The 57,671-nt window shown below is 73.1% G+C and carries 47 protein-coding genes (1 of these 47 running past the window's edge); 28 read left to right on the forward strand and 19 right to left on the reverse strand.

Translation table 11 applies throughout. The features are described 5' to 3' along the window. From ABZ860_RS23325 to ABZ860_RS23335, 3 genes are all read right to left on the reverse strand, one after another. Nucleotides 1-1,044 (reverse strand): serine/threonine-protein kinase (locus ABZ860_RS23325; protein ID WP_357223573.1); only part of this gene is annotated, 1,044 nt, incomplete at its 3' end. Nucleotides 1,045-1,104: 60 nt separating this feature from the next. Beyond that, entirely contained in the window at nt 1,105-2,577 is a 1,473-nt protein-coding gene (locus tag ABZ860_RS23330) for a HAMP domain-containing sensor histidine kinase (protein ID WP_357223576.1), read from the reverse strand. A gap of 118 nt (nt 2,578-2,695) precedes the next feature. Next, nucleotides 2,696-3,424, reverse strand: a complete 729-nt coding sequence (locus tag ABZ860_RS23335; protein WP_357223579.1) for a response regulator transcription factor — start codon at nt 3,422-3,424, stop codon at nt 2,696-2,698. A 149-nt stretch (nt 3,425-3,573) separates the two neighbouring features. Between ABZ860_RS23335 and ABZ860_RS23340 the strand changes: the two genes are divergently transcribed. Genes ABZ860_RS23340 through ABZ860_RS23350 form a run of 3 tightly spaced genes read left to right on the forward strand, consistent with a single transcriptional unit; the run spans nt 3,574 to nt 6,286 of the window. Beyond that, the gene (locus ABZ860_RS23340; protein ID WP_357223582.1) at nt 3,574-4,947 is read left to right on the forward strand and encodes a ferredoxin reductase family protein; all 1,374 of its coding nucleotides are present in this window, start codon (nt 3,574-3,576) and stop codon (nt 4,945-4,947) included. Nucleotides 4,948-4,967: 20 nt separating this feature from the next. After that, nucleotides 4,968-5,552: an FMN-binding protein gene (locus ABZ860_RS23345; protein ID WP_357223584.1), complete on the forward strand. Its 585-nt coding sequence runs from the start codon at nt 4,968-4,970 to the stop codon at nt 5,550-5,552. Further along, nucleotides 5,549-6,286 carry an FAD:protein FMN transferase gene (locus ABZ860_RS23350; RefSeq protein ID WP_357223586.1) on the forward strand — a complete coding sequence of 246 codons (738 nt, stop codon included), beginning with the start codon at nt 5,549-5,551 and terminating at the stop codon, nt 6,284-6,286. The genes ABZ860_RS23345 and ABZ860_RS23350 overlap by 4 nt, the downstream gene beginning before the upstream one ends. A gap of 142 nt (nt 6,287-6,428) precedes the next feature. Here the strand turns inward: ABZ860_RS23350 and ABZ860_RS23355 are convergent, their stop codons facing one another. After that, nucleotides 6,429-7,580, reverse strand: a complete 1,152-nt coding sequence (locus tag ABZ860_RS23355) for an FAD-dependent monooxygenase (protein ID WP_357223589.1) — start codon at nt 7,578-7,580, stop codon at nt 6,429-6,431. An 82-nt stretch (nt 7,581-7,662) separates the two neighbouring features. Between ABZ860_RS23355 and ABZ860_RS23360 the strand changes: the two genes are divergently transcribed. The 4 genes from ABZ860_RS23360 (at nt 7,663) to ABZ860_RS23375 (ending at nt 13,552) form a co-directional block, all read left to right on the forward strand. After that, nucleotides 7,663-8,313, forward strand: a complete 651-nt coding sequence (locus ABZ860_RS23360) for a TetR/AcrR family transcriptional regulator (RefSeq protein WP_357223592.1) — start codon at nt 7,663-7,665, stop codon at nt 8,311-8,313. A 173-nt stretch (nt 8,314-8,486) separates the two neighbouring features. Further along, complete coding sequence (locus ABZ860_RS23365) at nt 8,487-9,047, forward strand: cysteine hydrolase (RefSeq protein WP_357223593.1); 561 nt, start codon at nt 8,487-8,489, stop codon at nt 9,045-9,047. A gap of 362 nt (nt 9,048-9,409) precedes the next feature. Next, entirely contained in the window at nt 9,410-12,637 is a 3,228-nt protein-coding gene (locus ABZ860_RS23370; protein ID WP_357223596.1) for a DEAD/DEAH box helicase, read from the forward strand. Continuing rightward, complete coding sequence (locus ABZ860_RS23375) at nt 12,638-13,552, forward strand: SWIM zinc finger family protein (RefSeq protein ID WP_357223599.1); 915 nt, start codon at nt 12,638-12,640, stop codon at nt 13,550-13,552. It abuts the gene before it with no gap. Nucleotides 13,553-13,555: 3 nt separating this feature from the next. Here ABZ860_RS23375 and ABZ860_RS23380 read toward each other — a convergent pair whose 3' ends face one another. Together ABZ860_RS23380 and ABZ860_RS23385 are read right to left on the reverse strand one after the other, a co-directional pair. Beyond that, nucleotides 13,556-14,485: a YegS/Rv2252/BmrU family lipid kinase gene (locus tag ABZ860_RS23380; protein WP_357223602.1), complete on the reverse strand. Its 930-nt coding sequence runs from the start codon at nt 14,483-14,485 to the stop codon at nt 13,556-13,558. 129 nt (nt 14,486-14,614) lie between these two features. Beyond that, on the reverse strand, nt 14,615-17,371 hold the full coding sequence (locus ABZ860_RS23385; RefSeq protein ID WP_357223604.1) for an immune inhibitor A domain-containing protein: 2,757 nt from the start codon (nt 17,369-17,371) through the stop codon (nt 14,615-14,617). 197 nt (nt 17,372-17,568) lie between these two features. Between ABZ860_RS23385 and ABZ860_RS23390 the strand changes: the two genes are divergently transcribed. From ABZ860_RS23390 to ABZ860_RS23425, 8 genes are all read left to right on the forward strand, one after another. Next, entirely contained in the window at nt 17,569-18,909 is a 1,341-nt protein-coding gene (locus ABZ860_RS23390; protein WP_357223607.1) for an FAD-linked oxidase C-terminal domain-containing protein, read from the forward strand. 51 nt (nt 18,910-18,960) lie between these two features. Continuing rightward, nucleotides 18,961-20,730: a protein kinase gene (locus ABZ860_RS23395; protein WP_357223610.1), complete on the forward strand. Its 1,770-nt coding sequence runs from the start codon at nt 18,961-18,963 to the stop codon at nt 20,728-20,730. A 130-nt stretch (nt 20,731-20,860) separates the two neighbouring features. Beyond that, a complete protein-coding gene (locus ABZ860_RS23400) occupies nt 20,861-22,459 on the forward strand; it encodes a carboxyl transferase domain-containing protein (protein WP_357223613.1) in 1,599 nt (532 codons plus the stop codon). Nucleotides 22,460-22,523: 64 nt separating this feature from the next. Beyond that, nucleotides 22,524-24,791 (forward strand): biotin carboxylase N-terminal domain-containing protein, encoded by a 2,268-nt coding sequence (locus ABZ860_RS23405; protein ID WP_357223616.1) that lies wholly within the window; start codon nt 22,524-22,526, stop codon nt 24,789-24,791. Next, on the forward strand, nt 24,788-25,588 hold the full coding sequence (locus ABZ860_RS23410) for an enoyl-CoA hydratase-related protein (protein WP_357223619.1): 801 nt from the start codon (nt 24,788-24,790) through the stop codon (nt 25,586-25,588). The genes ABZ860_RS23405 and ABZ860_RS23410 overlap by 4 nt, the downstream gene beginning before the upstream one ends. Next, on the forward strand, nt 25,585-27,357 hold the full coding sequence (locus tag ABZ860_RS23415) for an acyclic terpene utilization AtuA family protein (protein WP_357223622.1): 1,773 nt from the start codon (nt 25,585-25,587) through the stop codon (nt 27,355-27,357). Before ABZ860_RS23410 ends, ABZ860_RS23415 begins: the two co-directional genes overlap by 4 nt. 41 nt (nt 27,358-27,398) lie before the next feature. Beyond that, nucleotides 27,399-27,614: a hypothetical protein gene (locus tag ABZ860_RS23420; protein ID WP_357223625.1), complete on the forward strand. Its 216-nt coding sequence runs from the start codon at nt 27,399-27,401 to the stop codon at nt 27,612-27,614. Between the two features lie 67 nt (nt 27,615-27,681). Then, nucleotides 27,682-28,527, forward strand: coding sequence for a helix-turn-helix transcriptional regulator (locus ABZ860_RS23425; RefSeq protein ID WP_357223627.1), 846 nt, complete (start codon nt 27,682-27,684; stop codon nt 28,525-28,527). Between the two features lie 65 nt (nt 28,528-28,592). On the opposite strand, the gene ABZ860_RS23430 is transcribed toward ABZ860_RS23425, so the two are convergent. Continuing rightward, a complete protein-coding gene (locus ABZ860_RS23430; protein ID WP_357223630.1) occupies nt 28,593-29,084 on the reverse strand; it encodes a TetR/AcrR family transcriptional regulator in 492 nt (163 codons plus the stop codon). Between the two features lie 84 nt (nt 29,085-29,168). On the opposite strand from ABZ860_RS23430, the gene ABZ860_RS23435 reads away from it, so the two are divergent. Next, nucleotides 29,169-30,257, forward strand: coding sequence for an FAD-dependent monooxygenase (locus ABZ860_RS23435; protein ID WP_357223633.1), 1,089 nt, complete (start codon nt 29,169-29,171; stop codon nt 30,255-30,257). Between the two features lie 136 nt (nt 30,258-30,393). Here the strand turns inward: ABZ860_RS23435 and ABZ860_RS23440 are convergent, their stop codons facing one another. From ABZ860_RS23440 to ABZ860_RS23470, 7 genes are all read right to left on the reverse strand, one after another. Beyond that, entirely contained in the window at nt 30,394-30,810 is a 417-nt protein-coding gene (locus ABZ860_RS23440; protein WP_357223636.1) for a ferritin-like domain-containing protein, read from the reverse strand. Nucleotides 30,811-30,876: 66 nt separating this feature from the next. After that, nucleotides 30,877-33,111 (reverse strand): glycosyltransferase family 39 protein, encoded by a 2,235-nt coding sequence (locus tag ABZ860_RS23445; RefSeq protein WP_357223639.1) that lies wholly within the window; start codon nt 33,109-33,111, stop codon nt 30,877-30,879. After that, nucleotides 33,108-34,280: a bifunctional glycosyltransferase family 2/GtrA family protein gene (locus ABZ860_RS23450; RefSeq protein ID WP_357223641.1), complete on the reverse strand. Its 1,173-nt coding sequence runs from the start codon at nt 34,278-34,280 to the stop codon at nt 33,108-33,110. The genes ABZ860_RS23445 and ABZ860_RS23450 overlap by 4 nt, the downstream gene beginning before the upstream one ends. 161 nt (nt 34,281-34,441) lie before the next feature. Then, a complete protein-coding gene (locus ABZ860_RS23455) occupies nt 34,442-35,326 on the reverse strand; it encodes a glycosyltransferase (RefSeq protein ID WP_357223644.1) in 885 nt (294 codons plus the stop codon). Nucleotides 35,327-35,472: 146 nt separating this feature from the next. Beyond that, the gene (locus ABZ860_RS23460) at nt 35,473-36,906 is read right to left on the reverse strand and encodes a HAMP domain-containing sensor histidine kinase (protein WP_357223647.1); all 1,434 of its coding nucleotides are present in this window, start codon (nt 36,904-36,906) and stop codon (nt 35,473-35,475) included. Next, nucleotides 36,903-37,622: a response regulator transcription factor gene (locus tag ABZ860_RS23465; protein ID WP_357223650.1), complete on the reverse strand. Its 720-nt coding sequence runs from the start codon at nt 37,620-37,622 to the stop codon at nt 36,903-36,905. The genes ABZ860_RS23460 and ABZ860_RS23465 overlap by 4 nt, the downstream gene beginning before the upstream one ends. A gap of 20 nt (nt 37,623-37,642) precedes the next feature. Then, nucleotides 37,643-39,181, reverse strand: a complete 1,539-nt coding sequence (locus tag ABZ860_RS23470; RefSeq protein WP_357223653.1) for an NAD(P)/FAD-dependent oxidoreductase — start codon at nt 39,179-39,181, stop codon at nt 37,643-37,645. A 234-nt stretch (nt 39,182-39,415) separates the two neighbouring features. On the opposite strand from ABZ860_RS23470, the gene ABZ860_RS23475 reads away from it, so the two are divergent. From ABZ860_RS23475 to ABZ860_RS23485, 3 genes are read left to right on the forward strand one after another with little or no spacing between them, the layout of a single operon-like run. Next, nucleotides 39,416-40,318 (forward strand): pseudouridine-5'-phosphate glycosidase, encoded by a 903-nt coding sequence (locus ABZ860_RS23475; protein ID WP_357223656.1) that lies wholly within the window; start codon nt 39,416-39,418, stop codon nt 40,316-40,318. Further along, nucleotides 40,315-41,253, forward strand: coding sequence for a PfkB family carbohydrate kinase (locus tag ABZ860_RS23480; protein WP_357223659.1), 939 nt, complete (start codon nt 40,315-40,317; stop codon nt 41,251-41,253). The genes ABZ860_RS23475 and ABZ860_RS23480 overlap by 4 nt, the downstream gene beginning before the upstream one ends. Nucleotides 41,254-41,290: 37 nt before the next feature. Then, nucleotides 41,291-43,471, forward strand: coding sequence for a hypothetical protein (locus ABZ860_RS23485; protein ID WP_357223662.1), 2,181 nt, complete (start codon nt 41,291-41,293; stop codon nt 43,469-43,471). Between the two features lie 121 nt (nt 43,472-43,592). Here ABZ860_RS23485 and ABZ860_RS23490 read toward each other — a convergent pair whose 3' ends face one another. Next, on the reverse strand, nt 43,593-44,030 hold the full coding sequence (locus ABZ860_RS23490) for a GNAT family N-acetyltransferase (RefSeq protein ID WP_357223664.1): 438 nt from the start codon (nt 44,028-44,030) through the stop codon (nt 43,593-43,595). A gap of 103 nt (nt 44,031-44,133) precedes the next feature. Continuing rightward, nucleotides 44,134-45,018, reverse strand: coding sequence for a LysR substrate-binding domain-containing protein (locus ABZ860_RS23495; RefSeq protein ID WP_357223668.1), 885 nt, complete (start codon nt 45,016-45,018; stop codon nt 44,134-44,136). Between the two features lie 94 nt (nt 45,019-45,112). Between ABZ860_RS23495 and ABZ860_RS23500 the strand changes: the two genes are divergently transcribed. Next, nucleotides 45,113-45,478 carry a nuclear transport factor 2 family protein gene (locus tag ABZ860_RS23500; RefSeq protein WP_357223670.1) on the forward strand — a complete coding sequence of 122 codons (366 nt, stop codon included), beginning with the start codon at nt 45,113-45,115 and terminating at the stop codon, nt 45,476-45,478. A 5-nt stretch (nt 45,479-45,483) separates the two neighbouring features. Here ABZ860_RS23500 and ABZ860_RS23505 read toward each other — a convergent pair whose 3' ends face one another. Further along, on the reverse strand, nt 45,484-46,863 hold the full coding sequence (locus ABZ860_RS23505) for a cation:dicarboxylase symporter family transporter (protein ID WP_357223673.1): 1,380 nt from the start codon (nt 46,861-46,863) through the stop codon (nt 45,484-45,486). Between the two features lie 190 nt (nt 46,864-47,053). On the opposite strand from ABZ860_RS23505, the gene ABZ860_RS23510 reads away from it, so the two are divergent. The 3 genes from ABZ860_RS23510 (at nt 47,054) to ABZ860_RS23520 (ending at nt 51,105) form a co-directional block, all read left to right on the forward strand. Then, nucleotides 47,054-48,715, forward strand: coding sequence for a sensor histidine kinase (locus ABZ860_RS23510; protein WP_357224093.1), 1,662 nt, complete (start codon nt 47,054-47,056; stop codon nt 48,713-48,715). Next, a complete protein-coding gene (locus tag ABZ860_RS23515; protein WP_357223676.1) occupies nt 48,712-49,383 on the forward strand; it encodes a response regulator in 672 nt (223 codons plus the stop codon). Before ABZ860_RS23510 ends, ABZ860_RS23515 begins: the two co-directional genes overlap by 4 nt. A 516-nt stretch (nt 49,384-49,899) precedes the next feature. Next, nucleotides 49,900-51,105, forward strand: coding sequence for a transposase (locus ABZ860_RS23520; RefSeq protein ID WP_357223679.1), 1,206 nt, complete (start codon nt 49,900-49,902; stop codon nt 51,103-51,105). A 121-nt stretch (nt 51,106-51,226) separates the two neighbouring features. On the opposite strand, the gene ABZ860_RS23525 is transcribed toward ABZ860_RS23520, so the two are convergent. Further along, a complete protein-coding gene (locus ABZ860_RS23525) occupies nt 51,227-52,417 on the reverse strand; it encodes a serine hydrolase domain-containing protein (RefSeq protein ID WP_357223682.1) in 1,191 nt (396 codons plus the stop codon). A gap of 4 nt (nt 52,418-52,421) precedes the next feature. After that, nucleotides 52,422-53,282, reverse strand: coding sequence for an aldo/keto reductase (locus ABZ860_RS23530; RefSeq protein WP_357223685.1), 861 nt, complete (start codon nt 53,280-53,282; stop codon nt 52,422-52,424). Nucleotides 53,283-53,546: 264 nt separating this feature from the next. Here ABZ860_RS23530 and ABZ860_RS23535 point away from each other — a divergent pair, with 264 nt between their 5' ends. The 5 genes in view from ABZ860_RS23535 to ABZ860_RS23555 are tightly spaced (at most 5 nt apart) and all read left to right on the forward strand, a layout consistent with a single transcriptional unit that may run on beyond the window. After that, nucleotides 53,547-54,728 (forward strand): sedoheptulose 7-phosphate cyclase, encoded by a 1,182-nt coding sequence (locus tag ABZ860_RS23535; protein ID WP_357223688.1) that lies wholly within the window; start codon nt 53,547-53,549, stop codon nt 54,726-54,728. Further along, complete coding sequence (locus ABZ860_RS23540) at nt 54,721-55,464, forward strand: cupin domain-containing protein (protein WP_357223691.1); 744 nt, start codon at nt 54,721-54,723, stop codon at nt 55,462-55,464. Before ABZ860_RS23535 ends, ABZ860_RS23540 begins: the two co-directional genes overlap by 8 nt. Continuing rightward, nucleotides 55,461-55,901 (forward strand): hypothetical protein, encoded by a 441-nt coding sequence (locus ABZ860_RS23545; RefSeq protein ID WP_357223694.1) that lies wholly within the window; start codon nt 55,461-55,463, stop codon nt 55,899-55,901. Before ABZ860_RS23540 ends, ABZ860_RS23545 begins: the two co-directional genes overlap by 4 nt. Next, nucleotides 55,901-57,505, forward strand: a complete 1,605-nt coding sequence (locus ABZ860_RS23550; RefSeq protein ID WP_357223697.1) for an FAD-binding oxidoreductase — start codon at nt 55,901-55,903, stop codon at nt 57,503-57,505. The genes ABZ860_RS23545 and ABZ860_RS23550 overlap by 1 nt, the downstream gene beginning before the upstream one ends. Before the next feature lie 5 nt (nt 57,506-57,510). Then, nucleotides 57,511-57,671: the start of an acyltransferase gene (locus ABZ860_RS23555; protein ID WP_357223699.1), read on the forward strand. The gene runs 1,033 nt beyond the window's last position; 161 of the gene's 1,194 nt are visible here — the first part of the coding sequence; its start codon is at nt 57,511-57,513; the stop codon falls past the right edge of the window.

The following is a 57,671-nucleotide window of genomic DNA, read 5'->3' on the forward strand; positions in this document are numbered from 1 at the left end:
GGCGACTGGCTGTCCGAGCTGCTCGACCGCAGGGTGGTGGCCCGATGAGTTCCCTTCTCCACGCCCGCGACGTACGGGTGACCTCGGCGGCGTGCGCGGCGGCGGTGCGTCGGAGGGCCGCCGCCCGTCGTACCGCGGTGGGGCGGCTCCAGGACCGGGATCGGCGGCGGGATGGGCGGCGGCGCGGGCGCCTTCCGCGAGCAGGGTGTCGGCGGGGTAGCCGGCGCCGGCGCCGAGGAGGCGCAGCAGGATCTCCCGGGCGGTGGGGCGGCGGGCGGGGTCTTTGGCCAGGCAGGTGGTGACGATCTCACGCAACGGGCCGGCCAGTGCACCGTCGAGGGGGCCCAGGTCGGGGTCGGCGTGCAGGATCCGGTGCATGACCGCGGGGATGGAGTCCTGCCCGAAGGGGGTGGCCCCGTTCGCCGTGTAGGCGATCGTGCAGGCCCAGGCGAAGACGTCGGCGGCGGGACCGACCGCCTGCCCGGCGATCTGCTCGGGCGCCATGTAGGCGGGGGTGCCCACGACCGCGCTGGACACGGTGCCGGTGGCGTCCAGCGCCCGCGCGATCCCGAAATCGATCACCCGCGGCCCGTCCGTTCCCATGATGACGTTGCCCGGCTTGAAGTCGCGGTGCACCACCCCGGCCTCGTGGATCGCCGCCAGCGCGGTCACCGTCGCGATCGCCAGCCGCTCCAGCGCACCGCCCGTCACCGGCCCGCCCGAGGCGATCACCTCGCCCAGCGACGGCCCCGCGACGAACTCCGACACGATGTAGGGACGATCCCCCGCCACGTCGGCGTCCAGCACCCGCGCCGTGCAGAAGGCCGCCACCCTGCGCGCGTGATCCAGTTCGGCCGCGAACCGCGCCCGCGCCCTGTCGTCTCCGGCGAAGCGCGCGTGCAGCAGTTTCACCGCCACGGGCTCGCCGCTCGGGGTCAGGCCCTGGTAGACGGTCCCCTGGCCGCCCTCACCGAGCAGGCCGACCAGCCGGTAGAGGCCCACCTGCCGCGGATCGTCGGTACGAAGCGCCCGTAAGCCCGCCATGTCCCCCCTCCCCGTATCGGACGGGGCGACACTACCGGAAGTGATCACCGCCGGTCAGGATCAATCGCAGAGCGCCTCATCCGACGCCGCAGGGCCGGCGGGCAGCACGACGCGGAACGCCGTACGGCCGGGACGGCTCTCGACGTCGACGGCGCCGCCGTGGGCGGCCACGACCGCCTTGACGATGGCGAGCCCCAGCCCGCTGCCGCCCGAGGCCCGGGTGCGGGCCTTGTCGGCGCGGACGAACCGCTCGAAGATCTCGCCCTGCAGGTCCTCGGGGATGCCGGGTCCGTCGTCGGTGACGGTCAGCTCCACCGTGTCCGGGCCGGGCACACGCAGGGCCACGGTCACCGTCGTGCCGGACGGGGTGTGCGCGCGGGCGTTGCCCAGCAGGTTGGCCACCACCTGGTGGAGCCGGTCGGGGTCCCCGGGCACGGTGACCGGCTCCTCGGGCAGGTCGAGTCTCCAGCGGTGGTCGGGCCCGTAGGCGCGGGCGTCGCCGGTGGCGTCGATGGCCAGGCGGGTCAGGTCGGCCTCCTCGCGCGCCAGCGGGCGGCCCGCGTCGAGCCGGGTGAGCAGCAGCAGGTCGTCCACGAGCGTGCCCATGCGGGCCGACTCGGCGTCGATTCGCTCCAGGGCGTGCCGTACGGCGCCGGGGACGGCCTCCTCGTCGCGCCGGGCGAGCTGCACATGGGCGCGGACGGTGGCGAGCGGGGTGCGCAGCTCGTGGCCGGCGTCGGCGGCGAAGGTGCGCATCCGCTGCTCGCTCGCGTGGCGGTGGGCGAGGGCGCGCCCCACGTGGCCGAGCATGCGGTTGAACGCCTCCCCCACCTGGCCGATCTCGGTGCGGGGGTCCTCGTCTGGCACCCCTTCGGGCAGCGCCACCTCCCCGTCGGCGAGCGGCAGTCGGGCCACGCGCCGGGCCGTGGCCGCGACGCGGTCCAGCGGGCGCAGCGACAGCCGCACCCAGACGGCCCCGGCGATCCCGGTCACGAGCACGACGACGGCGAACACCCCGATCTCGGCGATCTGCAGGCGCTGGACGGTGGCCCGCACGTCTTTCAGCGGCAGGCCGGTGACGAGCAGCTCCCCGCCGGGGCCGCCGGCGCCCATCACCCGGTAGTCGCCGAGGCCTCCCGACGACAGCTCCACCGTGTGCCCGAGCCCGTCGGCCGGGACGGCGGCCAGCGCCTTCCGGTCCGCCGCCGACAGCACCGGGTCGGCCCGCCCCACCACGGCGGGCGCCCCCACCTGGCCGCCCTGCACGAGCACGCCCAGGGTGCCGGGCGCCTGCCCGCGCGAGTCTCCGCGCCCGCCGTACGGATCGCGCGGATACCCGTGCTCGCGCTCCTCGCGTTCCTCGTGGGCCAGGCTCGCCGCGAACCGCCCGGCCGTCATGGACAGCTGCTGGTCCAGCCGTTCGACCATGAACCGTTCGAGCAGGAGGGACGAGGCCGCCCCGGCCGCCGCGCAGGCGAGCACGAGCAGCACCAGCGTGCCCATCACGAGGCGGGCCCGCAGCGTCGTCGGCATCAGGCGAAGGAGGCGGCGCGCGCCCGGCGCTGTCTGGCCCGGCGCTGTCTGGCCCGGCGCTGTCGTGGTCGTCCGGCGCGGCGCGGCCGTGCGCGGTGAGCCGGTCACGGCGGCGCGCTCACGGCCGCAGGACGTATCCCACGCCCCGCACCGTGTGGATCAGCGGCCTGCGGCCTGCGTCGATCTTCTTGCGCAGGTAGCTGATGTACAGCTCGACCACGTGCGCCTGCCCGCCGAAGTCGTACGACCAGACGCGGTCGAGGATCTGCGCCTTGCTCAGCACACGCCGCGGGTTGCGCATGAGGAAGCGCAGCAGCTCGAACTCGGTCGGCGTGAGCTCGACCAGGTCCCCGTCCCGGGTCACCTCGCGGCCGTCCTCGTCCATCACCAGGTCGCCCACCACCAGCCGGTCGCCCTCGGCGCTGCGCGCCATGCCGGCGCGGCGCAGCAGCCCGCGCAGCCGGGCGAGCACCTCCTCGAGGCTGAACGGCTTGGTCACGTAGTCGTCCCCGCCCGCCGTGATGCCCGCGATGCGGTCCTCCACCGAGTCGCGCGCGGTCAGGAACAGCACGCACACGTCCGGGGCCTCGGCGCGCAAGCGGCGCAGCACCTCCAGCCCGTCGAAGTCCGGCAACATCACGTCCAGCAGCACCGCGTCGGGCTGGAACTCCCGCGCCTCCTCGACGGCCGACGTCCCGTCGCCCGCCGTGCGCACCTCCCATCCCTCGTACTTCAGCACCGCGGCGAGGACCTCGACGAGGTCCGGTTCGTCGTCGACCACGAGGACGCGTACGGGGTTTCCGTCGGGGCGGACCAGGCCGAGCCGGCCGTTCGAAGTCTTACGCATGATGGTTCCAGGGTCCTCCCCGCTCACCGGGCCTCCCCTGTGAGCCGCCTCAGAGAATCCTATGAATGCTCCCCAAATGCCCCGGTTCATAGGAAACCAAGAGGTTCGGTTGGCACGGTGGGTCGCGTGATGACGACGAGGAGACATCCGTGACCACGACATTCCCGGGAACGGCGGTGACGACCGAGCATGCGCATCCACCGCGACGCGGCGTGCGCGCCCGGCCCGAGGCCGTCCTGGCGCTCATCGCCGCGGGCGTGGCCGCGGTCATCGGCATGTGGTGGGCGAACACGCCCGGCGTCGCGGGCCTCGGCGACTGGCTGACGAACGCGGGGCGCATCACCGGGCTGCTCGCCGGATACGCGATCGCCGTGCTGCTGGCGCTGATGGCCCGGGTCCCCGCGCTGGAGCGCGGCGTCGGCTCCGACCGGCTCGCCCGGTGGCACTCGATGGGTGGCCGCTACGTCGTCGGCCTGGCGGTGGCACACATGCTGCTGATCATCTGGGGCTACGCGCTGACCGACCGCACCGACGTGGTGAGCGAGACGGCGACGCTCAACCTCACCTATCCCGACGTGCTGAAGGCCACCGTCGCGCTGCTGCTCCTGGTGGGCGTCGGCGTCGTCTCCGCCCGCAGGATCCGCCCGAAACTGCGCTACGAGACCTGGTTCCACCTGCACTTCTACACCTATCTGGCCGCGTGGCTGGCCTTCGGGCACCAGCTCGCCACGGGCGCGGAGTTCGCCGTGGCCCCGGTCGCCCGCACCTCCTGGTACGTCCTCTACTGGGGCGTCGCGGCGCTGATCGTGTGGTGCCGCTTCCTCACCCCCGTGCGGCTGGCCGTACGGCACCGCCTGAGGGTCTCCCGCGTGGTGCCGGAGGCTCCGGGTGTCGTCTCCGTGTACGTGACCGGGCGGCGCCTGGACCGGCTGCGGGCCGAGCCCGGCCAGTTCTTCCGCTGGCGGTTCCTGACCAGGGACCTGTGGTGGTCTCCCAACCCGTACTCGCTGTCCGCCCCGCCCGGCGCGAGCGAGATGCGGATCACGGTGAAGGACCTGGGCGACCAGAGCCGCTCTCTCGCCGGCCTGCGGCCCGGCACCCGGGTGCTCGCCGAGGGGCCGTACGGCGCGTTCACCGCGAGCGGGCGCCGGGCGCGCAAGGTGCTCCTCGTCGCGGGCGGCGTCGGCATCACGCCGCTGCGCGCGCTGTTCGAGTCGGTGCCGGCCGCCCCCGGCGACCTGACCCTCCTCTACCGCGCGCGCGGCGAACGGGACCTGGTGTTCCGCGCCGAGCTCGAGGAGATCGCCATGGCGCGTGGCGCGACCCTGCACTACTGCGTCGGCCCCCGGGCCGTGATCGGCGACCCGTTCACGCCCGCGACGCTCGCCGGGCTGGTGCCCGATCTGAGCGGTCACGAGGCGTACGTCTGCGGGCCGGCCGAGATGACGAGCGCCGTCACCGCCGCCCTGCGGGCCGCCGGGGTGCCGAAGCGCCGCATCCACCGCGAATCGTTCGAATTCTGATCGTCCTTGATAGGAGTTCCATGCGCAGAGCCATTCTGGCCGTGCTCGCGACCGCCGTCGGTCTCGTGCTGCTGCTGTCCTTCAAACCGCACGAGGTGACCTCGCCGGCCGAGCGTCCGGCCGCCGTCACCCAGGGCGGGGACTCCGGCGACGGCGACCGCGTCCAGGGCGGCGAGCAGGGACCGGCCGACGGATTCTTCGGCCACGACCACGACGAGCCCGGCGGCAGGGACGGCGACGGAGACCGCTTCGGCGAGGGCTCCCCGGACTCCTCAGGCTCCGGATCGGCGTGGACCGGGCAGGGCGCCACCGCGGGCGCCACCAGCGGCGAGAAGACCGTCACCGGCGACTCCGCCGACACCCGCTGGGGCCCCGTGCAGGTGCAGATCGTGATCTCCGGTGGGAAGCTGGCCGGGATCAAGGTGCCGGTGGCCCCCGCCAACAACCGCCGCGACCTCGAGATCAACAACGAGGCGCTGCCGATCCTGAACGAGGAGGCGCTGTCGGCGCAGTCCGCCCAGATCGACACGGTCTCCGGCGCCACCTACACCAGCGACGGGTACATGCGCTCCCTGCAGAGCGCGCTCGACAAGGCCGGGCTGTGACCCGCCACGTCGAGCACGTGATGGGCACCGTCTTCTCCTTCGACGTTCGCCACTCCGGCGGACGCCACGACGAGGCCGGGCCGTACGTCGCGGAGGCGGTGGCATGGCTGCATTACGTCGACGAGGTCTTCTCGACCTACAAGCCGGACAGCCCGGTCAGCCGGCTGGGCCGGGGCGAGATCACGCTGGCCGACTGCCCGCCGGAGGTGGCCGGCATCCTCCGCATGTGCGAATCGGTGAGCGACCGGTCCCGCGGATACTTCACCGCCTACCCCGGGGGCCGGCTCGACCCGTCGGCCATCATCAAGGGATGGGCGGTCGAACGGGCCTCCGCCATGCTGCGCGAGGCGGGCGCGCCGGACCACTGCGTGAACGGCGGCGGGGACGTGCGGCTGTCCGGCGCGGCGGGTCCCGGCCGTCCCTGGCGGGTCGGCGTCGCCCACCCGCTCCGCCCGGGAGACCTGGCCGCCGTGGTGTCGGGCGGCGACCTCGCCGTCGCCACCTCGGGCACCGCGGAGCGCGGGGCGCACGTCATCGACCCCCACACCGGCCGGCCCGCCACCGAGCTGGCCTCGGTGACGGTGATCGGGCCGGACCTCGCCCTCGCCGACGCGTACGCCACCGGCGCCTTCGCCATGGGCGGCGCCGCGCGGGAGTGGGTGGAGGAGCTGGACGGCTACGAGGCCTTCGCCGTCACCGCCACCGGCGCCACCTGGCGGACGTCCGGCCTCTGAGAACACGGCTGAGAACACGACTGAGGGCACGACCGAGCAGAGGCTGAGCACGGCTGAGCAGACGACTGAGAAGACGACGCGCAGGACGCCGCCGGTGGCGGCGATCGGCGTGGCCGGCGGAGCCCGTCGCCTCACCACGCCTTCATGACGCGAGCGCGTGCTTGAGCCGCGTGGCGGCGGCGACGGCGGGCCACAGGCGGGTGGCCAGGTTCCTGGCGAGGATGCCGCCCCGCGTCGCGGGGGCCAGGAGCGCCGACGCCTGCGCGACGTTGCGCTGCTTGGGGTCGACCAGGCGCCGGTGCGCGGCCTCGTACGCGCGGAAGGCCGCGCCGGGATCGCCGGGGTGGGCGGCCAGTGCCTCGGCGAGGGTGAACGCCCCCGCCAGTGCCAGGGTGGAACCGTCCCCGAACAGCGACACGCAGGAGGCGGCGTCGCCGAGGAGCGCCACGCGGCCCTTCCACCAGCGGGGCAGGCGCACCTGGCTGACGGAGTCGAAGTAGAGGTCGCCGGCGGCGCGTACGTGGTCGAGCAGTTCCGGCGCCCGCCAGGACACGTCCGCGAAGGCGTCGATCAGCATCCGCTTGTGCTGCTCGGTGTCGCGGTGGTCGAAGCCGGGCTCCTCCGGGCTCCGGTAGAGGAAGAACGCCCCCGCGGGCCTGGGGTTGACGGCGATCGCCTTGCCGGGCGTGTTGTGCATGAGGATGTCGCGACCGGCCCCGGCCGCCCCGTCGCCGAGCGGCATCGTCGCGACGTACAGGCCCATGTGACGCACGAGCCCGCTCCGCGGCGTCCCCTCCTCCCGGCCGAACGTGAGGCGCCGCGTCACCGAGTGCAGGCCGTCGGCCCCGATCACCAGATCGAAGCGGCGGGGGGCGGCGCGCTCGAAGGTGACGTCCACCCCGTGCTCGTCCTGGCCGAGCGCTGTGATGGAGTCGTCGAAGAGGAACTCGGCGCGGTCGCGGCTCGCCTCGTAGAGGATCGACGCGAGGTCGCCGCGCGGCACCTCGACCTCGCCCGGCCGCTGCACGGCACGCATGTCCATCCGGCCGACCCGCCTGCCCGCCGCGTCGACGAAGCTGACCCCCGTCGTGCCGGTGGCGGCCCCGCGCAGCCGGGGCATGACGCCCATCCGTTCCGCGACCGGGACGGCCGGCCCTCTGACGTCCACCGGGTTGCCGCTGGACCGGAGCTGTCCCCCGCGTTCCACCACCGTGACCTGGAATCCGTGCTCCGCCAGCCAGTAGGCCAGCGTCGGCCCCGCGATCCCGGCCCCCGAGATCAGGGCTGTGCTCATGACGTACCCCCTAACCGGAAGAATTTCCTCCGCATAAGCGACGGTATCCTAAGCGGAGGAAAATCGTCCAGATGGTCGTGAGGTGGCAGTGGAGAAGGGGCTGCGCGCCGACGCGCGCCGCAACCGGGACCTGATCGTCGCCGCGGCCCAGGAGCTGTTTCTGGAGCAGGGCGTCGACGTGCCGCTGGAGGAGGTCGCCCGCCGCGCCGGCGTGGGCGTCGGCACGCTCTACCGCCGCTTCCCCGACCGGGACGCGCTGCTCAGGGCGGTCGGCGAGGAGAGCCTGCGCCGTCTCGTGGACCTGGCGGAGGCGGCCTGGCGCGAGGAGCCGGACGCCTGGCACGCGTTGTGCCGGTTCCTGCGCGGCTCGGTCGCCCTGCGGCTGGGCGTGCTGCCGGCGAAGCTCCACCCGCACCTGCACCAGCGGTTGCGCATCGGCCCCGATCTGCACGAGATGCGGCAGCGGGTGATCGCCGGCGTCCTGCGGATGATCGAACAGGCGCAGGCGGACGGCGCGCTGCGCGCCGACATCGGCCCGGGCGACGTCGCCCTGCTGATGACCCTGAACGTGTACACGCCGCCGGGCATGCACAACGAGCAGGCCATGGGACGCGTGGTGGAGATCATGCTCGACGGCCTGCGCGCCGACACGGGGTCACCCCTCCCCGGAACCCCGCTCGACGAGGAGGACCTGCGCCGCTACACCGCCGTACGGCTCCCGCCCACCGAGTGACGCCCGGGTGACGACGAGCCTCCGGTAGGGGACGCCGGCGCTCTGGGCGACCGGACCTGCAAGCGCCCTGCGGCGGTAGGGTCGCGGCCTGGGGCAGTGGAAGGATGGCCGTCGGCGCGCCGCATAGACGCCGCATAGACGCCGCATAGACGCCGCATAGACAAGGAAACCGCATGACCACTACCGCGCTCATCGTCGGCGACCTGCAGGCGGGCATCGTGGACAACTACCCCTTCGCCGCCGCCGTGCTGCCCGTTGTGGAAAAGGTTGTTTCTGCGGCCAGAGCCGCCGGGATCCCGGTGATCTTCATCCGTTTCGGGCTGCGGGCCTCAGGCCTTGATGTGGCAGCGGGAAACCAGTTGATCAGCGGCCTGCACAGGGCGGGGACGCTGTTTCACGAAGATTCCCCCGAGACGCTCGTGCACCCGCGTATCAAGCCGTTGCCGGATGAGGCCGTCGTTCTCAAGCGCCGGGCCAGCGCCTTCGCGGCGAGCGACCTCGATCGGCTCCTGCGCGCGCAGCACATCGACTCGATCGTGCTGACCGGTGTCGCCACCGGAGCGATGATTGCCGCCACCCTCTACGACGCCTCCGACCGCGACTACCACGTGACCGTGCTCAGCGACGCCTGCGCCGACGGGGAACCGGACGTGCACGACTTCCTGATCAACCGCGTCTTCCCGGCCAGGGGTGCCGACGTCCTTACAGGCCAGGAGTGGATCGCCCGTCTGTGACCCGGCCGAGCCGCCGGCCGCGTGCGCCGGTTCGCCGCCCGGCTGTTCCCGCTGTACGTCGCGCCGCCCGACGGGATGACTCCGAGCAGGACGCGATGATGCCGTGACGATCGCCGGCGACGGCCGGCGACAATGGTCGGCTTCACGGAGCACACCCCCCTGCCCGAGCGGGGCCGCGTCGCGTCGAGGCCGTCCCGCTCCGGCCAGCCGAGCGCGGAGCGTCGTCCACAGGTGCCGACGGGAGCGGATCGGGAGCCCCGTTTCCGCTGCTAGCGTTCCGAATTGGCAGAGGGAGACGGCATGTTCGTGATTCACGCGGCCGGCGACGGTAGGCGGCTCGCACTCAGGGTGAAGGAAACGGCGTGCTCGTGATCCATGTCGCCTGGAACGGCGGAAAACTCGTGCTCTGGGCGGAGGAGACCGACGGCACGCAGCCGCACCCCTCCCCGGCCCGGGCGCGGGACAGGGCTGCCCCGGACGCCTTCACCGCACCGCAGGACCGAACCACGTCACGGGACAGGGTGGCCTCGCGGGACGGGGCCCGTGCCCACCCCTTCGCCGCCCCGGCGAGCACCCTCGCCGCCGAGCTGCCGCGCTGGGGCGACGCCGCGGCCGAGGCGGCGGGCAAGGCCGTGTCCGGCGAGGCGGTGCTGCTGCTGCCGAGTTCGGCGACCAGTCCCCTTCCCTCGCCGGAGACCGGCCTGCGGATCACCGCGCGCCGCCCGAGGATCAGCCCGTGGCGGGTGCCCGCGCTGCTGGTCGAGCCGGGGCCCGCGCTGCGGCTGCTGACAGGGGCGTTCGAGCCGCCTCCCGCCGCCGGGCCGTCCCTGCGCTACCTCGCGGTCGTCGCCGCCCACGCCCGTGACCTGGTGCGGCGCGGCCGGGTGCTACCCCAGCTCGTCGCCGAGGACGGCGGCTACGCGGCGCGCTGGCGGCCGGTGCTGACCGGCGCGCACGCCGACCGCGTCCGCGAGCTCGCCGCCGCCATGCCGCCGGTCTGCCGGGCGGTGGGGCAGGAGCGGCCGTCCGCCCACGTGCTGATCGAGGCGCTGGCGGACCTGGCCGACGCCGCCGTACGGCAGGCGCTGCCGGAGCGGCTGCTCGGCGGACACCGTCCCGGGGCGCGCAGTCCCCTGGCCGACCGGTGGACGGTGGCGCTCACCGGGGACACGGCGGCCCTTCCCGGCGCACGCCGGGAGGAGGCGGAGGCGCTGGCCAGGCCGCTGGAGGACTGGTTCAGGGCGGCCCACCAGCTCGACGGCCCGGTCAAGGTGTGCTTCCGCCTCGTCGAGCCCCTCCTGGCCCAGGAGCAGCCGGCCCACGAGGCGACCGCGAGCCCCGGGATGGCAGCCGACGCCGCGGCCCAGGCGGGGCCGCCGATCCCCTCGGACACTGCGACGCACGCGGACGCCGCAGCCCGGGGGGACGCCGCAGCCGAAGCGGACGCAGGGGCGTGGCGGGTGGAGTTCGCCCTTCAGTCGGCCGAGGACCCGAGCCTCTACGTGCCCGCTCCCCTCGTCTGGGCGGGCGAGAGCATGCCCGGCCTGCCCGGACGGCCGGACGAGGCGCTGCTCGCCGGACTCGGCCGGGCGGCCCGTCTCTACCCGAGGATCGACGACGCGCTCCGAGAGGCCCGGCCGGCGCATGTCGGCCTCGACGTGGAGGGAGCCTTCCACTTCCTCAGGCACGCCGCGCCCCTCCTGCAGTCGGCCGGTTTCGGCGTGCAGCTACCCGCGTGGGCGGGCCGCACCCGGCTCGGCCTGAAGCTCACCACACGGTCCCGCTCCGGACCCGGCGCCGCCGCCGACCAGGGGTTCGGGCTGGCGCAGATCGTGGACTTCCGGGCCGAACTGGCCGTCGGCGACGAGACGATCAGCGAGGCGGAGCTGGCCGAGCTGGCCCGGCTCAAGGTGCCGCTGGTCCGGCTGCGCGGGCAGTGGGTCGAGCTGGACGCCCGGCAGCTCGGGGCCGCGCTGAAGGCGGTGGAGCGCCGCGGCTCCGGTCAGATGACGATCGGCGAGGTCATCCAGGAGGTGGTCCACGGCGGGGACGACGAGCTTCCGCTCGTGGAGGTGGACGCCGACGGCCTGCTCGGCGACCTGTTGTCGGGCGAGGCCGACCGCCGTCTCGAACCCGTCGCGACCCCGGCCGCCTTCCACGGCACGCTGCGGCCCTACCAGGAACGCGGCCTCGCCTGGCTCAGCTTCATGTCCCGGATCGGACTCGGCGGCATCCTCGCGGACGACATGGGCTTGGGCAAAACGGCCCAGACGCTTTCACTCCTCATGAAAGAGCGCGAGTCGGGCGAGCGGGTCGGGGCGACACTGCTGGTGTGCCCGATGTCGCTGCTCAGCAACTGGCAGAAGGAGGCCGCCCGCTTCGCGCCGTCACTGGACGTCTACCTCCATCACGGCACGGGCCGCCTGCGCGACGGGGAACTGGCCGAGCGGGTCGGCGCGGCCGACCTCGTCCTCACGACGTACGGCACGGCGTTGCGCGACCGCGACGCCCTGGCCCGGTTCACCTGGGCCCGGGTCGTCTGCGACGAGGCCCAGGCCATCAAGAACGCCGCCGCCCGGCAGGCCCAGGCGGTGCGCTCGCTCCCGGCGGGGACGAGGCTGGCGCTGACCGGCACCCCGGTGGAGAACCACCTGGCCGAACTGTGGTCGATCATGGAGTTCTGCAACCCCGGCCTGCTCGGATCGGCGAGGGCCTTCCGCGACCGCTACCAGGAGCCGATCGAACGGCGGGGCGACGAGACGGCCACAACCGCGCTCAAGCGGGCCACCGGCCCGTTCGTGCTCCGGCGCCTCAAGACCGACAAGGCGATCATCTCCGACCTGCCGGACAAGATGGAGATGAAGGTCTGGTGCACGCTCACCCCTGAGCAGGCGAGCCTCTACCAGGCCGTGGTCGAGGACATGATGGACAGGATCGCCGGCAGCGAGGGCATCGAGCGGCGCGGGAACGTCCTGGCCGCGATGACCAGGCTCAAGCAGGTCTGCAACCACCCCGCCCACCTGCTCAAGGACGGCTCCCGGCTGGCCGGCCGGTCGGGGAAGCTGGCCCGGCTGGAGGAGCTGGCCGAGGAGATCCTCAGCGAGGGCGACAAGGCGCTGGTCTTCACCCAGTACGCCGAGTTCGGCTCGATGCTGCAGCCCTACCTGGCGGCGCGTCTCGACCGCTCGGTCCTGTGGCTGCACGGCGGGCTGCCGAAGAAGACGCGCGACGCGCTGGTCGAGCGGTTCCAGACCGAGGACGAGCCCATGATCTTCCTGCTGTCGCTCAAGGCCGCAGGCACCGGTCTCAACCTCACCGCCGCCAACCACGTCGTGCACGTGGACCGGTGGTGGAACCCGGCCGTGGAGAACCAGGCGACCGACCGGGCGTTCCGGATCGGCCAGACCCGCAACGTGCAGGTCAGGAAGTTCATCTGCGCGGGGACCCTGGAGGAGCGGATCGACGAGATGATCGAGCGCAAGAAGGCCCTGGCCGAAAGCGTCGTCGGGACGGGCGAGGACTGGATCGCCGGGCTGTCCACGGCGGAGCTGCGCGAGCTGTTCCGCCTGTCCCCCGAGGCGGTGAGCTGAATGCCGGTCGGGCGGGACGGCTGGTTCGAGGCCGCGCGGCCCATCAGGGTCGAGGGCGGCATCAAGGCCCGCTCGCAGCGGGGGTCGATCGGCGAGCAATGGTGGTCGCGGCGGTTCATCGACATCCTGGAGCGCGTCTGCGACGCGGGCAGGCTGAGCCGGGGCCGTGCGTACGCGCGGCGGGGCCAGGTGCTCGACCTCGACCTCGGTCCCGGCCTGGTGAAGGCCCGGGTGCAGGGCTCGCGCCCGGATCCGTACGACGTGAGCGTGCGGATCACGGCCTACGGCGCGGACGAATGGGCGGGGCTGGTCGGGGCGCTGGCCGCGCAGGCCCTCCACCGGGCCAAGCTGCTCGCCGGCGAGATGCCGCCGGAGATCGAGGACGTCTTCTCCGGGTGCGGGCTGCCGCTGTTCCCCGATGAGCGCGGCCTGGACATGACCTGCTCCTGCCCCGACTGGGGCTTCCCGTGCAAGCACCTGTCGGCCGTGCTGTACCTGCTGGCCGAGGCGTTCGACGATGATCCGTTCCTGGTGCTGGCCTGGCGCGGCATGGGCAGGGAGGCGCTGCTCGACGCGCTCCGCGCCACCGGCGGCGGTGTTCACGCCGGCCTCGTGCAGGGTGGCCTCGTGCAGGGTGGCCTCGTGCAGGGTGGCCTCGTGCAGGGTGGGCCCGACGGCATACCCGGGCTTCTCGACGTGGCCGACGTCCCGTTCGCCGAGCGGATCGGCGACTTCTACGAGTCCGGCGCCTCACCGGCCCGCCTCGGCCCGCCGGCCGGCCCCGGGGCGCCTCCCGACCTGCTGCTGCGCGCGCTGGACCCGCCGCAGGTCAAGGCCAGGCACATCCCGCTCCTCGATCTGCTGCGGCCCGCGTACCGGACCCTCGCGGCAGAGGAGAACGAGGAGGCCGAGTAGGGATCAGGTGTCCTCGAAGCTCTGCGGGACCATCACCCGGACGCCGTTCGGGATGGTCCTGAGCACGAGCGGGGTGCGCAGCCGCACCTCGCCGTCGATGTCGGCCGCCATCGGCGGGTCGGTCTCCAGCAGCATCTCCTGGCCGGTCACGAACGGCCCGCCCGCGAGGCTGGTCCACTTGCCGGTGGTCGCCCGCACGAGGGTCTCCCCGAGCAGGCGCAGCCGCTTGCCGGAGCCGAGCTGGTAGGCCACCAGCTTGCGGTTGTCGATGCTGACGTCCCTGGCGATCTGCCAGCCGCCGTGGAAGCGGCCGTTGGCGATGTTGAGCTGGTGGGTCAGCAGCTCGTGGCGCTTGCCGTCCACCGTGATGTAGGCGCGGAACGGCCGGTGCCTCGGCAGGATCGTGATCGCGGTCAGCGGGTAGGCCGCCCGGCCGAGCATCCGCTTGAGCCACGGCTTGACGGTGCCCGCCACCTCGACCGAGACGCCGAAGCTCGCGAGGTTGGCGAAGGGCCGGTCGCCGCAGATGCCGAGGTCGATGTCGGCCACCTTGCCCTTGGTGAACACGCCGACCGCCCCGGCCAGGTCGAGCGGCAGGCCGAGGCTGCGGGCGAAGTTGTTGGTGGTGCCGAGCGGCAGCACGCCGAGGGCGACGTCGCGGCCCGCCACGTGCCTGACCGAGCTGCTCAGCGTGCCGTCGCCGCCGCCGACGACGAGCAGGTCGGGGCCGGAGTCGAGCGCGCGAGTCAGGATGTCGCGCAGCCGCGAGGGGTCGGTCACGGGGTGGACGCCGGTGAGCCGGAAGTCCCGCTCCTTCAGCAGCCGCAGTACCTCGGCGTAGTGGCGGCGGCCTCGCCGGGACTTGGTGTTCACGACGACGGCGGCCCTCCGCTCCCGGTGGATGGCCGCCGTGTGATCCGCCTTGCTCCGCACGCTCACATGCTAGGGGCCGCACGGCGCGGGCGCGCATTCCGCGCAGGCCGCGCATGCCTGTGCCCGGCCGCCGTCCGGAGCGGACGGCGGCCGGGCACGGGGACCACCTGCTCTACGAGCCGGCGGCGGTTACTTCTTGGCGGGGGTGATCTGGACGATCGCACCCATGTTGGCCGGCAGCGGGCTGATCAGCTTGATCTGCACGCCGAGCTGCTTGCCCTCGTCGCCGGGGTTGCCGGTGCCGAGGATCGCGCCGCCGATGTCGGTGCCGTACAGCTCCGTCGCCGGGGTGCCGTCCGCGTGGACGATCCTGGTCGAGTACGGCTGGTTGTCCTTGGACGGGACGACCGCCGAGGAGTCACGCTGGCGGTAGTAGAGGCTGCCGTCGTCGTGAATCTCCAGGCCGGGGTACCAACCCTTGGCGTCCGTGAACGTCTTCACCGCGGCCTGCTTGCCGAACGAGGTGCAGTACTCGGTGAACGGCTCGCCCTCGACGCACTCCTTGAACGGGTAGGTGCCGACGAAGTTGAACGCCGCGTTGGACGACTGCGGACGGGACTGCAGGTTCTTCAGCACGCTCGGGTCGTGCGCGGCCGCCTCACCCGTACGGCGCAGCGGCTCGAAGTGCGAGTCCACGATGAGCAGCTCGCCCTTCGGGCCCACCGACGGCAGGTCGAACGTGCGGCCCGAGACGTCGTTGTTGGCCACGGAGGTGTCGCGGTACCAGACGAGCAGGCCCGGTGCGTTGTACTTGACCTTCTCGACCTTCCACGCGCCGTCGCGCAGCCAGGTCGAGTCGTAGGCGTACTGCAGGCCCTTGTCGAACCCGTCGAAGTTGCGCCACTCGGCCAGGTAGTACTGCGCGGCCTGCTCCTGACCGGAGTGGATGACCCAGCCGGCGCCGCTGGTGTCGGTGAACGTGCCCTTGGTGGCCGTCCACCCGTTGGCGCCGCCCTCGACGTCGTCGGTCCAGACCGCGGTGGCGCCGTTGTTCAGCGAGAAGTCGTCGTTGAACCAGCCGCGCTGCACGGACGCCGCGTCGGTGGCGTAGCGCAGGCGGATCTGGACGGACTTGCCCGCGAACGGCGCGAGGTCGACGTACAGGTGGTGCCAGCCGCCGCTCTCACCGGTGAGGCCGTACTTCTTGTTGCCGTAGTCCTTCAGGCGGCCGTTGGGGTCGGTGTAGTCGTCGCCGGTGCTGGCGAGGCTGCCGTCCTCGTTGTAGATCTTCTGCTCGGTCCAGGTGGCGCCGCCGTCGGCGGAGATCTCGAAGAAGCCGTAGTCCCAGTCGGCCTCGATGCCCCAGTCGCTCCACCACCAGAACTTCGCGTCAGGCCCGGCCGGAACGTCGACGGTCCTGCTCAGCTTGTTGTCGGCCCAGTCCTGGTCGCTGTTGGACCACCACAGGTTCGACCCGCTGTGCGGGGTGGACATGATGTTCAGCTTGTCCGGCAGGTTGATCCGGACGCCGTCCTCGGTGCCCTTCGGCGTACGCGAGGTCTGGCCGACCGCCACGAGCTGGTCCCTGCCGCCCGGCTCGATGACCTTCGGGTTGGCCCAGCCGAGCACCCACTTGTCCCACAGGCCCATGTGCGTGGGCAGGGACTGGAAGATCGGCCCGGAGTGCGAGCCGCTCGACATCAGGTCCCAGAAGTCGACGTCGGAGTCGCCCTCGCCTGTGGTGTCGTACAGGTCCGGCAGGCCGAGGTCGTGGCCGTACTCGTGGGCGAACACGCCCACCCCGGCGTCCTCGGGCTGGAGGATGTAGTTGGAGATCTTCACGCTCGTGCCCGGGACCGTGTAGCCGCCGGCCACGTCGCTGGAGTGGGCCCACAGGGCCATCGTGCCCTCGGCGCCGCCGCCGCCCGACTTGTCCTCGCCGGCGTGGATCAGCACGAGGTGGTCGACGACGCCGTCGGGCTCGTCGTAGTTGCCGTCGCCGTCGGCGTCGGAGGTGTCCTCCACGTCGTAGTCCGCCCACGGGAAGTTCGGGTTCGACTTCACGAGCGAGTCGACCGCGTCGACCGCCAGCTGGGCGGCGCCGCGCGGGTTGTCCGGGTGGCCGGTCATGTCCTGCGGGTAGGTGTGGCACTTGCCCGCGCCGTACCACGCCTCGGAGTGCGGGACCTTGATCCAGCCGACGGCCTCACCGGTGACGGTGTAGGCGCCCTTCGACATCTCCTCGTACATGTTCTTCATGGTGGAGCCGGAGATGTCGATGCCCTTCTTGCCGTCCCGGGGGTCGGTCAGGTCCGGGCGGACCCGGGTCGTGATCCCCTTGGAGGTGTAGAGCATGTTGTTGTAGTGGGCGGTGTTGAAGTCGGCCACCCACATGGAGTTGTTGTCCTTGCCCCCACCGCCGGCGGTCGCGGGGTTGGGGATCTTGTTGTGCAGCGGGCCGTTCAGCTTGGTGCCCGGCGGCTCGGTCACGCAGTCGTCGACGTCGTCGATCGTCTTCGGGTGCGACCAGCCGGAGAAGTCGTCGTTGGCCTGGTCGTTGAACTCGACCAGCAGCGTGAGGAGCTTGGCGGTCCGGGTCGTCTTCGCCTTCTTGTAGATGAAGTCGAAGGGGTTCTTCCCGGTCCTGATCGCCTGCTTCTCGTTCTTGGCCAGCACACGTGCCGCGACCGGGTTGCCGCTCGCGAACTTGTGGTCGACGGCCTGCGCCAGGGCCGCGGTGCGCTTGGCGCCCTTGGCCGGGACCTTCTCCTCGGTCGTGGTGAAGTCGCCCTGCACGCGCGGCGGCGCGTAGTTGATGTAGTGGTCCTTGGCGGAGGGCTGGTAGCCCGCCGTGGGCGCCGCAGCCGCACCGGCCGCCGCCAGACCTCCTGCCGCCAGCCCGAGCGCGGGCACGATCGCGGCGAGACGCCGGATTCTCTTGGACAACGAGATCCCTTCCCGTCCGGGTTCCCCGGACACCCATGCACGGCGCGCCGGGATGAGCGCGCATGCGGGACCTTAAACGAGGGGGTAAAGGGCGGGTAAAGAGGCAACCGGCATGGTTGTCAAAATGTGATCTGTGCCGAAAACCGTTAATAATTCCGGATCGCACCCGATACCGAACTGTGCCGTAAAGTCCAAACGTGAACGAGCTGACCTGTGCGCTCGCCGCGGCGCTGCCGGACGGGCGAGTCCTCACCGACCCTGACGTCGTCGACTCGTACGCCAGAGACCGCACGTTCGTGCCGCCGGGCAGGGCCCTCGGCGTGGTGCTCGCGCAGTCGCGCGACGACGTCGTGGCCACGATGCGCTGGGCGAGCGAGCACCGCGTGCCGGTGGTCCCGCGCGGCGCGGGCACCGGGCTCGCCGGCGGGGCGACGGCCGTCGACGGCTGCGTCGTGCTGTCCCTCGCGCGGATGACCGCGATCCGCGAGCTGTCGCCGCAGGACGAGATCGCGGTCGTGGAGCCCGGCGTCATCACCGCCGACCTCGACCGGGCGGCCCGCGAGCACGGCCTGATGTACGCCCCCGACCCCTCGTCGTACGAGATCTCGACCATCGGCGGCAACCTGGCGACCAACGCGGGGGGCCTGCGGTGCGTGAAGTACGGCGTGACCCGCGACTCCACGCTCGGGCTCGAGGTCGTGCTGGCCGACGGGCGGGTGCTGAACACCGGCCGCCGGACGATGAAGGGCGTGACCGGCTACGACCTGACCGGCCTGTTCGTCGGCTCGGAGGGCACGCTCGGCGTGATCACGGCCGCGACGGTGCGGCTGCGGCGGGCGCCGCGCGAGATGGCCACGGTCGCCGCCGAGTTCACCTCGCTGCGCGACGCCGCGGCGGCCGTGTCGGCGATCGTCGCCGCGGGCTGTCAGCCGTCGATGCTCGAACTCATGGACCGCACGACCCTGAAGGCCATCGACGACTGGAAGAACATCGGGCTGGAGCCGTCCACCAAGGCGATGCTCATCGCCCAGGCGGAGGGCTCGGCGGACGAGATGGCCGCGCTGTGCGGCGCGGCGTCGTTCGTCGCGGTCTCCTCCACACCGGAGGAGGCCGCCGAGCTCATCGGCATCAGGCGCCTGGCCTACCAGGCCAAGGAGCGGCTGGGCCAGTGCCTGGTGGAGGACGTGTGCGTGCCCCGCTCGGTGCTGCCCGAGATGATCACCACGATCGAGGAGGTCGCGGCCCGGCACGGCGTGATGATCGCGACGGTCGCCCACGCGGGGGACGGCAACGTGCACCCGGTGTTCGTGTTCGACCGCGGCCTCGCCGAGCCGCCGGAGGAGGTGTGGACCGCGGCCGACGAGGTCTTCCGCGCCGCGCTCGACCTCGGCGGGACGCTCACCGGCGAGCACGGCGTGGGCCTGCTGAAGAAGCGCTGGCTCGGCCTGGAGACCGGCCCGGTGGCCGCCGAGCTGCACCAGGGCATCAAGCAGGTGTTCGACCCGCTGAACATCCTCAACCCCGGTAAGGCGATCTGACCACTGGTAGCGTTTGGTCCCATTGTCAGGTTGTAGGGGTAATCGGGGGCGATGGTGGCGTTAGAGGCTGGGGATCCCGAGCGCCTGGGCCCGTTCACGCTCGTCGACCGGCTCGGGGAGGGCGGCCAGGGGGTCGTCTTCCTCGGCCGCGGACCGGCGGGCGAGCAGGTCGCGGTCAAGTTGCTGCACACCCGGCTGACGGCCGATCCCGAGGCGCGGGAGCGGTTCCTGCGCGAGGTCGCGCTGGCGCAGCGGGTCGCGCCCTTCTGCACGGCCCCCGTCCTGTACGCCGACCTCGCCGGCAACCAGCCGTTCATCGTCAGCGAGTTCGTGTCCGGGCCGTCGCTGCGGCAGCTCGTCGACCGGGAGGGGCCGCGCCGGGGCGCCGCGCTCGAGCGGCTCGCCATCAGCACGGCGACGGCGCTGGCCGCCATCCACCGGGCGGGCATCACCCATCGCGACTTCAAGCCGGCCAACGTCCTGATGGGCCCCGAGGGCCCGGTCGTCATCGACTTCGGGGTGGCCAGGGCGCCCGACTCGCCCCAGTCCACCGCGACCGGCGCGTCCATCGGCACGCCCGCCTACCTTGCTCCCGAGGTGCTCTCCGGCGGCACGGCGGGCGCGTCCGCCGACATGTTCGCGTGGGGCGTCACGATGGTGTTCGCCGCCACCGGCAGGCCCGCCTTCGGAGCGGACTCGATCCCCTCGGTGATCACCCGGATCCTGCACGCGCAGCCCGACCTGGGCGACCTCGCGGCGCCCCTTCGGGACATCGTCGCCGCGTGCCTGTCGAAGGACCCCGCGCTGCGTCCCTCCGCCGAGGACGTGGTCGCGCGGCTCACCGGGCAGCCCACCATGCCCGTACGGCCCGCAGCCGCACCGCAGGCGCCAGGGCCGCATGGACCACAGACGCCCGCACCGGGACCGCACGGGCCGCAGGGCGCCGGAGCGCCCACGCCGCCCGCACCGCCAGTACGGCGCGGGCCCGGCCCCGACGGGACCAGGCCCCGGCGGCCGGTGCTGACGTGGACGGCGGCCGGGATCGGGGTGTCGGTCCTCGCGGCGGCGGCCTTCCTCGTGCCGACGTGGGTGTCCGCCCAGCAGATCTCCTCGGAGGACGCCCTCGGCCCCACCGCGTCGCCCACCGCGTCGCCCACGGTGACGCAGTCCCAGGACGACGAGGTGCCCATCCCGCAGCCGTCCGACCTGGCCACCACCCCCGTGCGGCCGAAAGACAAGAAGCCCTCGCCGCGTCCCTCGGCACACCGGCCGAGCGTGGGCGCGAAGCCGGCCGCCTCCCCCGCGCGCACCCGCCAGGCGCACCCGTCGCCCTCCCACTCGGTCCCGATCCAGGTCAAGCCCAGTCCCAAGGTCACCACGCCGGCGCAGACCACCCCGGCGCCCGCGAAGACCACCCCGGCGCCGGCGAAGACCACGGCGGCGCCCAAGCCCAGCGCGACGGCGAAGGCCACCCCGACGCAGACCGCGGCGCCCAAGCCCAACCCGTACACCGCCAAGGGCGTGTGCGGCAGCGGCTACGCCGTCGTCGACTCGCACTCCTACGGGCAGGCGACGACGTACCTGCTCTACAACACGTCCAACGGCTACAACTGCGTGATCACCATGGCGAAGTACGTCGTGCCCGGAAAGATCAAGATGAGCGCGGTGCTCAAGGTCCAGAACGGCTCGTCGAAGACCGACTCCGGCAGCTACACAACCTACGCCGGGCCGATCCGGCTGCCGGCCAAGGGCAAGTGCGTCATCTGGGGCGGCGGCTACGGCACCGCCGCCTGGAGCAGCGCATGGTCACACTGTGGCTGATAGGGAAAGCACCGGGGCTGATTCGAAAAGGTGCCGGAGCTGATTCGAACGGGGCCGGACCCGGCTCGTTGACGTGACGGCGGCTCACCACGGAGGATCATCACGTGACAGAACTCGGTTCGGTGGTGCCATGACGGTGCTCGTGAGCCGGCTGGACACCTCCAGCGGCGAGTACGGCACGCGGCGCGAGGCCATGCTGGCGAAGCTCGCCGAGCTCGAGGCCGAGCACGCCAAGGCCGTCGCCGGAGGTGGGCCCAAGTACGTCGAACGGCACCGGGAGCGCGGCAAGCTGCTCCCCCGCGAGCGGATCGAACTGCTCGTCGACCCCGACTCGCCGTTCCTGGAGCTGTCCCCGCTGGCGGCCTGGGGCACCGAGTATCCCGTCGGCGCGAGCGTCGTGACCGGCATCGGGGTGATCGAGGGCGTCGAGTGCGTCGTCACGGCCAGCGACCCGACCGTGCGCGGCGGAGCGTCCAACCCCTGGACGCTGCGCAAGACGCTGCGCGCCGCCGAGATCGCGCTGCGCAACCGCATGCCGTACGTGAACCTGGTGGAGTCGGGCGGCGCGGACCTGCCGTCCCAGAAGGACATCTTCATCCCCGGCGGCCAGGTCTTCCGCGACCTGACCCGGCTGTCGGCCGAGGGCGTCCCGACGATCGCGCTGGTCTTCGGCAACGCCACCGCGGGCGGCGCGTACGTGCCGGGCCTGAGCGACCACGTCGTCATGGTGCGGGAGCGGGCCAAGGTGTTCCTCGGCGGCCCGCCCCTGGTGAAGATGGCCACCGGCGAGGAGTCCGACGACGAGTCGCTGGGCGGCGCGGAGATGCACGCGCGGGCCTCCGGGCTGGCCGACCACCTCGCCGCCGACGAGCACGACGCGCTGCGGATCGGCCGCCGCATCGTGCGGCGGCTCAACTGGCGCAAGGCCCGGAACGTTCCCTCCTCCGGCCACGCGGCTCCGCTGTACGACGAGGACGAGCTGCTGGGGATCGTGCCGGAGGATCTGAAGGTCCCCTTCGACCCCCGCGAAGTCCTGGCCCGGGTGGTGGACGGCAGCGACTTCGACGAGTTCAAGCCGCTCTACGGGCCGAGCCTGGTCACCGGGTGGGCGAGCGTCCACGGCCACCCGGTCGGGGTCCTCGCCAACGCCAGCGGCGTGCTGTTCGGCGCGGAGTCGCAGAAGGCCGCCCAGTTCATCCAGCTCGCGAACCAGTCGCGTACGCCACTGGTCTTCCTGCAGAACACCACGGGGTACATGGTCGGCAGGGAGTACGAGCAGAGCGGCATCGTCAAGCACGGCGCGCTGATGATCAACGCGGTGGCCAACTCGACCGTGCCGCACATCACGATCGTCATGGGCGCCTCCTACGGCGCGGGCAACTACGGCATGTGCGGGCGGGCCTACGACCCCCGCTTCCTGTTCAGCTGGCCGAGCGCGAAGTCGGCCGTCATGGGGCCCGCCCAGCTCGCGGGCGTCCTGTCGATCGTGGGCCGGGCGGCGGCCGAGGCGCGGGGGCAGGTCTACGACGAGGAGGCCGACGCGGCGATGCGCGCGGCGGTCGAGGCGCAGATCGAGTCGGAGTCGGCGGCGTTCTTCCTGTCCGGCCGCCTGTACGACGACGGGGTCATCGACCCCCGCGACACCCGTACGGTGCTCGGGCTGTGCCTGTCGGCGGTGGCGGGAGCGCCGGACGCCGGCCGGGCCGGCTACGGCGTCTTCCGGATGTGACCGGCATGCTCATCGGCGCCGTACTCGGCAGCGTGTCCATGCAGATCGACGGGGGTGAGGGGTCATGATCGGGCGGCTGCTGGTCGCGAACCGCGGGGAGATCGCCCGCCGGGTCTTCCGCACCTGCCGGGAGCTGGGGATCGAGACCGTCGCCGTCTTCACCGACGCCGACGCGTCCGCCCCGCACACCGCCGAGGCCGACCAGGCGGTGCGGCTGGGCGCCCCTCTGGCGTACCTCGACCCGGAGCGGATCGTCGAGGCGGCCCGCAGGTCGGGAGCCGACGCGGTCCATCCCGGATACGGCTTCCTGTCGGAGAACGCCGGCTTCGCCCGCGCCGTGCTGGAGGCCGGGCTGACCTGGATCGGCCCCTCCCCCGAGGCCGTCGCCGCGATGGGCAAGAAGATCGAGGCCAAGGCGCTGATGGCGGAGGCCGGTGTGCCGGTCCTGCCGACCATCCCGCTGTCGCCGGACGGCCCGGTGGAGATGACGGCCCCCGTGCTGGTCAAGGCGTCGGCGGGCGGCGGCGGGCGCGGCATGCGGGTGGTGCGCGATCCGGCCGATCTGGCCGCGGCGGTCGAGTCGGCCCGGCGGGAGGCGCTGTCGGCCTTCGGCGACGGGACGCTGTTCGCCGAGCCGCTGCTGGAGGGCGCCCGCCACATCGAGGTGCAGATCCTCGCCGACGCCCACGGCACGGTCTGGGCGCTCGGCGAGCGCGAGTGCTCGATCCAGCGCCGCCACCAGAAGGTGATCGAGGAGGCCCCCTCCCCCGCGGTCACCCCCGAGCTGCGCCGCGAGCTGAGCGAGACGGCGATCCGGGCCGCCCGTGCGATCGGCTACCAGGGCGCGGGCACCGTCGAGTTCCTGCTCTCGGACGAGGGCTTCTTCTTCCTGGAGATGAACACCCGCCTCCAGGTGGAGCACCCGGTCACCGAGTGCGTCTACGGCGTCGACCTGGTGCGGCTGCAGATCGAGGTGGCCGAGGGCGCGCGGCTCGCCGCGCTGCCGCCGAGCCCCGTCGGTCACGCGATCGAGGCCCGCCTGTACGCGGAGGACTCCGAGGGCCGCCCGCAGAGCGGCGTGCTGCACCGTTTCGAGGTCCCCGGCGTGGACGGCGAGTTCGGGCTCGGGGCACGGCTGCGGCTCGACTCAGGGGTGCTCTCCGGCACCGAGGTGGGCGTCCACTACGACCCGATGCTCGCCAAGGTCGTCTCGTACGGCCGGGACCGGGCGGAGGCGGCCCGGCGGCTGGCGGACGCGCTCGCGCGGGCGCGCATCCACGGGCTGACGACCAACCGCGACCTGCTCGTGGGAGTGCTGCGGCACCCGGACTTCCTGTCCGGGGCGCTCGACACCGGCTTCCTCGACCGGCACCCGGCACCGGCCCCGCTCGCCGGTCCCGCGGCCGCACGGCTGTCCGCGCTCGCGGCGGCGCTCGCCGGGGCGGCGGCCAATCGCGCCGCCGCCCGGCGCGACGGCGTGCTCGGCGGGCTGCCGAGCGGCTGGCGCAACGTCCCCTCGCAGCCGCAGCGTACGGCGTTCGGCGCCGAGGACGGCGGACGCCTGGAGGTCGCCTACCGGCTGACCAGGGACGGGCTGCGGGCCGAGGGCTTCGAGGACGTCACGCTCGTGACCGCGGAACCCGGCCGGGTGGTGCTGGAGACGGCGGGCCTGCGGCACGCCTTCGAGGTGGCCGCCTACCCCGATCCCCACCCCGGCACGGTGCATGTCGACTCCCCGCTCGGCCCGGTGCGGCTCACCCCGGCCGAACGGCTGCCGGAACCGGCCGCTCGCGTGACGCCGGGGGCACTGCCCGCCCCGATGCCGGGTACGGTCCTGCGTGTCGAGGTCAAGCCCGGTGACGTGATCGAGGCCGGGCAGCCGGTGGTCGTGCTGGAGGCGATGAAGATGGAGCACCTGATCGTGTCCCCCGCCTCGGGCACGGTGGCCGCGCTGCACGTGGCGCCGGGCGCCCAGGTCGAGGCGGGCGTGCCGCTCGCCGTCATCGAGCCGTCGCCGCCTCAGGGACCGGGCGACGGCCCGCGGACGGAGGGAACCGGAACGGACCCCGCGACCGAGCCCGGCACCGCAGCCGGCACGGAAGCAGACACGGAAGCAGACACGGCGGCAGACACGGCGACCGGCCCGGGTGCGGATCCGGATCCCGGCGACCACCCCGGCGCGGAAGGCCACCCGGAGGCGAGTCCTGAGATGAGCCCGGAGACGAGCCCGGAGACGAGGCTGGAGACGTTCCCGGAGACGGGCGTGCCGCCGGGCGTTCCTTCCGGCGTCGAGACCGGCGCGGATCCGGGCGGGGAGGCGACGCGGCCGTGAGCGAACCCCAGGACGTACTGGTACGCCGGGAGCAGGCGGGCGGCGTGGCCACGATCACGCTCGACTCGCCGCACAACCGCAACGCCCTGTCGTCCCGGCTGCTGCGGCAGCTCGACGACGCCCTGTCGTGGGCGCTGGACGAGCCCGCCGTACGGGTCGTCGTGCTGACCGGCGCGGGACGGGTGTTCTGCGCGGGCGCCGACCTGAAGGAGCAGCGCGCCGGAGGGGCGCCGGTCACCGCGTCGTTCCCCGACATCATGCTGCGGATCTGGGAGAGCCCGAAGCCGGTCGTGTGCCGCCTGAACGGCACGGCGCGAGCGGGCGGCCTCGGCCTGGTCGCGGCCTGCGACTTCGCCATCGCCCCGGCGACCGCGTCGTTCGCCTTCACCGAGGTGCGGCTCGGGGTGGTCCCCGCCATGATCGCGGTCACCTGCCTGCGCCGCCTGGAGCCCCGGGCGGCGGCGGAGTACTTCCTCACCGGCGAGGTCTTCACCGCCGAACGCGCGGTGGAGATCGGCCTGCTGACCCGCGCCGTGCCGGCCGACGACCTCGACGCGACCGTGGCGCACTACACCGGCATGCTGCTGCGCGGCGGCCCCGAGGCGCTGGCGATCACCAAGCGGCTCGTGCGGGAGGTGCCGCTGTTGCCGGTCGAGGAGGGGTTCCGCGCGATGGCCGCGCTGTCGGCCGAGCGCTTCACTTCGGAGGAGGGGCAGGAGGGCATCCGGGCCTTCGCCGAGAAGCGGCCCGCCGCCTGGGTCCCCGCCGAGGCTTCGGCCCCAGAAGCCGGGCGATGACGACGGAGGCCGGGCGGCCGGGACCGATGCGGGTCGCGAACTGCGGCGGCTTCTACGGCGATCGGCTGTCGGCCGCCCGGGAGATGGTCGAGGGCGGGCCGATCGACGTGCTGACGGGCGATTGGCTGGCCGAGCTGACCATGTCGATCCTCGCCGGCAACCGGCTCAAGGGCCGCCCCGGCTACGCCCGCACGTTCCTCACGCAGATGGAGCAGGTCCTCGGCGCCTGCCTCGACCGGGGCATCAAAGTCGTCGCCAACGCGGGCGGCCTCGATCCGGCCGGCTGCGCGGAGGCGGTCTCGGCCCTGGCCGACCGGCTCGGGCTGCGCGCGGCCGTCGCCCACGTCACCGGCGACGACCTCATGCCGCTCGCCGAGCCGCCGGTCAAAGCGGACACCGGCGAGACCCTGCGGGCGACCCCGCTCACCGCCAACGCCTACCTCGGCGGCCGGCCGATCGCGGTGGCGCTGGAGCACGGCGCCGACGTCGTCGTCACCGGGCGGGTCACCGACGCGGCGCTGGTCACCGGGCCCGGCATGTGGTGGTTCGGCTGGGATCCGGGCGACCTCGACCCGCTGGCCGGTTCCGTCGTCGCCGGGCATGTGATCGAGTGCGGCTGCCAGGCGACCGGCGGCAACTACGCCTTCTTCGAGGAGGTGCCGGACCTCGCCCACTGCGGCTTCCCCATCGCCGAGCTGTACGCCGACGGGTCGAGTGTGATCACCAAGCACCCCGGCACCGGCGGGCTGGTCTCGATCGGGACCGTGACCGCGCAACTGCTGTACGAGATCGCCTCGCCCCGCTATCCCGGGCCGGACGTGACCGCCAGGTTCGACACCATCCGGCTGGAGCAGGAGGGGCCCGATCGGGTCAGGATCACGGGCGTGCGCGGCGAACCCCCGCCGGACACGCTGAAGGTCGCCGTCACCTACCTCGGCGGCCACCGCAACACGATGACGCTCGTGCTGACCGGCCTCGGCATCGCGGCCAAGGCCCGGATCGCGCAGGAGGCGATCTGGGCCCGCGTCCCCCGCGAGTCGTTCGAGCAGGTGCACGTGGAACTGACCCCTCTCGGGGCGGGCGGCGGCCCTGCGGAGGGGAACCGCCGGGACGACGCGGGGACCGCGTTGCTGCGGATCACGGTGATGGATCCCGATCCGCGCAAGGCCGGGCGGGCGTTCTCCTCGGCCGTCGTGGAGACCGGTCTGGCGAGCTACCCCGGCTTCTACGGCCTGACGCCGCCCGGCGACGCCTCCCCCTATGGGGTCTACTGGCCCTCGTCGGTCGACGCGCGGGCCGTGCTCCCGGTGGTGACCGTGGGCGGAGTCCGCGTCGAGGTGCCGCACGTGCCGCCGTCCGGTCCGGTCCTGGGCGAGCAGGCGGGCGGGCCGCCGCCCGGCGACGCGGCCGGCGACGCGATCGCGCCGTACGCCGGGGATCTCGCGGCCGGGCCGGTCGCGCCGCTCGGCACGGTCGCCGGCGCCCGCTCGGGCGACAAGGGCGGCGACGCCAACCTCGGCGTCTGGGTGCGCGACCCCGCACGGTATCCCTGGCTCGCGGCGTTCCTCACCGTGGACCGGCTCAGGGACCTGCTCCCGGAGGTCGGCGACCTGCCGATCGAGCGGTTCGCGCTGCCGAACCTGCACGCGCTCAACTTCGTCGTCCACGGGCTCCTGGGCGCAGGCGTGGCGGCCAGCCCGCTCCTCGACGCCCAGGCGAAGGCGCTCGGCGAGCGTCTTCGCGCCGTGTGCGTGCCCGTTCCCTCGTGACTAGGATGGCGCGCGATCGCCGCCAATCGGGAGACAAGGACATGCGATTGCGCTTTCTCGGCTCCACGTCGGAGGCGGGGGCCTGTCCCTCCCTCTACGAGACCGACCGCGGCACGATAGTCGTCCAGGGCCTGGAGGTCGTGGACCGCGAGGCCCGCGCCGACCTGCGCCATGTGCTCGACGGAGAGACCGCGGTCGAGGTGCCGAGGGAACTCCTCGTCGAGATCGCCCGGCGGGTCTTGCCTGTTCACGACTGATGGCCGCCCTCTGGCGTGATCCGGTCCGCCGGGTCTACCTTGGTCCGCACCACGGCCGGAGGTGGGCATGAGCGGTTTCCATCAGGCCCGCATGGACCTGGGAGCCCAGCTACGCCGGTTGCGGGAGAACGCCCGCCTGTCCGGGAAGGACCTCGCCGAGCGGCTGCGCTGGCAGCCGTCGAAGGTCTCGAGGATCGAGAACGCCCGCCAGACCGCCACCGAGGACGACGTGGTTCTGTGGGGGAAGGCCGTGGACGCCGACCCGCAGACGATCGACGGCCTGATCCGGAAGGCGGCCGGCCTGCTGGAGCGCCAGGACTCCTATCGGCAGCGGCACAGGAACGGTCTCGCCACGCTGCAGGAGGACGTCCGCGACCTGGAGACGCGCACCCGGCTGTTCCGGGCCTTCGAGCCGGGCGTGGTGATCGGCCTGCTGCAGACCACCGAGTACGCCAGGCACATCTTCGGCAAGGTCAGGCGGGTCCACGAGTCGACCGACGACGTGGACGACGCGATCCGGGTCCGCATGCGGCGCCAGGAGATCCTGTACGACCCGGCGCGGCGGTTCCGGTTCGTCATGCCGGAGGCGGTGCTGCGTTACCGGCTCGCGCCCCCGGACGTGATGCGCGGCCAGCTCGACCGGCTGATCGCGGTGACCACGCTGCCCAACGTGGAGTTCGGGCTGCTGCCGTTCGAGGCGCAGTTGCCGTCCGCCCTGATGAACTCGTTCTGGATCTACGACGACTGCCTGGTCGGGGTGGCGACCAGCACCAGGGACCTGCTGCTTCGCGACGCCGAGGACGTCGCCTTCTACGCGCAGGCGTTCGAGGAGTTCTGCGAGGTGGCGGCCTTCCGCGACGACGCGAGGGCGCTGATCGTGCGCGCCCTCGACGATTACGCCCGGCCGCGCTGACCCTGCCGCGCTGGCCCGGCCGCCGTACGCGCACCGGGAGGTCCCGCCGGCGGGCCCGTGGCCGGTCAGAGCCCGGCGGCGAGCGAGCGCAGCCCGGCGATCACCTCGGCGCCGCTGGGCGCGTGGTCGGGATCCACCAGCCACTGCAGCATCAAACCGGTCAGCAGGGCGAGCGGCACCGAGCCGCCGAGTCCCTCCCGTCCCTCGCGCTGTCCCTTGGCGAGGTGTTCGCGTACCTCCGGTGACCGCTCGGCCTGCACCACGGCCTCGAGCTGGGCCACCCACAACGCCCGGTGAGTGGTGAAGCTGTCGATCAGCGCCTGCCAGCCCTCCTCGGGTCTGCCGGACGGGGTGCGAGAGGCGATTTCCTGGGAGAGCTCGTCGACCGCTTCCACCAGGGCCTGCGTGAGCAGGGCGTCCTTGGAGCCGAAGTGGTAGCCGATGGCGGCGTGGCTGACCCCGGCGGCCGCGGCGATGTCGCGGACGGTCGTGTGCGCCCAGCCGCGCTCGATCAGGCACCGCTTGGCCCCGGCCAGCAGATCCTCTCGGTTTCCCATGCCCCGCAGCATACCGGGCCGCTTGTCCAAATGGTTTATCCAAACGGTTTGACCATTTGGACAAATCCGGGCTACGGTCGTGCCATGACCGCGACGAAGGTTCTGATCTCGGGTTCGAGCGTGGCCGGACCCGCCCTTGCCTACTTCCTGCACCGCGACGGCTACGAGGTGACGGTGGTCGAGCGCGCACCGGACCTGCGCGACAGCGGCTACGCCGTGGACTTCCGCGGCGCGGCCTTCGACGTGCTGGAGGAGATGGGCATCCTCTCCGAGGTCCGCGAGCACGACACGAGGATGGGCGGCACCGTCCTGGTCGACGAGGAGGGCGCCGAGATCGGGCGCCTGCCCGCCGAGGCGTTCGCCGGCGAGCTGGAAGTGCCCAAGCGCGAGCTGACCCGCATCCTGCACCGCGTCACCGCCGGCGACGTGACGTACGTGTTCGGCGACTCGATCAGCGCGCTGACCCAGCACGCGTCTGGAATCACCGTCGAGTTCGAACGCGGCGCCACCCGCGAGTTCGACCTGGTGTTCGGCGCCGACGGCGTGTACTCGAAGGTCAGGCGGCTGGCCTTCGGCCCCCATGCCGAGGCGCTGCGGCACCTGGGCCTATCGGGCGCCGGCTTCAGCACCGCCAACCACCTCGGCCTGCGCCGCAGCGGCATCCTGCAGCACGGCAGGGACACCGCGATCTTCCTGCTCAGCACCGGCGACGCCGACCGGCTCACGGTCAGCCTCTCCTTCTCCACCGCCTCACCCGCGCTCGACAGGCGGCCCAGGCACGAGCAGGAGCAGGCGGTGCGCACCGCCTTCGCCGGGCGCGGCTGGCAGGTGCCCCGGTTGCTCGAGGCGATGAGCGAGGCCGACGACTTCTCCTTCGCCTCGACCTGCCAGGTCCACCTGGACCGCTGGTCGTCGGGCCGGATCGCCCTGGTCGGAGACGCGGGGTACTGCGCCGCGCCGACCAGCGGCATGGGCACCTCACAGGCGCTGATTGGCGCCCGGACGCTGACACGCGCCCTGGCCTCGGCGGTCGGTGATCACGCGGCCGCCTTCGCCGCGTACGAGGCGGAGCTGCGGCCCTACGTCACGGAGAACCAGGCGATCGGTCAGGAGACCGCGGCGACGATGTTCGGCGGCGGCGGAACCGGCCCCGCGGACACGCGCTCGGCGTAACTCCTCCCCCTGCGCACGCACTCCGGGTAGCGCCCCGTGGGCGCGCGCTCCGCTCGGCCCCTTCGGCACCGGGCGCGGGGCGTCACGGCCCGGCCCCGGCCGCGACGTCCCGCCTCACTCCACCCGCGGCCGTCCGTCACTTCCCCAGGGCGGTCTGCAGGTCCATGACGTGGTCCTGCGTCTGCTGCAGCAGCGGGCGCAGCGCCTCGGCCACGTCGCTCAGGCCGAGTTCCTGGGCCTGCTCCACGCGCTCGCGGTAGCGGCGCAGCTGCTCCTGCTCCAACTCCAGGTCGAGCCGGAGCGCGTCGGCGCCGTCGGTCGCCACCGGCACCTCGGGAACGCGGACGCTCGGGACGCCGCCGAGGAAGTCGATCTGCTCGGCCAGCGTGCTCGCGTGGTTGAGTTCCTGGCCGAGGTGCTGCTTGAGCTCCTCGATGATCGACAGGTACTGCGCGCCCTTGATGGTGGCCGCGTGCTGCACGTACTGCACGATCGAGCGGTACTCGCTCTCCAGGTCCTCGTTGAGCAGGGCGATGAAGCCCTCCGTGTCCATGTGAGGTCGTCCTTTCGTCGGTCGGAAGGCCCATCACGTACCCGCTGGGGAGGCGGCCGAACGCCGTCAGCCCAGCTTGTAGAGCGAGGAGCCGCCACCGTCCGCGCCCCCGTACTCCGCGGCCTCGACCTGCGTGCCGTGCGCCTTCACCCATGCGGTGACGTCCGAGCTCGTGCCCCGGGAGGGCCCGAAACCGCCGTCGCCGATCAGGATGTAGGCGAGCTTCCCCTCGGCGACGTACCGCTGCAGCTTGCCGACCGTCATCGCCGGGTCGGACCCGGTGAACCCGCCCATCGCGATGACCGGCTCGCCGGTGGACAGGATGAGCGACGACGCGCTCTGCGCGCTGTCCACCGCCACCAGCCAGGTGGCGCTCCCCTTGTTCCGCTTCAGGTACGCCGCCATCGCGGCGTCCACCTGGCCGCCGGGCCCGCGCATGCCGCGTCCGCCCTGCCGGTTCCCGTCCTGGGCGTTCTCCTCCTGGGCGTTCTCCTCCTGGGCGTTCTCCTCCTGGGCGCTCCCGCCGGGTGCCGTGCCCTCGGGAGCCGTCGCGCCACCCGATCGCGTGCCCGCAGGCGGGTTCATGCCGCCCATTCCGCCCGGGCCCTCGAAGCCGCCGCGGCCGAACGGTCCTCCCCTGCCCTGTGACGGCCCCGCCGTGGGGTTGGTGCCGTTCACCGCCGCGCCCAGCGGCGTCACCGCGTACGCCGCGGGACCGGCCAGCCCGGCCGCGACCGCCGCGGCGAGCGCCACCGCGGTGATCCGCGCGGCCGTCCGGCCCCCACGCCCGGCCGGACCGACGCTCCCCGTGCCGTTCCCCGTGCCGTTCCCCGTGCCGCGGCCCGCGAGCGCCGTGACCGCCAGGGCGAGCACCGCGACCGCCGTGCCGCCCGCGACGGCCCAGGCCAGCCACGGCACGAACTCCGGCGTACGGCGCAGCACGACGAACGACCAGGCCCCGGTCACGGCGATCGCGGCGGCCAGGATCAGCCGCCAGGCGGCCGAGGCGCGTGCCGCCCGCCACATCAGCACGCCGCCGATGCCGGTCAGCGCGGCGACCGCGGGCGCCATCGCGGTCGTGTAGTACGGGTGGAAGGTGCCGCTGGAGAAGCTGAAGACGGCGTAGTGCACGACGAGCCAGCCACCCCACACCAGCAGCGACGCGCGCACGGCGTTCCTCGCGGCGCCCCTCGACGGCTCGAAGCCCGGTCTGACGACCAGGACGAGGCCGCACACGAGGGCCACGGCGGCGAACGGGAGCAGCCAGGAGATCTGCCCGGCCATGACGTCGTTGAACAGCCGGCCCGCGCCGGACGCGCCGCCGAAGCCGCCTCCGGCGCCACCACCGGCGCCACCACCTGGGACGCCGCCCATGCCGCCGCCGAAGGCGCGCGCCATGCCTTCCGGAGCGTCGGCGGGAAGCCGTCCCGGACCGCCGCCGTTGCCCTCGCCGCCGAAGATCCGGCCCAGGCCGTTGTATCCGATCACCAGGTCCCAGACGGTGTCGTCCGTGCTGCCGCCGATGTAGGGCCGCGAGGACGCGGGCCACCGGTCGACCACGACCATCCACCACGCACTGGTGACCGCGAGGACGGCCCCGGCGGCCGACAGGCGCCCGATCCGGCGTACGAACGCCCCCGGCGCGGCGTAGAGGTAGGTCAGCGCGAACGCCGGCAGCACGAGGTACGCCTGGAGCATCTTGGTGTTGAAGGCGAGGCCCACCAGCACGGCGGTGACCAGCAGCGCGCGCAGCCGCCCGGTGCGGATCGCCTCCAGGCAGAACCATCCGGCCGCGACCAGCAGCAGCACCAGGACGGTGTCCGGGTTGTTGTCCCTGTTGATGGCCACGGTGATGGGGGTCAGCGTCATGACGAGCGCCGCCAGCAGGGCCGCGGCCCCGGCCGCGCGGGAGCCGAGCCCGCCCGTCGCCCGCCGTACGGCGGAGTGGACCAGGGCGACCGACGCCACCCCGGCAGCCGCCTGCGGCAGCAGCATGCTCCACGTGCCGAACCCGAAGATCCGGGCCGACAGGCCCATCACCCACAGCGCGAAGGGCGGCTTGTCGACCGTGATGTACGACCCGGCGTCCAGCGCGCCGAAGAAGAACGCCTTCCAGCTCTTCGTGCCGGAGTAGATCGCGGCGGCGTAGTAGTCGTTGGCGTACCCGTTGCGGCCGAGCGCCCACGTGTAGAGCACGGCGGCGAGGGCGAGCACGGCCCACTTCCCCCAGCGCAGGAGGGGAGTCGCGCGGTCCGCGGGAGCCCGGTGGCTCATCGGGGCCACGGAGGCGAGGAGGGTCATCGAGAGTCCTTCCGAGGCGCGAAGACCCAGGATCGCAGGAGCAGGAAGCGCAGCAGGGTGGCCAGGCCGTTCGCCACGACGACGGCGGCGAGCTCGGCGGCCCGCGACGCGCCGCCGGGCAGCGCGGCCAGGCCCCCGCTGGTCAGCGCGAGCCCGGCGACGAAGGCGACGAGCCCGCCGAGGTGATGCCGCGCGGCGCCCGCCCGGCCCCGTACGCCGAAGGTGAAGCGGCGGTTGGCCGCGGTGTTGGCGACGGCGGTGACGAACAGCGCGATCGCGTTGGCCGCCACGGGCGGCAGCACCGAGCGCAGCATCCAGAACAGCGCCAGGTGCGCCACCGTGCTGATCGCCCCGATCACCGCGAAGACGGGGATCTGCGTGCGCACCGACGTCCGGGACGGCGGCGCGGCGGGGGCCGCGAGGCTCCCCCGGGCGACCCGCCACATGCCCTTGAGGTCGTCCACGGCCGTCCTGACGATGTCCACCCGGCTGTCGGGATCGTCCACCCAGTCGACCGGCACCTCGTGGATGCGCAGCCCGTGCTGCTCGGCCAGCAGCAGCAGCTCGGTGTCGAAGAACCACGCCTCGTCCTTCACGGCGGGCAGCAGGGCCTGCACGACCTGGGTGCGGGCCGCCTTGAACCCGCACTGCGCGTCGGAGAAGCGCGCCCCCATGAGCGAGCGCAGCAGCAGGTTGTACGACCTGGAGATGATCTCCCGCTTCGGGCCGCGCACCACGTTGGACCACGGGGACAGGCGGGTGCCGATCGCCAGGTCGCTGTGGCCGGTCATCAGCGGCGCGATCAGGGGGAGGAAGGCGTCCAGGTCGGTCGACAGGTCCACGTCCATGTAGCCGACCACGTCGGCGTCGCTGGACTCCCACACCCGCCGCAGCGCCCGGCCCCGGCCCTTCTGGTCGAGGTGGACGGCCCGCACCCCCGGCAGCTCCCGGGCCAGCCGCCGGGCGATCGTCCAGGTGCCGTCCGTGCTCGCGTTGTCGGCGATCGTCACGCGGAAGCCGTACGGGAAGTCGCCGCTCAGGTAGGCGTGCAGCCGCTCCACGCTCGCGGCCAGGACGCGCTCCTCGTTGTACACGGGGACGACGACCTCGACCAGGCGGGTCCTGCGGGACGCCCCCGTCGCCGGCCCGGAAACCATCGTTACGCTCATGCCACCTCCTCGCCTGACGGCTCGGAGTTGCATTCGCAAATTGCGCTGTGCCTACCGATTCGCTCGCTTCGCTCGCTCATGGGCCCACGCTCGCGGGCCGGAATGGGACCGCTCTGAGGCGTTCATTAATGCCCGATGAGAACGCTCCCGGGAGGCTCCGGTCAGACGATCGGGGGGCGTCCCGCACGGGTGAGCCGTGCCACAGTGGCCCAGGACATGGGACGGCGCTGGCCGTGCCCGCCCTTCAGGCCCTCGCGCAGCCCCCGGAACCACACGGCGAGGTTCGCACGGGAGCGGATCCGGGCGACGCTGATCACGGTCCAGACGGCCAGATAGACGGGAATGAGCGGGGCGGGGAGCCGGCGGTAGGCGAGCCACACGCGGTTGCGCGCGACGAGGCGGTAGAAGGGGGCGTGCCTGGCGGGGTTCGTCGCCGGGTGGTGGATGACGATGTCCGGCGCGTAGTAGCCGGTGCGTCCGAGGTCCCACAGCCGCCAGCTCAGGTCGACGCCCTCGTGGAAGAGGAAGAAGTGCCCGGGCCAGCCGCCCGCCCGCTCGTAGTCGGCGCGGCGGATGAGGACGACGCCTTCGGCCATGACGGTGATGGCGCCCGGCCGGGTGGCCGTGCCGGCGCGCAGGCGGGGCACCCATCGGCGCAGCGTCACCCCAGTGCCGGGGTCGGCGATGCGCGGCTGGATGTAGGCCGCCCCGGTGTGGCGGCGGGCGACGGCGACGAGCCGGGCGAGGGTGTCGGCGGCGGGCAGGACGGCGTCGTTGTCGAGGAAGAAGACGAACTCCCCGGCGTCGGGCCCGGCGAGGGCGTCGGCGCCGGCGTTCCGCCCGGCCGGGATGCCCTCGTTGACGGGCAGGACCACCGTGCGGACCCCGGCGGGCACGTAATCGGGTTCGACGCCGTTGCCGACGATGACCACGCGCAGGTCGACGTCCCGCTGGGCCAGGAGGGATTCCATCGCCCGTTCGAACGGCTCGCGCCGGTCGTTCATGGTGAGCACCACCACGTCGACCGTGGCCTTCGGGCTGGTCATCCTGTCGCGTCTCCCGCACGGCTCGGCACCGGGTGGAGCGAGCGGGATCTCGTCATCCGTCGTTCCCGTCGCGTCAACCCGCCAGCCTAGTGGTGGTCACCTGCGATTTCCGGCGAATCGGGGACGCCTTGGCGTGCCCGGGCAGGTCACGCGGCCGGCGGGCCGCCGGGGAGTTCGACCGTGGCGAGCGTGCCGCCGCCCGGCGCGTTCTCGATCCCGACCCGTCCCCCGGCGTCGCGCACGGCCTGCGCCACGATCGACAGGCCGAGGCCCGAGCCGGGCAGGCTGCGTGCCGACGGCGAGCGCCAGAACCGCTCGAAGACGTGCGGCAGCTCGTCCTCGGGGATGCCGGGGCCCTCGTCGCGGACGGTCAGCACGCCGCCCTTCAGCCGCACGGTCACCAGGCCCCCTGGCGGGCTGAACTTCACGGCGTTGTCGAGCACGTTCACCGCGGCCCGCTGCAGCCCCCGGGCGTCCCCGTGGACCTGCCACGGTTCCAGGTCGACGTCGAAGCGCAGCCCGGGGCCGCGCCGCCTGGCCCGCTCGACCGCCGACGCCACCACCTCGTGCAGGTCGATGTCGGACGAGAGCTCGCCGCTTTCCGCCTTCCTCGACAGCTCCAGCAGGTCGCCGATGAGGCTCGACATCTCCTCGAACTGTTCCTTGACGTTCGCCAGCAGCCGCCGCTTGGCCGATGGCTCGATGGCGCGGCCGGTGTTCTCGCTGCGCAGCAGCAGGTCGATGTTGGTGCGCAGGCTCGTCAGCGGGGTGCGCAGCTCGTGTCCCGCGTCGGCCACGAGCCGCCGCTGGCGCTCCTGGGAGCTGGACAGCGCCGCGGTCATCGTGTTGAACGACCGGCTGAGGCGGGCGATCTCGTCCTCCCCCGCCACCGGGATGGTCACGCTCAGGTCCTCCGTCCTCGCCACGTGCTCGACCGCGCGGGTGAGCCGCTCCACCGGGCGCAGCGCCGTACGGGCCAGCCAGAGACCGGCCACGGCGGCGCCGAGCACGCCGAGCACGCAGACGGAGCCGAAGACGAGGGCGAGGATGCGGAGCGTCTGGTCCATCTCGGCGGTGGAGCGGAACACGCTGACCGTCACCGGGCCCTGCGGCAGAGGCGGCTCCGGGAACTGCACGGCGTCGCCCGGCGGGCCGCCCAGACGCGGCTCATACCTGAAGGTGTAGACGAGCACGGAGGTGCCGTCGGTGGTGACCGCGTCGCGCAGCACGGGCGTGCCGCCGGAGACGGCGATCATCCGCTCCCGCGCGGTCGGCGTCACCTGCGCCGATCCGGACGCGACGCACACCGAGCCGTCCGGCAGGACGACCTGCCAGCTGCGCCCGGAGGGGTCCCAGTCGGGCCGCGGGTGGCCCTCCTTGCGTCCCTGGCCGGCGCAGTCGCGCAGCGCGAAGCCGACCTGTTGCGCCGGCGGCTGCAGGTGCGTGATCGAGCCGGCGATCTGGCCGCGCATCTCGCCGCGGACGAGCAGCCAGCACACGGCCGCCGCCACCGCGACGGCGAGGGCGACCGCCGCCGCGATCAGCAGGGTGAGCCGGGACCGGAGCGAGCGCCGTCTCACGGCGACGGCCGCAGCACATAGCCCACGCCGCGCACGGTGTGGATCAGGCGGGGCAGCCCGCCGGCCTCGGTCTTGCGCCGCAGGTACATCACGTACACGTCGAGCGAGTTCGACGACGGCTCGAAGTCGAAGCCCCACACCTCGCGCAGGATCTGCTCGCGGGTGAGCACCTGACGGGGGTGGGTGAGGAACAGTTCGAGCAGCAGGTGCTCGGTGCGGGTGAGGTCGAGCCTGCGGCCGGCCCGGGTGACCTCCCAGCTCACGGTGTCCATGCGCAGGTCGCCGAAGGCGAGGACGTCGCCGTCGCTCTCGTTCTGCCCGTACTGTCCGCCGCGCCGCAGCAGCGCCCGCACCCGGGCGAGCAGCTCGTCGAGTTCGAACGGCTTGACCAGGTAGTCGTCGGCCCCGGCGTCCAGGCCGGAGACGCGGTCGCCGACGGCGTCGCGCGCGGTCAGCATGAGGACCGGCAGCCGGTTGCCGGACGCGCGGAGCCGCCGGCAGGCCGTCAGCCCGTCGAGCCGGGGCATCATGACGTCGAGGAGGACCGCGTCGTACGATCCCCCGTCCTGTGCGGCGCGGTCGAGGAGGCCGAGCGCGGTCAGCCCGTCGGCGGCGGTCTCGACCGCGTAGCCCTCGAACTCCAGGCTGCTGCGCAACGCCTCCCTGAGGGCGGGCTCGTCGTCCACTACCAGCAGCTTTGCCGATTCCTCACGCACCGGCACAAGCTACCCGAGCGTCATGAAGGTTCCGTTAATACCGCCATCGCGGCGTTGTGGCCGGGGATGCCGCTGACGCCGCCGCCGCGCCGGGCGCCCGCGCCGCACAGCAGCACCCGCTCGTGCGCCGTCTCGACGCCCCACTCAGCAGGGCGAGCCCCGTGGCCGCCCTCCTCGCCGTACGGCCAGGACAGGTCGTGGTGGAAGATGTGGCCGCCGGGCAGCCCCGCGTCCCGCTCCAGGTCGAGCGGGGTCTTGACCTCCAGGCAGGGCTCGCCCGAGGGCGCGCGCAGCAGGCAGTCCTCGATGGGCTCTGCGAGCACGGAGTCGATCGACGCGAGCGTGCGGGCCAGCGCCTCCCGCTTGGCCCCCGGGTCGGCGAACAGGCGCGCCGGCATGTGCAGGCCGAACAGCGTCATCGTGTGCGCCCCCGCCTCCCGCAGCTCCGGGCCGAGGATCGAGGGGTCGGTGAGCGAGTGGCAGTAGACCTCGGCGGGCGGCAGGTCCGGCACCTTGCCCGCGGCGGCCTGCGCGTACGCCGCGGCGAGCTGGTCGCGGCTCTCGTTGATGTGGAAGGTGCCGCTGAACGCCTCGGCGGGGTCCACCGCGGGGTCCCGCAGACGGGGCAGCCGCGACAGCACCATGTTGATCTTGAGCTGGGCGCCCTCGGGCCGCTCGGGCGTCTCCCCGAGCAGCCGGGCGAGCACGGCGGGCGGCAGGTTGGCCAGCACCTTCCCCGCGGTCACCGCGTGCTCCGCGCCGTCGTCGAACGTGACCTCTCCCGTGCCCGGGTCGACGGCCAGCACCTCGGCGCCGGTGCGGATCTCGGCGCCGTGCCGCCGGGCGACCTCGGCGAGCTCGGTGGTCACCGCGCCCATGCCGCCGACAGGCACGTTCCAGTCGCCCGTGCCGTCGCCGATGACGTGGTAGAGGAAGCACCGGTTGGCCAGCAGGTCGGTGGCCGGATCGGCGAAGGTGCCGATCAGGGCGTCGGTGAGGACGACCCCGCGCACCGTGTCGTCGGCGAACCGCTCGTCCACCACCTCGCCGACGGGCCGTTCGAACAGGTCGCGCCACGCCTCGTCGTCCCCCACGACCTCCCGCAGGGCCGCACGGCCGCGCAGCGGTTCGAGCAGCGTCGGCGCGACCCGCCGGGCCACGTGGGCGGTCATCCCGTAGAACCGCTCCCAGGCCGCCAGGTCGCGCAGTCCCCCGGTCACGGCCTCGAAGGAGGCGGCGGTGCGCGCGGCGTCCTCGTTGTCCACGAGCAGGCCGGTGTCGCCGGCCGGGGTGTAGGAGGCGAAGCGGCGGCGGCGCAGGTTGAGGCGCAGCCCGAGATCCTTCACGATCTTCGTGGGCAGCAGGCTGACCAGGTAGGAGTAGCGCGACAGCCGCGCGTCCACGCCGGGGAACGCGCGGGCCGACACGGCGAGGCCGCCCACGTGGCCGAGGCGTTCCAGGACCAGCACGCTGCGCCCGGCCCTGGCGAGGTAGGCCGCGGCGACGAGGCCGTTGTGCCCGGCGCCGGCGATGACGACGTCGTAGTGCGAGCGTGGCATGGAGCGTTCTCCCGGGTCGTACGTGACTCGATTGCGCAGGTGTGCGGGCCGGATGCGGGTCGCGGCGGCGGACGTGGGAGGGTCTCGGAGGGGGTGACGGCAGGAACGGCAGCGGGTGGGCCTGGGCGGACGCCCGCAACTTATCGCAAGATCCCCCGCAAGACCCGGGCAGAATATGCCGAAGCGGACAATCTTCCGTCAACGAAAGAACCCCAAGCGGGAAGCAGGAGAGACATGCGCGTTTCCGATGAGGTCGCCGAGGCGCTGGCCACCGGCCGTCCGGTCGTCGCCCTGGAGTCCACCATCATCTCCCACGGGCTTCCCCAGCCCCGCAACCTCCAGGTCGCCCTCGAACTGGAGGACATCGTCCGGCAGGCGGGGGCCGTGCCGGCGACGGTGGCGGTGCTGGACGGCGTCCCCCGGGTGGGCCTGGACAAGGACGGGCTGGAGCGGATCGCGACCGAGCCGGGGCTGCGCAAGCTGGGCTTCCGCGACCTCGCCCCGGCCGCCGCGCTCGGGCTGAGCGGCGCCACGACCGTGTCGGGGACCTCGTTCCTGGCCGCCCGCGCCGGCGTGCGGGTGTTCGCCACCGGGGGTCTCGGCGGCGTCCATCGCGGCTGGACCACGGTGCAGGACGAGTCGGCCGACATCGACACCCTCAGCCGCACCAGGATCACCGTCGTGTGCGCCGGGGTGAAGTCGATCCTCGACGTGCCCGCGACGCTCCAGCGGCTGGAGACCAAGCAGGTCACCGTCGTCGGCTACCGGACCGACGAGTTCCCCGGCTTCTACCTGCACAGCTCGGGCGAGCCGGTCGACTGGCGCATCGAGACGCCGCAGGAGGCGGCCGGGGTCATGCGGGCACAGGACGCGCTCGGCGGGCTGGACACGGCGCTGATCGTGGCCAACCCGGTTCCGGCCGACCTCCAGCTCGACCCTGACCTGCACGACCGGGTGCTCGCGGAGGGCCTGCGCGCCGCCGAGGAGCGCGGGGTCACCGGGCAGGCCATCACCCCGTTCCTGCTGGAATACCTGGTCGAGGGCACGGGTGGCGCGTCGCTGGAGGCCAACCTCGCGGCCGTACGCGGCAACACCCGCCTGGCCGGGCAGATCGCGGCCGCCTGGGCGGCCGGGTGAGCGGTCTGCTGGTGATCGGCGACGTGGTCACCGACGTCGTCGCGCTGCACGACGGCCCCGCGGCCACCGGCACCGACACGCCCGCCGACATCGCATTGCGCCCGGGCGGCTCGGGGGCGAACACCGCCTCCTGGGCCGCCCGGCTCGGCGCCGACACCCGCCTGCTCGCGCGGGCGGGCTACGACACCGGCGAGTGGCACGCGGCCCAGCTGACCAGGGCCGGGGTCCGGCCGCACCTGCGGATCGACCCGGAACGGCCCTCGGCCGTCGTGATCGCGATGGTCGACTCCACCGGAGAGCGGTCCATGCTCACCAACCGCGGGGCGAGCGCCCATATCGGGGTCGGCGACTGGACGCCCGACCTGCTCGACGGGGTCGGGCATCTGCACCTGTCGGCGTACACGATGTTCGCCGAGCCGGGCCTGGAGCTCGCGCGGCTCGCCATGCGCGAGGCCACCGGGCGCGGGATCCCCGTCAGCGTCGATCCGGCCTCCTGCGGGCCGCTGCGCGCCTTCGGCCGCGAGCGGTTCCTTGAGGAGACCGCCCCGGCGAGCGTCGTGATCCCCAACCTGGAGGAGGCGCTGTTGCTCGCGGACGCCGCGGATCCCGAGGCGGCGGCCGGCACGCTCAGCGCCCACTACGGCACGGCGGTGGTCAAGCTGGGGGCCGGCGGTGCGCTGCTGGCCCGCGATGGCCGTATAGTCGCCAGAGCGGCCGCGCCCCCGGCGGAGGCGGTCGACTCGACGGGCGCGGGAGACGCGTTCGCCGCGGGGTTCCTGGTCGCCTCGATGGCCGGGAGCACACCCGAGGAAGCCCTGCGCAAGGGGTGTGAGACGGGCGCGGCGGCGGTCGCGCAGGTCGGCGCCCGGCCGGATCCTGGGAACTTTACCCTATTGACACCAATTGCTGGTTTGCGGCGTAAGCTGCACCATTAGCAACATGCGTCACTCTCGGGAGGGTGCGGTCATACCGATGGACGCCGAGTCAACGATCTGCCTGAGCGACCTGGTCCCGGCCCTGCGCTGGAGCCGTCCTCAGCAGGTGGCCGAGCTGCTGGCCGACCCGCGCCTGCCCGGCGGCTGGTGGGCATCCGTCGGGATCGGCCGCGCGATGCGGGCGACCGGCGTTGACTGGCTCTGCGAGCGGCTCGCCCGCCTGGCCGTCGGCCGCTGGGACCACCTGCCCCTCACCGACCTGCTCCCGGCGCTCCAGGTGCACACGGTGGACCCGGCCATGCCCGGCTGGCCCGATCCCGTACGCACGGTGGTCAACCACCTCGGCGGGTGGTACCGGCTGCGCCGCCTGACGCCGTGCGATCTCCAGGCCCCGGCCGCCCCCGCCTCGCCCGAGGTCCTCCTGACCACGGTGTTCCGGGAGGTCTTCGGGCGCCTGGAGAGCGAGCTGGCGGCGGGCCGGTCCGCAGAGGCGCTCGCGGGGGGCGAGGCCGCGCCCCAGGCGCAGGCCCAGGTCCCGGTCCAGGCGCGGCAGACCCAGGCGCCCGCCGGTCCCCCCTCCGGACCCCTCCCGCAGGCCGCGCCGGGGACGACGTCGCAGCCGTTCCCGCAGGCCGCCGCCCCGGGAACCACCTCTCAGCCCTTCCCCCAGGCCACGCCCGGGACGACCTCGCAGCCGTTCCCGCAGGCCGCCGCCCCGGGAACCACCTCTCAGCCCTTCCCCCAGGCCACGCCCGGGGCCACCTCGCAGCCGTTCGCCCGGCCGGCCGCGCCGGTGCCCGGGCAGGCCGCCCAGACACCTGCACAGACGCCTGCACAGCCGCCCGCGCAGCAGGGACACGGGCCTGCACACCAGGGGCAGGCACCCGCCCGGCCGGGGCAGGGCGCGCCGCCGCCCGCACAGGCGCCCGCCGCCCCGTCACCCGCCGCTGAGCCGGTCAAGCCCGCCACCCAGCCCTTCGCCCGGCAGTCCGGGGCCTCGCTCCCGCAGCCCGCGGCCGCCCCCGCCCAGCCCGCCGCCGAGGCGGCGCGGGAGCGGCAGCCCGCCGACCTCAGCGCGCACCCGATGGTCGCGGTCATCGAGGGCCTGTTCCGCGGCTGGGACCCGCTCGCCAGGGCCGTCGCCGCCGAGCGGCTGTTCGCCGCCGAGCCGGTGAGCCTGCGCACGCTGGCGCACAACCTCAACGTGGACCGCGAACTGCTCTCCCAGGCGCAGCGCACGGCCGAGGAGCGGGTGCTGCTGTGGCTGCGCTCCCCCGACTCCGCGCCGCTCACCGGCCACCTGTTCGGGCTCACCGAGTGGCTGGGCGCCGCGGCCACCCAGGAGCAGCTCATCGCGGCGGACCCGTCCCATCCCATCGAGGTCCCGGCCCTCGGCACGCCGCTGTGGCGGGTGCTGGTGACGCTGATGCCCGACCGCCGTCTGCAGGACGGCTGGCTCGTGGTCGGCGACCTGGCGGGCCTGCGGGACAAGACCCGCCAGCTGCTGGCGAACAAGCCCGCGGACGCCGACGTCGTGGAGCTGCTCGGCCAGCTCGGCATCCGGGCCCACTCCGCCAAGGCGTGGCTGGACTCCATGCCGCAGGCCAGCTCCCCGACCGAGCCCGGCACCCTGCCCACCCGGCACGGCCCCGACCATACGGCGAAGCCCGCGCCGCTGCCCCGGCGTACGCCCGGCGCGAACGGGCATCACCACGGCCGCGGCGGGGTCCCGATCCCCTCGCAGGCCAACAACGGGCCCGACGCCGCCACCGCGCTCGCCGCGCTCAACGCGCTCACGAACGGCAACCTGAACGGGAACGCGAACGGCGCCCTGAGCGGGACCCCGGGCGGCACCCTGAACGGGACCCTGGCGGGGGGCGTGCCCCGGCCGCATCTGGTGCCGAACCCCCGCCCGACCTCCAGCCCGGCCTCAGACCCGCGCCGCTGGCAGCGGATCGACGTCACCAGCGGCCATCTGCGCGGCGAGCCGGTGGCGGTCCCCGAGGGGTACGCCGCCCAGCTCGGCATGCGCCCGGGGACGCTGCTGTCGGTCACCGGCCCGGGAGACAACGCCGTCGTGCTGGTGTGGCGCGACCGGCAGCCGGTGTTCGACTCGCTCCAGCCGGTTCTGATGCGGCTGAACGCGCGGCCCGGCGACTCGGTCTACGTGACCGTGGACGGCTACCGCCTGGACGCCCAGCTCACGTCTTCGGTCTGATCGTCCCCGGCCGCGCGTCGCGTACGGCGCGACGCGCGGAATTTCTCCGGAAGGGTCGGGTCATGCTCGCTGCCCCGGCGCGACGGTGAGCGTGCAGCCGGCACCGGCAGCGGACTCGTGTCTAGGGTCTGAGCATCTTGCGGTAGTAGGTGGCCGACACCTCGTAGCCGAGGGCGCCGTAGAACTCGGCGGCCCGCCGGGTCGCCAGCGCGACGTAGCCGGCCTGCCGCGAGCGCGCCCACGTCTCGAACTCCTCCAGCAGCCGCCGCCCGATCCCGTGACGGCGGTAGCCGCTCTCGATCATCGCCTCCTCCACCCACGCGACCCTGCCGTTGGCGAACAGCGTGAGGTGGGTGAAGCCGAGCAGGTAGCCGCGTACGGTCCCCTCGACCGTGGCGACGATGAGGAAGGCGTCCTCGTTCTCCAGGAGTTGCGGCAGCGCCGCGTCGAACGGCGCGCGCTCGGGCCGGAACGTCACCGCGAACTCGCGGGCGAGTGCGAAGATCTCGTCCGCGTCGGTCTTCTCGGCCCTCCGGAGATGGAGATCACCAGACGTCATGAAAGGGACTCTAGGAGTACCCGGGCACATACGTCCAATCCAAGCCCACCCGTCGAGATCGTCCATCGCAGAGCGGCCGGGGAGAAGCAGGCGGGAAGGCCTTTCAGGCGGAGGTGACGGCGAAGGACCGCCGGGCGTGCCGCACGAACTCGCGTACGGCCGGGCCCTGACCGCCGCGCCACACCAGGGCGAGCAGGGCGGGCGTCTCGACGTCCTCGATGGTGAGCGCGGTGAGCCGGTCGCGGTGGGCCGCGGCCATCGACTCGCTGAGGACGGCGACGCCGAGCCCCCGGGCCGCGAGGTCGGCGACGGCGTCGGCCGCCCCGGCCTGCAGTGCGATCACCGGCTGGAGGCCCCGGGCCGCGCAGGCCCGGTCGAACACCGTGCGCAGGCCGGTGCCGTACGGCATGCAGACGATCGGGTGCGAGCCGAGGTCGCGCAGGGTGACGCCGTCCCGGCCCGCGAGGGGATGGTCCACGGGGACGGCGGCGACGAGCCGCTCGCTGATGACGGTCAGCGTCTCCAGGCCGTCCGGGGCGGCGGCGAACCCGGCGAGGGCCAGGTCGAGGGCGCCGGAGCGCACCCCTTCGGCGAGCCGGTCGGAGTTGTCCTCCAGGAGTGCGATCTCCACCCCCGGGTGGGCCCGGTGAAACGCGGCGAGGGCGGCGAACAGCGGTGTGACGGTGCAGCCGACGACCATTCCGACGGTGAGCCGGCCCCGGATGAGGCCGGTGACCTCGCCCACCGCCTGTCCCAGCGCCCCGGCCGCGGCGAGCGCGGCGCGGGCGTGGTCGAGCGCGGCCTTCCCCGCGACGGTCAGCGTGACGCTCCGCGCGGACCGGTCGAACAGCTCGGCCCCGAGTTCGCGTTCGAGCTGCCGGATCTGGGCGCTGACGCCCGACTGGCTGATGTGCACCCGCTCGGCGGCGCGGGTGAAGTTGCGCTCCTCGGCGACCGCGACGAAATACTCCAGCTGACGCAGTTCCATAACTGCTGATTCTAGTTTCCATCCGATCCATCTGTTGGACTTCTGGCAGGCGGATCGGCAGGCTGGAGGCCGTACGAGAGATCGGGAGGAACCCATGACGGAGTACGAGAAGGCCATGCGGCCGGAGGACATCACCCGCCTGTTCGTCGAGCGGTCCAACGCCGGGGACGCCACGGGGGTGGCGGCGCTGTACGAGGAGAACGCCGTGCTCGCCTACCCGCCGGGCAGCGTGACGGTCGGCCGGGAGGCGATCCGCGCCCTGTGGGAGAAGGTGCTGGCGAACCGTCCCCGTTTCCAGCCCGAGGAACCGCTGCCGACCCTGGTCAACGGCGACATCGCGCTGACCTCGACCCCGCCGAAGGACGGCGCCGGCGCCCGGGCCCAGGTCGTACGGCGCCAGCCCGACGGAAGCTGGCTGCGGGCGCTCGACCAGCCGGAGTTCCGGCCGCCCGTCCGCTGATCCGGTCAGGGGTGAGCCGCCGGGGCGACGGCGGGGGCGCGGTCCGCCTCGGGGGGCGGAGCTGCGCCCTCGTCGTCCACGAACGTGGCCTCGTCGAAGGGCGCCCGGCCGGCCAGCACCTCCTCGGCCCGCGAGCGGTCGAAGTCGCCCACCCAGGTGCCGATCAGGACGGTGGCGACCGCGTTCCCCGCGAAGTTGGTCAGCGCCCGGGCCTCCGACATGAACCGGTCGATGCCCACGATCAGGCCGACGCCGTCCACGAGGGCCGGCCGGTGCGACTGCAGGCCCGCCGCCAGTGTGGCGAGGCCGGCGCCGGTGACGCCCGCCGCCCCCTTGGACGCGATGATCATGAAGACCAGCAGGCCGACCTGCTCCCCCGCGGACAGCGGGAGACCGGTCGCCCGCGCCACGAACAGCGTCGCCATGGTCAGGTAGATCGCGGTGCCGTCGAGGTTGAAGGAGTAGCCGGTCGGCACCGTGATGCCGGCGACGGTGCGGCTCACCCCCAGGTGCTCCATCTTGGCGATCAGGCGCGGCAGCGCCGACTCGGAGGAGGAGGTGGACAGAATGAGCAGGAACTCCCGGCCGAGGTAGCGCAGCAGCGACAGCAGGTTGATCCGCGCGCCGAGCCACAGCACCGCGCCGAGCACGACCCCCACGAACAGCAGGCACGTCAGGTAGAACCCGCCCATCAGCACGGCCAGGCTGCGCAGCGCGTCGAACCCGCCCGCGCCGACCACGGCGGCCATCGCGCCGAACGCGCCGACCGGGGCCGCCCACATGATCATCGCCAGGACGCGGAAGACGAGCCGCTGCAGGTGGCCGAGCCCTCGCAGGATGGGCGCGGCCCGCTCCCCCATCGCCTGCAGCGCGAAGCCGGTCAGCAGCGCGACCAGCAGGGTCTGCAGCACCTGGCCCTCGGTGAACGCCGAGACGAACGTCGCCGGGATGATGCCGAGCAGGAACGACGTCGCGTCGCTCTCGCCACCCTTGGCCGCCTGCTCCTCGGCGGCCTTGCGCAGCTCGTCGGTCAGCTGGAGCCCCTCGCCGGGGTGCAGGACGTTGCCCACGAGCAGGCCGACGGCCAGCGCCACCGTGGACATGACCAGGAAGTAGCCGATGGCCAGCCCGCCCACCTTGCCGACCTTCGCGGCCTGGGCCACCGATCCGACGCCGAGCACGATCGTGCAGAAGATGATCGGGCTGATCATCATCTTGATCAGGGCGACGAAGGCCGTGCCCAGCGGCTTCAGCGCGACCCCGGCGTCCGGCGCCGCCAGCCCGACGGCGATTCCGAGGAGGACCGCGGCGATCACCGCCAGGTACAGATAATGGGTCCGGTCCCGGGGCGCCCGGTCACCCGCGTGGTTCGGTGTGGTCGTCACGCGACCCTCCTCGTCCTCGTGCGGCCCGCGACGACGCGGGCGGAGATGCGATCTGGTCGGTGACTATGCGCCGCGGTAGTGACCTGGGTCACTATTGCGTACATTTCGTTCACGGCGGTTTTCACCGGCCCGCGGCCGTGGATCCGCGCAGACCCGCACGTGGAGCGAGGACGCTGAGGCCGTGACGACGATGACCGCCAGGCTCGGGCGCTGGAGCCTTGCCCGGCAGGTGCTCGTGCTGCAGATCCTGGTCGTCGGGATCACCGTGGCCGGCGCCACCCTGCTGGGCTTCCTCCGGACGCGCGAGTTGCTCGGCGACGAGGCCGCGAGGACGACCAGGGCGGTGGCGATCAGCGTGGCCGACGCGCCCACCGTGCTCGACGCGCTGGACGACCCCGACCCCTCGGCGGTGCTCCAGCCGTACGCGGAGCGGGTGCGCGCGGAGGCCGGGCTGGACTTCATCACGATCATGAGCAGGGAGGGCCGCAGGTACACGCATCCCAACCCCCGGCAGATCGGCGGGCGCTTCCTCGGCACCACCGCGCCGGCGCTCGCCGGGCACACGTTCACCGAGACCTACACCGGCACGCTGGGCCCGTCCGTACGGGCCGTCACCCCCGTGCGGGACGCCACCGGCCGGGTGCGAGCACTGGTCAGCGCCGGCATCACGGTGGCGAAGATCAGCGCCGAGGTGCGCCGGCAGATCGGCTCGGCCGTCCTCACCGGCCTGCTCGGCCTGGCGGCGGGCATCGCCGGCGCCTACCTCGTGGGCGCCCGCCTGCGCCGCCAGACCCACGGGCTGGGCCCGGCGGAGCTGAGCCGCATGTACGAGTACCACAACGCGATCCTGCACGCGGTGCGCGAGGGGCTGCTGCTCGTCGACCGGGACGGCCGGCTGACCCTCGCCAACGACGGCGCCCGCGAGCTGCTCGGCCTGCCCGGGGACGCGGAGGGATGGCACGTGGACGACCTGGGCCTGTCGCCCTCGCTGGCCGCGATGCTCGGCTCCGGGGAGAGCCGGTCCGACGAGATCCACCTGACCGGGGAGCGTGTGCTGGTGGCGAGCGCCGCCGTGGTCCGCTCCGGCGCGCGCTCGCTCGGCACGGTGGTCACGCTCCGCGACCACACCGAGCTGCAGGCCCTCACCGGGCAGCTCGACGCCGAACGCGGCTTCGCCGAGTCGCTCCGCTCGGCCGCCCACGAGGCGGCCAACCGGCTGCACACGGTCGTCGCGCTCGTGGAGCTGGGCCGCGCCGACCAGGCGGTGGAGTTCGCCACCGCGGAGCTGCGGGCGGCCCAGCGGCTCACCGACCGCGTGGTGGGCGCGGTCCGCGAACCCGTCCTCGCGGCGCTGCTGCTCGGCAAGAGCGCGGCGGCCGCCGAGCGCGGGGTCGACCTCGTGATCAGCCCCGACAGCGAGCTCGACGACGTCGCACTCGACGCCCGCGACCTCGTGACCATCGTCGGCAACCTGATCGACAACGCGATCGACGCCGCCGTCCAGGGCGCGCCGCCCGCCCGGGTGCGCATCCACCTGCGCGCCGAGGGCGGCACGTTCCTGATCCGGGTCGCCGACAGCGGTCCCGGGCTGGACCCCGGTGTCGTACGGGACGTGTTCCGGCGCGGGTGGTCCACCAAGGGGGACGGCCGGGGGCTCGGCCTCGCGATCGCGGGGCAGGCTGCCCGGCGCCTGGGCGGCGGCATCGAGGCGGACGCCGGCGGCCAGAGCTCCGGTGATCAGGGGGCGATCTTCACCGTACGGCTCCCGCTGCCGGACGGCCCGGACGGCCCGGGCCGGGCGCCGGCGGACGTTCCCGGCGGCGGCCCGGCGCGCGAGGAGGTGCGGCCGTGATCTCGGTCCTGATCGTGGAGGACGAGGAGCTCACCGCCGAGGCGAACCGCCTGTACGTCGAGCGGGTGCCGGGCTTCCGGGTCGCCGGCGTGGCCAGGTCCGGCGGCGAGGCCGTCCGCGCGCTGCGCCGCGAACCGGTGGATCTCGTGCTTCTCGACTTCTACCTGCCGGACATGCACGGGCTGGACGTCTGCCGGGCCCTGCGGGCGGCGGGAGTCCCGTCCGACGTCATGGCCGTCACCTCGGCGCGGGACCTGGCGGTGGTCAGGTCGGCCGTCTCCGCCGGGGTCGTGCAGTATCTGCTGAAGCCCTTCACCTTCGCCCTGCTACAGGAGAAGCTCGAGCGGTACGCGGCGTTCCGGTCGTCGATCAGCGGACCGGGCGAGGTCAGCGGCCAGGGCGAGGTGGACCGGGCGCTGTCCACCCTGCGCGGGACCGCCCGCCCCCACCTGCCGAAGGGGATGACGGCCGACACCCTGGAGGCCGTGGCGGGCGCGCTGCGGGACGCCGCCGACGGCATGTCGGCCCAAGCCGTGGGCGCGGCCGTGGGCGTGTCGCGGGTGACGGCCCGGCGCTACCTGGAGCACCTCGTCGACACCGGCGTCGCGCGCCGGGTCCCGCAGTACGGCGGCCCCGGCCGCCCGGAGCTCCGCTACACCATCGCCTGACCGCGGCGACGTCCAGCCCCGGCCCGCCGGCGTCGCGTGGAGCCGGCACGGCTCGGCTACGACGCCACGCCCCGCTGCACCTCGCCGTCCTGCCGCCCCGAGACGTGCCCTGGCGGTTTTCGTTATCCGCCACAGCCCTTATTCGGCATCACGGGGGGCCGCGGCCGGCCGGGAAATAGACATGCCACTCCAAGCACCGTGAATTGAATCACATCCCCATCAGGGGGGCTTATTCGACTTGCGCCGTAGCGGCACGGTTTAATAGGCGGGTACCCGCCCGTACGGCGATCAGCGGCCGGCAGGCATTCGGGCGGCGGAAACGAGGGGAGGAAGGGGAGGTAGACGACAGGCGGCCATATATGCCTGGCACCGGACTCGGCTCGACCGGTCGGCGCCCACGCACCGGCCGAGGGCGAGTCGCCTGGTCCAGCCACCGAGCGAACACCGATGCCCGATTTGTTCACCGCGAGCACATCAGACGGCACGGACCGATTTGGTGAATAGGAGTCTGCCGTAATGACCAGTTTATATGCCGAGGACATCACGGAAACCGTGTACGACGACGGCGTCAGCGAAGTCTGCAACACCCTGCTTGCCGCACTTCCGCGCGCCGATCACCGGGAACTCGGCCAGTTATACGTTCGCGGCCTGCTTCAAGCGCCGGGCCGGAAAACCATTCGCAATATCGCGGGCGCGGCGTCGTTGCCGGAGAGCTCGGCCGGCGAGCAGCGGCTGCACCACTTCATCAGCAAGTCGACGTGGGATTGGCGCCCGGTGCGCGCGGCGCTGACGCGATACCTGCACGACGCCGGAGCCGATTGGGCGTGGGTCGTGCAGCCGCGGATCGTGGAGAAGTCCGGAAAGCACTCCGTCGGCGTGCGCAACGGCGTCGTGCCGTGCCTGGGCCGGACCGTGAACCATCAGCACGTCCTCGCGATATGGCTCGTCGGCCCGGACCTGGCCTGCCCGGTGAACTGGCGGCTCGTCCTGCCCCGGCAGTGGCTCACCGACGACGGGCGCCGGCGGAAGGTCGGCATCCCCGACAACGTCGACTGCCTCAGCCCCACCGACTGCGCGATCAGCCTCGTCTCCGACACCGCCGCGACCATGGGCCGCCTGCGCAGGCCCGTCGTCATGGACGCCCGCGACGCCGACACCGCCGCCATGATCCCGGCCTTCGCCGGCCGTCAGGTTCCCTACATGCTGCGGCTGCGCGGCGGCACCCCGGTGGTCGCGAACGACCCCGCGGTCGCCCGCTACGGCAACCAGCCGATGCCGGCCCAGCGGCTCGCCGAGCTGGCCAAGGGACTGCGGCGACCGGCCGGCGACGACGGCGGGCGCCTCGTGCTACGCCTGCAGGTGACGCCGACTCTCAACCAGAGAACCGACGGCGGGCAGCCGCGGCAGGCCCGGCACGCGATGATCGCCGAGTGGGAGAGCGCCACGAGCACCTCGCCGCACGTGTGGCTCACGAACATGAGCGACGCCGGCACCGACGCGCTGCTGCGGCTGTGCCGGCTGCCCCAGCGGGTGGACCACTCGTTCGCGGCCGTGTCGACCCGTGTAGGGGCGCTCGACTTCGAGGGCCGGACGTTCCAGGGCTGGCACCACCACAAGACGCTGGTGTCGCTGGCGCACGCCATCGTCGAGCTGTCCCTGGACGGCGAGGCGCTGCCTCCGCCACAGGAACCGGCCCCGATCTGCCGCGCCGCCGTGGCGTGACACGCGAGAACGGTGGGCATCCGGTGTGGATGCCCACCGTCCTCACCCGCCACCGCGGCTCAACACGCGAGAACGGTGGGCGCCCGGCGTGGGCGCCCACCGTCCTCACCCGCGGCCACGGCTATCCCCTGGGCGGAGCCAGCACCGCGGCGACCGACCTGATCAGGGAGCCTGCGCGCTTGTCGTCCGGCCCCAGCGCGATCAGTCTGTTCATCACGTACGACACGCCGGCCCGGGCCCGCGGCCATGCCTGGTTCGCCGAGCCGCCGCCGCCGTCGTGGCCGAACGCGATTCCGTCCGGTCCCGGCCTGGCCTCCGTCCGCAGCCGGTAACCGCCCCCGCCGTACACCATCGGCACGCCGATCAACTGGTCCGTCCGGCGCACGTACGGCAGGCGCGCGTCGTCGAGCAGCCGCCGGGACAGCAGCAGCGGTGTGTCGTCGGGGTCGCGGACGGCGTCGAGGGCGAGCATGCCGTACAGCCGGGCGAACGACCGCGCCGTCCCCACCACGTTGATCGCCGGGATGAGGCTGGTCAGTCGCCTTGGGTCGGCCCAGATCCCCTCGTCGGGCGGGAACGGCATGGGGTTCTGCCACACCCGCCGGGTGAGCGGGTCCTCGCTGGTGAAGAACCCGGTGAACTGCGCGAGGAAGCCCTTGCCGTACTCGGTGCGGGCCACCCGGTGCAGGTCGGCGGGGCGCGCGCCGAAGTGGACGTCCAAGCCGTGCGGACCGGCGATCTCGTCCGCGAAGAACTTGTCCAGGGGGCGTCCGTCGACCCGCCGGACGATCTCCGCGACGATCCACCCCTGCGTGAACGGCCCGTACATGATGCCGTCGGCCCGCGGATCGGATTCCTGCTCCTGCTCTGCGATGAGCTTCGCCATCAGCTCCGGATCGTGGACATCGTCCTGCGTGACCGGCCGGCGCAGCCCAGGCAGCCTGGCCGTGAAGGTGAGCACCTCCCGCACGGTGACGGCCGCCTTGCCGGCCTGGGCGAACTCCGGCCAGTAGCGCGCGACGGGCTGATCGAGCTCGACCTCACCCCGGTCGGCCAGCAGCATCAGCGCGGTGACGACGATGCCCTTGCTACCCGAGAAGATCAGCTGCAGCGTGTCCCGCTCCCACGGCCGTCCCGTGGGCGCGTCGGCCAGGCCGCCCCACAGGTCCACGACGAGCTCGCCGTCGCGGACGACCGCGAACGCGGCGCCGAGATCGTCGCGCTCCCGCAGGTTGCGGGAGAACTCCTCGCGGACCGCCTCGTAGCCGGGGGCGACGTGACCGTGGATCAGCGGTTCCACCACGGTGGTCATCGCTTCAGATTCCCTCGGCCAGCGTGGCCAGTTCCGCGTCGCCGAGCCGGACGTCCCGGGCGGCGACGTTCTCCTCCAGATGCGCGACGGAGGTCGTGCCGGGGATGGGCGTGACGACCGGCGAGCGGTGGAGCAGCCAGGCGAGCGCGACCTGGGCGGGGGTGGCCCCGATCTCCTTGGCGACACGCGCCACCGGCCCTCCGTCCCTCTTCGCGTGCTCGCCGACGGCGATCGGGAAGAACGGCATGAACGCGATGCCGGCGCTCTCGCAGTGGTCGACGACCGCCTCGTGGTGGCGCGAGGTGAGGTTGTAGAGGTTCTGCACCGCGGCGATCGGCGCGATGGTGGACGCCTCCTCGATCTGCGCCACGTCGACCTCCGAGAGGCCGATCGCGCGGATCTTGCCCTCCTCCTGCAGCTGCTTGAGCGCGCCGACCTGGTCCGCAAGCGGCACCGCCGGGTCGACGCGGTGCAGCATGAAGACGTCGATGTGGTCGAGGCGCAGCCGGCGCAGGCTGAGCTCCGCCTGCTGGCGCAGGTACTCGGGCCGGCCCAGCGGAATCCACTCCTCCAGCGAGGGGCCGGGCCGGCAGACGCCCGCCTTCGTGACGATGACGAGGTCGTCGCGGTAGGGGTGCAGGGCCTCGGCGATCAGCTCTTCGTTGGCGCCGAGCCCATAGGCGTCGGCCGTGTCGATCAGGTTGACGCCGAGCTCGACGGCGCGGCGCAGCACGGCGACGGCGCCGGCTCTGTCGGAAGGCCCGGCCCAGATGTCGCCGTCGGCGAGGCGCATGGCGCCGAACCCAATCCGGTTCACGGTGAACGTGCCGGCGATGTCGAACGTGGCAGGGTGCAGATCGGTCATGTCGTCACCAGTCCTGGATGTCTGTCGGGCGGAACAGTGCCCGGGCCTGATGGATGGTTGGTCGTGCTCATGGTCGGCGGCGTGGCGGAACGGCGGCAACCCCCGCCCGGCACTTCGTCACTCCGGCCCGACTTTGTCAGTTCGCCGTGACAAAGTCCGGCCGATCTGACAAGCCGCGGCACCGGCGCCTGCGGCGACGCTCGCGCCCTGCCAAGAATGGGTCCCGCCTTGGCCGCGACACCTGCCCACAGGGAGGAGGAACAAATGCCTGCGACAACCGTGACATCGGGGCTCATCGCGACGAGCAGCCGCGTCGACGGCTGGAAGGTCCAGGCGACCAAGGACGTGACCTACGAAATCCGCGTCCGCGACGACGTCCTCGACGTCAACAACACCGATCTGCTGGACATCGGCGACACGACCGGTCAGGTCCGGCGGTTCGTCGTGGTCGACGCCAACGTGGCGCAGATCTACGGCGACCGGATCACGAAGTACTTCCGGCATCACGGCGTCGAGCACGAACTGTACGTCTGCCCGGCGGACGAGACCGTCAAGCACTTCGAGACGGTCTTCGACATCGTGGCCGCGATCGACGCCTTCGGGATCGACCGGCGCCGTGAGCCGATCATCGCCATCGGCGGCGGGGTGCTGACCGACATGGTCGGGCTCGCCGCGAACCTGTACCGCAGGGGCACCCCGGTGGTGCGCGTCCCCACGACGCTCATCGGTCTCGTCGACGCCGGCGTCGGCGTGAAGACCGGCGTCAACTTCAACGGCCACAAGAACCGGCTCGGCACGTACTTCGAGTCGACCTTGACACTGCTGGACCGGACGTTCCTGGCCACACTGGACCGCCGGCACATCGCCAACGGCCTGGCCGAGATCCTGAAGATCGGCCTGATCAAGGACGCCCGGCTGTTCGAGTTGCTGCGGGTGCACGGCCCCAGACTGCTGGAGGAGAAGTTCCAGGGCGTCGACCGTTCCGTCAGCCGCGCCGGTGAGGAGACGCTGCAACGCGCGATCCACGGCATGCTCGAGGAGCTCCAGCCGAACCTGTGGGAGACGAAGCTCGAACGGGTGGTCGACTACGGCCACACCTTCAGCCCCACGATCGAGATGCACGCCCTGCCCAAGCTGCTGCACGGCGAGGCGGTCTGCGTCGACATGGCGCTGACGACGGTCCTGGCGAGGCGGCGCGGCCTCGTCGGCGACGACGAGTGCCGGCGGATCCTCGCCGTCATGCGCTCCTTGGATCTGCCGACGTGGGACGCGCACCTGGAGCCGGGCCTGCTGGTGAAGGCGCTCGAGGACACCGTCCGGCACCGCGACGGCCGGCAGCGGCTGCCGCTGCCGGTCGGCATCGGCGACGCGGTGTTCGTCAACGACGTGACCGCGGCCGAGCTGGCCGCGGCCCTCGAGGAGCTGCGCGGGAGCACCGATGGCTGACCGTCCCGCGCTGCTGACCGCCGACGTGCGGCGGCCCGCGGACATCTACGGCGTGCACGGCGCCGCCGGCCTGACCCATTGGAAGTGCCTGGCGAGCCGCAGGGACCTCGCCGGCGACTGGGAGGCCGTGGAGTGGGCGAGCATCCCTCCCGGCGGCCTGAGCGGCGAGCACCGCCACACCCGCACCGAGGAGCTGTACCTCGTCCTCGCCGGAGAGGGCGAGTTCATCGCCAACGGCACCGTCTACCCGGCGTACCCGGGGCGGCTCCTGCTCACCGGCGTCGGCTCGGTGCACGGGCTGCGCAACGCCGGCGACAGCGACCTCGACTGGCTGGTCATCGAGATGCCGACGCCGCCTGTCGCGGCGCGGTTGCGCGGCGCGCCGTTCACCGCGCCGCGGCCGGGAGGGAAGGACGACATGAGGATCGGGCTCTACGACCTGCGAGAGACGGGCGCGGTCGACCCCGGCTCGGTGTTCACCGGGCCGATGCGCACGATCGAACTGCTGACGCTGCGCCCCGGCGACGGCCGCCGGCTGCGGTCCGGCGACGCCGAGCACACCGTGTTCGTGCTGTCGGGCAGCGGCCGGGCGATCTCCGGCGAGGTGGCCGTCACGCTCACGCCCGGCACGTCGGTCACGCTGCCGCTGCACGCCGAGGCGGACTTCTCGGCCGGCCCCGACGGGCTCGAGTTGTTCCACGCCGAGATCGCCGTCCCGCCGGAGGTCGTACCGTGATCGTCCAGCACGCGACCGGCGGCGGCCCGGCGGGCGGGCCGCGGTGGCGCTGCCTGGCACGGCGAGGCATGTTGCACAGCGAGTGCGAGGCCGTCGACCTGCTCGACGTGCCGCCGGGCGAGGCCGTCACGCACCGGGGCAGCGACGGCGTCGACGAGGCGTTCTACGTCGTCTCGGGGTCCGGCGCGCTGATCGCGGAGGGCCGGTCTCATGCGCTGGCCCCCGCCTCGGCGGCGCTCGTGCCGCACGACACGACCGCCACGCTGTCGGCCGGCGGCGAAGGGCTGCGGCTGCTGGCGATCCGGGTGCTGCCGCACGCCACGAGCGCGGACCTGCCGCTCCGAGTGCCGGAGCTGCCACCCGCCGAAAGGACCGCGATCCACTCACACCACCTCCAGGACATCGACACCATAAAGATCGAACAAGGAGCGTCATAATGCTCACCCGGCGCCATTTCCTCGGCGGCACCGGAGCGGTGCTGGGGGCGGCGGGCCTGGGCCTCGCCACGGCACGGGCCACTTCCGCCGCCCCGATCGGCACCCCCCTCGTCACGGTGACGCCCGGCGACCCCCGGTACGGCGACCTCATCACCCCGTTCAACCAGCGGTGGGTGGGCCACCCGGAGCTGGTGCGCCTGCCCACCACCACCGAGCAGGTGGTCCAGGCCGTGCAGGAAGCCGTCTCGGCGGGCAAGCGGGTCTCCGTCCGCGGCGGCGGTCACGGCTACGAGGACTTCGTCTACAACAGCGAGGTCCAGGTCGTCATCGACATGAACCTCATGAACACCGTCTCCTACGACCCGGGCCGGCGCGCCTTCGCGGTCGAGGCGGGCGCGACCCTGTCGGACGTCTACGAGACCCTGTACCAGGGGTGGGGCGTCACCGTACCCGGCGGCGTCTGCGCGAACGTCGGCGTCGGCGGCCACGTCAGCGGCGGCGGGTACGGCATGCTCTCGCGCAGGCTCGGCCTCGTCGTGGACCACCTGTACGGCGTGGAGCTCGTGCACGTCGACCCCTCGGGACGGGCCAGGGCGGTCGTCGCGACCCGCGAGGCGAGCGACCCCAACCGCGACCTGTGGTGGGCGCACGCGGGCGGCGGCGGCGGCAACTTCGGCGTCATCACCCGCTACTTCTTCCGGAGCCCCGACGCGACCGGCGCGGACCCCGCCACACTGCTGCCCCGCCCGCCGGCCGAGGTGCTCGTGACCAACGCGTCGTGGTCGTGGGACGCCGTCACCGAGGAGGGCTTCGCGCGGCTGCTGCGCGCCTACGGGCAGTGGCACGAGACGAACCAGGACCCGGCCTCGCCGTACGCGGGGCTCTGCTGCTGGCTGTTCCTGCCGCACCGCTCGGGCGGCTCCATCAGCCTGCTGCTGCAGATGGACGCCACACCCGCGAACGCCGGCGACCTGGTCGAGCGGTTCCTCGCGCTGCTCGACGACGCCCTGGGCGCCAGGAACGAACACACGACGATGCGCCTGCCGTGGCTCAAGGCGACCCGGCACATGGGCACGTCGAGCGAGTTGCAGAACAGTCCGACGTTCCGTGGCGAGCACAAGTCGGCGTATATGCGGCGCGGCTTCCCCGACCGGCAGATCGCCGCGATCTGGCGGCACCTGAACCGCACCGACTACTCCAACGGCTACGGCATGCTCGTGGCGACGTCGTACGGCGGGCGGGTCAACACCGTCGGCCCCGCCGAGACGGCCGTCGCGCAGCGCGGGGCGATACTCAAGCTGCTCTACCAGACGTACTGGAAGGACCCCGCCGACGACGCGAAGAACGTCGCGTGGCTGCGCGAGTTCTACCGCGACGTCTACGCCGACACCGGCGGCGTGCCCGTCCCCAACGACGTCACCGACGGCTGCTACGTCAACTATCCCGACAGCGACATCGGCGACCCCGCGTGGAACACGTCCGGAACGCCCTGGTACGAGCTGTACTACAAGGGCAACTACGCCAGGCTGCAGCGGGTCAAGGCGGCGTGGGACCCGAACAACGTGTTCCGCCACCGCCAGTCGATCCGGCTGCCGGGAGCGTGATCGCCGTGACCGTCGCGACCGTCGCGCCCCCGTCACGCGACTCCCGGTTGCCGTCGCTGACCGGCATGCGGTTCCTCGCCGCCGTGCTCGTCTTCGTCACCCACGTCGCCGTCGCCGACCTGTTCCTCGACGCCGGCGTCAACCGCTTCCTGCACGACTACCTCAG

The organism is Microbispora sp. NPDC046973 (assembly GCF_040644495.1).
Taxonomy (GTDB): domain Bacteria; phylum Actinomycetota; class Actinomycetes; order Streptosporangiales; family Streptosporangiaceae; genus Microbispora.

Excerpts from the sequence above, each read along its gene's own strand:
- ABZ860_RS23490 (WP_357223664.1), bottom strand. The coding sequence starts at position 44,030 with ATGACGTCTGGTGATCTCCATCTCCGGAGGGCCGAGAAGACCGACGCG.
- ABZ860_RS23455 (WP_357223644.1), bottom strand. The coding sequence starts at position 35,326 with ATGACCAGCCCGAAGGCCACGGTCGACGTGGTGGTGCTCACCATGAAC.
- ABZ860_RS23540 (WP_357223691.1), top strand. The coding sequence starts at position 54,721 with ATGGCTGACCGTCCCGCGCTGCTGACCGCCGACGTGCGGCGGCCCGCG.
- ABZ860_RS23510 (WP_357224093.1), top strand. The coding sequence starts at position 47,054 with ATGACCGCCAGGCTCGGGCGCTGGAGCCTTGCCCGGCAGGTGCTCGTG.
- ABZ860_RS23520 (WP_357223679.1), top strand. The coding sequence starts at position 49,900 with ATGACCAGTTTATATGCCGAGGACATCACGGAAACCGTGTACGACGAC.
- ABZ860_RS23395 (WP_357223610.1), top strand. The coding sequence starts at position 18,961 with ATGGTGGCGTTAGAGGCTGGGGATCCCGAGCGCCTGGGCCCGTTCACG.
- ABZ860_RS23345 (WP_357223584.1), top strand. The coding sequence starts at position 4,968 with ATGCGCAGAGCCATTCTGGCCGTGCTCGCGACCGCCGTCGGTCTCGTG.
- ABZ860_RS23400 (WP_357223613.1), top strand. The coding sequence starts at position 20,861 with ATGACGGTGCTCGTGAGCCGGCTGGACACCTCCAGCGGCGAGTACGGC.
- ABZ860_RS23475 (WP_357223656.1), top strand. The coding sequence starts at position 39,416 with ATGCGCGTTTCCGATGAGGTCGCCGAGGCGCTGGCCACCGGCCGTCCG.
- ABZ860_RS23495 (WP_357223668.1), bottom strand. The coding sequence starts at position 45,018 with ATGGAACTGCGTCAGCTGGAGTATTTCGTCGCGGTCGCCGAGGAGCGC.
- ABZ860_RS23470 (WP_357223653.1), bottom strand. The coding sequence starts at position 39,181 with ATGCCACGCTCGCACTACGACGTCGTCATCGCCGGCGCCGGGCACAAC.
- ABZ860_RS23365 (WP_357223593.1), top strand. The coding sequence starts at position 8,487 with ATGACCACTACCGCGCTCATCGTCGGCGACCTGCAGGCGGGCATCGTG.
- ABZ860_RS23485 (WP_357223662.1), top strand. The coding sequence starts at position 41,291 with ATGGACGCCGAGTCAACGATCTGCCTGAGCGACCTGGTCCCGGCCCTG.
- ABZ860_RS23450 (WP_357223641.1), bottom strand. The coding sequence starts at position 34,280 with ATGAGCGTAACGATGGTTTCCGGGCCGGCGACGGGGGCGTCCCGCAGG.
- ABZ860_RS23425 (WP_357223627.1), top strand. The coding sequence starts at position 27,682 with ATGAGCGGTTTCCATCAGGCCCGCATGGACCTGGGAGCCCAGCTACGC.
- ABZ860_RS23500 (WP_357223670.1), top strand. The coding sequence starts at position 45,113 with ATGACGGAGTACGAGAAGGCCATGCGGCCGGAGGACATCACCCGCCTG.
- ABZ860_RS23415 (WP_357223622.1), top strand. The coding sequence starts at position 25,585 with ATGACGACGGAGGCCGGGCGGCCGGGACCGATGCGGGTCGCGAACTGC.
- ABZ860_RS23440 (WP_357223636.1), bottom strand. The coding sequence starts at position 30,810 with ATGGACACGGAGGGCTTCATCGCCCTGCTCAACGAGGACCTGGAGAGC.
- ABZ860_RS23330 (WP_357223576.1), bottom strand. The coding sequence starts at position 2,577 with ATGCCGACGACGCTGCGGGCCCGCCTCGTGATGGGCACGCTGGTGCTG.
- ABZ860_RS23335 (WP_357223579.1), bottom strand. The coding sequence starts at position 3,424 with ATGCGTAAGACTTCGAACGGCCGGCTCGGCCTGGTCCGCCCCGACGGA.
- ABZ860_RS23420 (WP_357223625.1), top strand. The coding sequence starts at position 27,399 with ATGCGATTGCGCTTTCTCGGCTCCACGTCGGAGGCGGGGGCCTGTCCC.
- ABZ860_RS23355 (WP_357223589.1), bottom strand. The coding sequence starts at position 7,580 with ATGAGCACAGCCCTGATCTCGGGGGCCGGGATCGCGGGGCCGACGCTG.
- ABZ860_RS23445 (WP_357223639.1), bottom strand. The coding sequence starts at position 33,111 with ATGACCCTCCTCGCCTCCGTGGCCCCGATGAGCCACCGGGCTCCCGCG.
- ABZ860_RS23550 (WP_357223697.1), top strand. The coding sequence starts at position 55,901 with ATGCTCACCCGGCGCCATTTCCTCGGCGGCACCGGAGCGGTGCTGGGG.
- ABZ860_RS23375 (WP_357223599.1), top strand. The coding sequence starts at position 12,638 with ATGCCGGTCGGGCGGGACGGCTGGTTCGAGGCCGCGCGGCCCATCAGG.
- ABZ860_RS23535 (WP_357223688.1), top strand. The coding sequence starts at position 53,547 with ATGCCTGCGACAACCGTGACATCGGGGCTCATCGCGACGAGCAGCCGC.
- ABZ860_RS23530 (WP_357223685.1), bottom strand. The coding sequence starts at position 53,282 with ATGACCGATCTGCACCCTGCCACGTTCGACATCGCCGGCACGTTCACC.
- ABZ860_RS23430 (WP_357223630.1), bottom strand. The coding sequence starts at position 29,084 with ATGGGAAACCGAGAGGATCTGCTGGCCGGGGCCAAGCGGTGCCTGATC.
- ABZ860_RS23525 (WP_357223682.1), bottom strand. The coding sequence starts at position 52,417 with ATGACCACCGTGGTGGAACCGCTGATCCACGGTCACGTCGCCCCCGGC.
- ABZ860_RS23405 (WP_357223616.1), top strand. The coding sequence starts at position 22,524 with ATGATCGGGCGGCTGCTGGTCGCGAACCGCGGGGAGATCGCCCGCCGG.
- ABZ860_RS23435 (WP_357223633.1), top strand. The coding sequence starts at position 29,169 with ATGACCGCGACGAAGGTTCTGATCTCGGGTTCGAGCGTGGCCGGACCC.